This window comes from uncultured Jatrophihabitans sp., from assembly GCF_964252635.1.
Taxonomy (GTDB): domain Bacteria; phylum Actinomycetota; class Actinomycetes; order Mycobacteriales; family Jatrophihabitantaceae; genus Jatrophihabitans.
Map to the genome: position 1 here is coordinate 12,236 of NZ_CAXUNP010000009.1, position 56,707 is coordinate 68,942.

54 protein-coding genes and 2 pseudogenes (1 of these 56 only partly in view) are annotated in these 56,707 nt (G+C 72.2%); 22 read left to right on the top strand and 34 right to left on the bottom strand.

What is annotated here, in order from left to right; translation table 11 throughout:
* The 9 genes and pseudogenes from ACFFCA_RS05880 to ACFFCA_RS05920 form a co-directional block, all read right to left on the bottom strand.
* A pseudogene (locus ACFFCA_RS05880) lies at positions 1-294 on the bottom strand (hypothetical protein); the annotation flags it as partial.
* A gap of 144 nt (positions 295-438) precedes the next feature.
* Positions 439-1,419: a DNA-binding protein WhiA gene (gene whiA, locus ACFFCA_RS05885; protein ID WP_375482747.1), complete on the bottom strand. Its 981-nt coding sequence runs from the start codon at positions 1,417-1,419 to the stop codon at positions 439-441.
* Positions 1,410-2,438 carry a uridine diphosphate-N-acetylglucosamine-binding protein YvcK gene (yvcK, locus tag ACFFCA_RS05890; protein ID WP_375482749.1) on the bottom strand — a complete coding sequence of 343 codons (1,029 nt, stop codon included), beginning with the start codon at positions 2,436-2,438 and terminating at the stop codon, positions 1,410-1,412. Before yvcK ends, whiA begins: the two co-directional genes overlap by 10 nt.
* The gene (gene rapZ / locus ACFFCA_RS05895; protein WP_375482751.1) at positions 2,431-3,318 is read right to left on the bottom strand and encodes an RNase adapter RapZ; all 888 of its coding nucleotides are present in this window, start codon (positions 3,316-3,318) and stop codon (positions 2,431-2,433) included. The genes yvcK and rapZ overlap by 8 nt, the downstream gene beginning before the upstream one ends.
* 26 nt (positions 3,319-3,344) lie before the next feature.
* Positions 3,345-5,357: an excinuclease ABC subunit UvrC gene (uvrC, locus tag ACFFCA_RS05900; protein ID WP_375482752.1), complete on the bottom strand. Its 2,013-nt coding sequence runs from the start codon at positions 5,355-5,357 to the stop codon at positions 3,345-3,347.
* Positions 5,358-5,367: 10 nt separating this feature from the next.
* The gene (locus ACFFCA_RS05905; protein ID WP_375482754.1) at positions 5,368-5,757 is read right to left on the bottom strand and encodes a VOC family protein; all 390 of its coding nucleotides are present in this window, start codon (positions 5,755-5,757) and stop codon (positions 5,368-5,370) included.
* A 10-nt stretch (positions 5,758-5,767) separates the two neighbouring features.
* Complete coding sequence (locus tag ACFFCA_RS05910; protein ID WP_375482756.1) at positions 5,768-6,817, bottom strand: adenosine deaminase; 1,050 nt, start codon at positions 6,815-6,817, stop codon at positions 5,768-5,770.
* A 48-nt stretch (positions 6,818-6,865) separates the two neighbouring features.
* Positions 6,866-7,519, bottom strand: a complete 654-nt coding sequence (locus ACFFCA_RS05915) for a TetR/AcrR family transcriptional regulator (protein WP_375482758.1) — start codon at positions 7,517-7,519, stop codon at positions 6,866-6,868.
* Positions 7,516-8,181 carry a hypothetical protein gene (locus tag ACFFCA_RS05920; RefSeq protein WP_375482760.1) on the bottom strand — a complete coding sequence of 222 codons (666 nt, stop codon included), beginning with the start codon at positions 8,179-8,181 and terminating at the stop codon, positions 7,516-7,518. Before ACFFCA_RS05920 ends, ACFFCA_RS05915 begins: the two co-directional genes overlap by 4 nt.
* Positions 8,182-8,302: 121 nt before the next feature.
* Between ACFFCA_RS05920 and ACFFCA_RS05925 the strand changes: the two genes are divergently transcribed.
* On the top strand, positions 8,303-8,836 hold the full coding sequence (locus ACFFCA_RS05925; RefSeq protein WP_375482762.1) for a GNAT family N-acetyltransferase: 534 nt from the start codon (positions 8,303-8,305) through the stop codon (positions 8,834-8,836).
* Complete coding sequence (locus ACFFCA_RS05930; protein WP_375482764.1) at positions 8,833-9,321, top strand: GNAT family N-acetyltransferase; 489 nt, start codon at positions 8,833-8,835, stop codon at positions 9,319-9,321. The genes ACFFCA_RS05925 and ACFFCA_RS05930 overlap by 4 nt, the downstream gene beginning before the upstream one ends.
* 29 nt (positions 9,322-9,350) lie before the next feature.
* Here the strand turns inward: ACFFCA_RS05930 and uvrA are convergent, their stop codons facing one another.
* Positions 9,351-12,398 carry an excinuclease ABC subunit UvrA gene (gene uvrA, locus ACFFCA_RS05935; protein WP_375482766.1) on the bottom strand — a complete coding sequence of 1,016 codons (3,048 nt, stop codon included), beginning with the start codon at positions 12,396-12,398 and terminating at the stop codon, positions 9,351-9,353.
* A 125-nt stretch (positions 12,399-12,523) separates the two neighbouring features.
* Here uvrA and ACFFCA_RS05940 point away from each other — a divergent pair, with 125 nt between their 5' ends.
* Complete coding sequence (locus ACFFCA_RS05940; RefSeq protein ID WP_375482768.1) at positions 12,524-12,991, top strand: PPOX class F420-dependent oxidoreductase; 468 nt, start codon at positions 12,524-12,526, stop codon at positions 12,989-12,991.
* A gap of 17 nt (positions 12,992-13,008) precedes the next feature.
* On the opposite strand, the gene ACFFCA_RS05945 is transcribed toward ACFFCA_RS05940, so the two are convergent.
* The gene (locus ACFFCA_RS05945) at positions 13,009-13,686 is read right to left on the bottom strand and encodes a uracil-DNA glycosylase (RefSeq protein WP_375482770.1); all 678 of its coding nucleotides are present in this window, start codon (positions 13,684-13,686) and stop codon (positions 13,009-13,011) included.
* Positions 13,687-13,754: 68 nt separating this feature from the next.
* Between ACFFCA_RS05945 and ACFFCA_RS05950 the strand changes: the two genes are divergently transcribed.
* On the top strand, positions 13,755-15,035 hold the full coding sequence (locus ACFFCA_RS05950) for an MFS transporter (RefSeq protein ID WP_375482772.1): 1,281 nt from the start codon (positions 13,755-13,757) through the stop codon (positions 15,033-15,035).
* Here the strand turns inward: ACFFCA_RS05950 and ACFFCA_RS05955 are convergent.
* Both ACFFCA_RS05955 and ACFFCA_RS05960 read right to left on the bottom strand, forming a co-directional pair.
* A complete protein-coding gene (locus ACFFCA_RS05955; RefSeq protein ID WP_375482774.1) occupies positions 14,941-16,935 on the bottom strand; it encodes a prolyl oligopeptidase family serine peptidase in 1,995 nt (664 codons plus the stop codon). The genes ACFFCA_RS05950 and ACFFCA_RS05955 overlap by 95 nt on opposite strands.
* Positions 16,932-18,692: a proline--tRNA ligase gene (locus ACFFCA_RS05960; RefSeq protein WP_375482776.1), complete on the bottom strand. Its 1,761-nt coding sequence runs from the start codon at positions 18,690-18,692 to the stop codon at positions 16,932-16,934. Before ACFFCA_RS05960 ends, ACFFCA_RS05955 begins: the two co-directional genes overlap by 4 nt.
* 218 nt (positions 18,693-18,910) lie before the next feature.
* On the opposite strand from ACFFCA_RS05960, the gene ACFFCA_RS05965 reads away from it, so the two are divergent.
* The 5 genes from ACFFCA_RS05965 (at position 18,911) to ACFFCA_RS05985 (ending at position 24,208) form a co-directional block, all read left to right on the top strand.
* Positions 18,911-19,729 (top strand): serine protein kinase RIO, encoded by an 819-nt coding sequence (locus tag ACFFCA_RS05965; RefSeq protein WP_375482926.1) that lies wholly within the window; start codon positions 18,911-18,913, stop codon positions 19,727-19,729.
* Positions 19,730-19,790: 61 nt separating this feature from the next.
* Positions 19,791-21,161, top strand: a complete 1,371-nt coding sequence (locus ACFFCA_RS05970) for a mycothione reductase (protein WP_375482778.1) — start codon at positions 19,791-19,793, stop codon at positions 21,159-21,161.
* 50 nt (positions 21,162-21,211) lie between these two features.
* Complete coding sequence (locus tag ACFFCA_RS05975) at positions 21,212-22,468, top strand: DUF4032 domain-containing protein (protein WP_375482780.1); 1,257 nt, start codon at positions 21,212-21,214, stop codon at positions 22,466-22,468.
* 29 nt (positions 22,469-22,497) lie between these two features.
* On the top strand, positions 22,498-23,160 hold the full coding sequence (locus tag ACFFCA_RS05980) for an MBL fold metallo-hydrolase (RefSeq protein ID WP_375482782.1): 663 nt from the start codon (positions 22,498-22,500) through the stop codon (positions 23,158-23,160).
* Positions 23,161-23,185: 25 nt separating this feature from the next.
* On the top strand, positions 23,186-24,208 hold the full coding sequence (locus tag ACFFCA_RS05985) for an NADPH:quinone reductase (RefSeq protein WP_375482784.1): 1,023 nt from the start codon (positions 23,186-23,188) through the stop codon (positions 24,206-24,208).
* A 32-nt stretch (positions 24,209-24,240) separates the two neighbouring features.
* Here ACFFCA_RS05985 and ACFFCA_RS05990 read toward each other — a convergent pair whose 3' ends face one another.
* Positions 24,241-24,633 (bottom strand): DUF2237 family protein, encoded by a 393-nt coding sequence (locus ACFFCA_RS05990; protein WP_375482786.1) that lies wholly within the window; start codon positions 24,631-24,633, stop codon positions 24,241-24,243.
* Between the two features lie 58 nt (positions 24,634-24,691).
* Here ACFFCA_RS05990 and ACFFCA_RS05995 point away from each other — a divergent pair, with 58 nt between their 5' ends.
* Both ACFFCA_RS05995 and ACFFCA_RS06000 read left to right on the top strand, forming a co-directional pair.
* Positions 24,692-25,183, top strand: a complete 492-nt coding sequence (locus ACFFCA_RS05995; protein ID WP_375482788.1) for a PH domain-containing protein — start codon at positions 24,692-24,694, stop codon at positions 25,181-25,183.
* Positions 25,180-26,751 (top strand): PH domain-containing protein, encoded by a 1,572-nt coding sequence (locus ACFFCA_RS06000; RefSeq protein ID WP_375482790.1) that lies wholly within the window; start codon positions 25,180-25,182, stop codon positions 26,749-26,751. The genes ACFFCA_RS05995 and ACFFCA_RS06000 overlap by 4 nt, the downstream gene beginning before the upstream one ends.
* Here the strand turns inward: ACFFCA_RS06000 and ACFFCA_RS06005 are convergent.
* Positions 26,675-27,331, bottom strand: coding sequence for a TetR/AcrR family transcriptional regulator (locus tag ACFFCA_RS06005; protein ID WP_375482792.1), 657 nt, complete (start codon positions 27,329-27,331; stop codon positions 26,675-26,677). The genes ACFFCA_RS06000 and ACFFCA_RS06005 overlap by 77 nt on opposite strands.
* A gap of 71 nt (positions 27,332-27,402) precedes the next feature.
* Between ACFFCA_RS06005 and ACFFCA_RS06010 the strand changes: the two genes are divergently transcribed.
* The 5 genes from ACFFCA_RS06010 (at position 27,403) to ACFFCA_RS06030 (ending at position 31,765) form a co-directional block, all read left to right on the top strand.
* Positions 27,403-28,725, top strand: a complete 1,323-nt coding sequence (locus ACFFCA_RS06010; protein ID WP_375482794.1) for a cytochrome P450 — start codon at positions 27,403-27,405, stop codon at positions 28,723-28,725.
* A gap of 104 nt (positions 28,726-28,829) precedes the next feature.
* Positions 28,830-29,684, top strand: coding sequence for an SDR family oxidoreductase (locus tag ACFFCA_RS06015; protein ID WP_375482796.1), 855 nt, complete (start codon positions 28,830-28,832; stop codon positions 29,682-29,684).
* A 29-nt stretch (positions 29,685-29,713) separates the two neighbouring features.
* Positions 29,714-30,466, top strand: coding sequence for a glycerophosphodiester phosphodiesterase family protein (locus ACFFCA_RS06020; protein ID WP_375482798.1), 753 nt, complete (start codon positions 29,714-29,716; stop codon positions 30,464-30,466).
* A gap of 29 nt (positions 30,467-30,495) precedes the next feature.
* Positions 30,496-31,218: a thymidine kinase gene (locus tag ACFFCA_RS06025; RefSeq protein ID WP_375482800.1), complete on the top strand. Its 723-nt coding sequence runs from the start codon at positions 30,496-30,498 to the stop codon at positions 31,216-31,218.
* 199 nt (positions 31,219-31,417) lie between these two features.
* Positions 31,418-31,765: an RNA polymerase-binding protein RbpA gene (locus ACFFCA_RS06030; protein ID WP_375482802.1), complete on the top strand. Its 348-nt coding sequence runs from the start codon at positions 31,418-31,420 to the stop codon at positions 31,763-31,765.
* Positions 31,766-31,788: 23 nt separating this feature from the next.
* Here ACFFCA_RS06030 and ACFFCA_RS06035 read toward each other — a convergent pair whose 3' ends face one another.
* The 4 genes and pseudogenes from ACFFCA_RS06035 to ACFFCA_RS06050 form a co-directional block, all read right to left on the bottom strand.
* Positions 31,789-32,829, bottom strand: a complete 1,041-nt coding sequence (locus ACFFCA_RS06035) for a 5'-3' exonuclease H3TH domain-containing protein (protein ID WP_375482804.1) — start codon at positions 32,827-32,829, stop codon at positions 31,789-31,791.
* 36 nt (positions 32,830-32,865) lie between these two features.
* Entirely contained in the window at positions 32,866-33,606 is a 741-nt protein-coding gene (locus ACFFCA_RS06040; RefSeq protein WP_375482806.1) for a polyprenol monophosphomannose synthase, read from the bottom strand.
* The gene (lnt, locus tag ACFFCA_RS06045; RefSeq protein WP_375482808.1) at positions 33,603-35,207 is read right to left on the bottom strand and encodes an apolipoprotein N-acyltransferase; all 1,605 of its coding nucleotides are present in this window, start codon (positions 35,205-35,207) and stop codon (positions 33,603-33,605) included. The genes ACFFCA_RS06040 and lnt overlap by 4 nt, the downstream gene beginning before the upstream one ends.
* A 56-nt stretch (positions 35,208-35,263) precedes the next feature.
* Positions 35,264-36,819: pseudogene (locus tag ACFFCA_RS06050) on the bottom strand (amidohydrolase).
* 96 nt (positions 36,820-36,915) lie between these two features.
* Here ACFFCA_RS06050 and ACFFCA_RS06055 point away from each other — a divergent pair.
* Both ACFFCA_RS06055 and ACFFCA_RS06060 read left to right on the top strand, forming a co-directional pair.
* The gene (locus ACFFCA_RS06055) at positions 36,916-37,947 is read left to right on the top strand and encodes a LacI family DNA-binding transcriptional regulator (protein ID WP_375482810.1); all 1,032 of its coding nucleotides are present in this window, start codon (positions 36,916-36,918) and stop codon (positions 37,945-37,947) included.
* Positions 37,944-38,846 (top strand): 5'-3' exonuclease H3TH domain-containing protein, encoded by a 903-nt coding sequence (locus ACFFCA_RS06060; protein ID WP_375482812.1) that lies wholly within the window; start codon positions 37,944-37,946, stop codon positions 38,844-38,846. Before ACFFCA_RS06055 ends, ACFFCA_RS06060 begins: the two co-directional genes overlap by 4 nt.
* Before the next feature lie 14 nt (positions 38,847-38,860).
* Here the strand turns inward: ACFFCA_RS06060 and ACFFCA_RS06065 are convergent, their stop codons facing one another.
* The 7 genes from ACFFCA_RS06065 to pafA all read right to left on the bottom strand — a co-directional run bounded on the left by ACFFCA_RS06065 (position 38,861) and on the right by pafA (position 47,559).
* Entirely contained in the window at positions 38,861-40,054 is a 1,194-nt protein-coding gene (locus tag ACFFCA_RS06065; protein WP_375482814.1) for a DUF4333 domain-containing protein, read from the bottom strand.
* A gap of 134 nt (positions 40,055-40,188) precedes the next feature.
* Positions 40,189-42,918: a DEAD/DEAH box helicase gene (locus ACFFCA_RS06070; RefSeq protein ID WP_375482816.1), complete on the bottom strand. Its 2,730-nt coding sequence runs from the start codon at positions 42,916-42,918 to the stop codon at positions 40,189-40,191.
* 46 nt (positions 42,919-42,964) lie between these two features.
* Positions 42,965-43,888: a twin-arginine translocase subunit TatC gene (tatC, locus tag ACFFCA_RS06075; RefSeq protein WP_375482818.1), complete on the bottom strand. Its 924-nt coding sequence runs from the start codon at positions 43,886-43,888 to the stop codon at positions 42,965-42,967.
* An 18-nt stretch (positions 43,889-43,906) separates the two neighbouring features.
* On the bottom strand, positions 43,907-44,113 hold the full coding sequence (locus tag ACFFCA_RS06080) for a hypothetical protein (RefSeq protein ID WP_375482820.1): 207 nt from the start codon (positions 44,111-44,113) through the stop codon (positions 43,907-43,909).
* Between the two features lie 36 nt (positions 44,114-44,149).
* The gene (locus ACFFCA_RS06085; RefSeq protein ID WP_375482822.1) at positions 44,150-45,097 is read right to left on the bottom strand and encodes a helix-turn-helix transcriptional regulator; all 948 of its coding nucleotides are present in this window, start codon (positions 45,095-45,097) and stop codon (positions 44,150-44,152) included.
* Positions 45,097-46,053, bottom strand: a complete 957-nt coding sequence (locus ACFFCA_RS06090; RefSeq protein ID WP_375482824.1) for a helix-turn-helix transcriptional regulator — start codon at positions 46,051-46,053, stop codon at positions 45,097-45,099. Before ACFFCA_RS06090 ends, ACFFCA_RS06085 begins: the two co-directional genes overlap by 1 nt.
* 147 nt (positions 46,054-46,200) lie before the next feature.
* On the bottom strand, positions 46,201-47,559 hold the full coding sequence (gene pafA, locus ACFFCA_RS06095) for a Pup--protein ligase (protein ID WP_375482826.1): 1,359 nt from the start codon (positions 47,557-47,559) through the stop codon (positions 46,201-46,203).
* Between the two features lie 260 nt (positions 47,560-47,819).
* Between pafA and ACFFCA_RS06100 the strand changes: the two genes are divergently transcribed.
* Genes ACFFCA_RS06100 through ACFFCA_RS06110 form a run of 3 tightly spaced genes read left to right on the top strand, consistent with a single transcriptional unit; the run spans position 47,820 to position 49,891 of the window.
* The gene (locus tag ACFFCA_RS06100; protein WP_375482828.1) at positions 47,820-49,037 is read left to right on the top strand and encodes an alkane 1-monooxygenase; all 1,218 of its coding nucleotides are present in this window, start codon (positions 47,820-47,822) and stop codon (positions 49,035-49,037) included.
* A gap of 36 nt (positions 49,038-49,073) precedes the next feature.
* Positions 49,074-49,262 carry a rubredoxin gene (locus ACFFCA_RS06105; protein ID WP_375482830.1) on the top strand — a complete coding sequence of 63 codons (189 nt, stop codon included), beginning with the start codon at positions 49,074-49,076 and terminating at the stop codon, positions 49,260-49,262.
* A 14-nt stretch (positions 49,263-49,276) separates the two neighbouring features.
* Positions 49,277-49,891 carry a TetR family transcriptional regulator gene (locus tag ACFFCA_RS06110; protein ID WP_375482832.1) on the top strand — a complete coding sequence of 205 codons (615 nt, stop codon included), beginning with the start codon at positions 49,277-49,279 and terminating at the stop codon, positions 49,889-49,891.
* A 6-nt stretch (positions 49,892-49,897) separates the two neighbouring features.
* Here the strand turns inward: ACFFCA_RS06110 and ACFFCA_RS06115 are convergent, their stop codons facing one another.
* Positions 49,898-50,596 (bottom strand): anti-sigma factor family protein, encoded by a 699-nt coding sequence (locus tag ACFFCA_RS06115; RefSeq protein ID WP_375482834.1) that lies wholly within the window; start codon positions 50,594-50,596, stop codon positions 49,898-49,900.
* Complete coding sequence (locus ACFFCA_RS06120; protein ID WP_375482928.1) at positions 50,593-51,102, bottom strand: sigma-70 family RNA polymerase sigma factor; 510 nt, start codon at positions 51,100-51,102, stop codon at positions 50,593-50,595. Before ACFFCA_RS06120 ends, ACFFCA_RS06115 begins: the two co-directional genes overlap by 4 nt.
* Before the next feature lie 145 nt (positions 51,103-51,247).
* Between ACFFCA_RS06120 and ACFFCA_RS06125 the strand changes: the two genes are divergently transcribed.
* Positions 51,248-51,751 (top strand): ubiquinol-cytochrome c reductase iron-sulfur subunit, encoded by a 504-nt coding sequence (locus ACFFCA_RS06125; protein ID WP_375482836.1) that lies wholly within the window; start codon positions 51,248-51,250, stop codon positions 51,749-51,751.
* Between the two features lie 44 nt (positions 51,752-51,795).
* Here ACFFCA_RS06125 and prcA read toward each other — a convergent pair whose 3' ends face one another.
* The 6 genes from prcA to ACFFCA_RS06155 all read right to left on the bottom strand — a co-directional run.
* On the bottom strand, positions 51,796-52,563 hold the full coding sequence (gene prcA, locus ACFFCA_RS06130; protein WP_375482838.1) for a proteasome subunit alpha: 768 nt from the start codon (positions 52,561-52,563) through the stop codon (positions 51,796-51,798).
* Between the two features lie 65 nt (positions 52,564-52,628).
* On the bottom strand, positions 52,629-53,405 hold the full coding sequence (gene prcB / locus ACFFCA_RS06135) for a proteasome subunit beta (RefSeq protein WP_375482930.1): 777 nt from the start codon (positions 53,403-53,405) through the stop codon (positions 52,629-52,631).
* A gap of 148 nt (positions 53,406-53,553) precedes the next feature.
* Entirely contained in the window at positions 53,554-54,318 is a 765-nt protein-coding gene (locus ACFFCA_RS06140; protein WP_375482840.1) for an endonuclease VII domain-containing protein, read from the bottom strand.
* Positions 54,245-54,451: a ubiquitin-like protein Pup gene (locus ACFFCA_RS06145; protein WP_375482842.1), complete on the bottom strand. Its 207-nt coding sequence runs from the start codon at positions 54,449-54,451 to the stop codon at positions 54,245-54,247. Before ACFFCA_RS06145 ends, ACFFCA_RS06140 begins: the two co-directional genes overlap by 74 nt.
* An 86-nt stretch (positions 54,452-54,537) precedes the next feature.
* Entirely contained in the window at positions 54,538-55,968 is a 1,431-nt protein-coding gene (locus tag ACFFCA_RS06150) for a VWA domain-containing protein (RefSeq protein WP_375482843.1), read from the bottom strand.
* Positions 55,969-55,974: 6 nt separating this feature from the next.
* Positions 55,975-56,707, bottom strand: the 3' portion of a protein-coding gene (locus ACFFCA_RS06155) for an AAA family ATPase (protein ID WP_375482845.1). It continues 176 nt past the right edge of the window; only the last 733 of its 909 coding nucleotides appear in the window; its start codon lies off the right edge, out of view; it ends in the stop codon at positions 55,975-55,977.

The following is a 56,707-nucleotide window of genomic DNA, read 5'->3' on the forward strand; positions in this document are numbered from 1 at the left end:
GCCGCGGTCGTCACCCGGTTCGGTGTGCCGGCCGCGGTCGTCACCCGGTTCGGTGTGCCGGCCGCGGTCGTCACCCGGTTCGGTGCGCCGTGGGGTGGCCGTGGGGCTCGCGGTGGCGCGCGGCGAGGACGTCGCGTGCCCGTGGTCGTCGAAGCTGACGACCCGGGCCGAGCTCGGGACGCGGACCGGGACGTGTTCGCTGAACGACGGGTTGCCGGACAGCCCGGCGGCGGCCGGCACGGCGACGGCGCAGGCTCCGACGGCGAGGCCGGTGACCAGTAGCAGACGGTTCATGAGGAACTCCTTCGATGCGTGGATGGGCACCGTCAGTTCTCCCGTGAACGTGGTCGCAGCCGCCATCGGACGATGGGACTAGTACCTCGCTACGTTCGTGCGTCCCGATCGGTTCACCGGGCACCACCGAGCAGACCGTCTCGGTTACGGGGCGAGCATCTCCGGGGTCACGGCCGACTCGGTGTCGGGGATGCCGAGATCCTGGGCCCGCTTGTCGGCCATGGCCAGCAGCCGGCGGATGCGCCCGGCGACCGCGTCCTTGGTCATGACCGGGTCCGAGAGCGCGCCGAGCTCCTCGAGCGAGGCCTGCCCGTGCTCGAGCCGGAGCCGCCCGGCCTGCAACAGGTGTTCCGGGGCGTCGTCGGCGAGGATCTCCAGGGCGCGGCTGACGCGGGCGCTCGCGGCCACCGCGGCCCGCGCGGAGCGGCGCAGGTTGGCGTCGTCGAAGTTGGCGAGCCGGTTCGCGGTCGCGCGCACCTCGCGGCGCATCCGGCGTTCCTCCCAGTTGATCACCGACTCGTGGGCGCCGAGGCGGGTGAGCAGGGCGCCGATGGCGTCGCCGTCGCGCACGAGGACGCGGTCACCGCCGCGGACCTCGCGGGCCTTGGCCGACACCCCCAGCCGGCGACCGACCCCGACGAGGGCCAGTGCTGCCTCGGCCGACGGGCAGGAGATCTCCAGCGCGCACGCGCGACCCGGCTCGGTCAGCGAGCCGTGGGCCAGGAAGGCGCCCCGCCAGGCGGCTTCCGCGTCTGCCATCCCGCCGGCGACGACGTGGTGCGGCAGGCCCTTCACCGGGCGGCCACGCAGGTCGACGAGCCCGGCCTGCCGGGCCAGCCGCTCGCCGTCCTTGGTGACGCGGACGAGGTAGCGGCTGCTCTTGCGGATGCCGCCGCCGGCGACGATCTGGACCTCCGACCCGTGGCCGAAGATGTCGGCGATCTCCTTGCGCAGGCGCCGGGCCACCGAGCCGGTGTCCAGCTCGGCCTCGATGACGATGTGGCCGCCGACGAGGTGCAGCGCGCCGGCGAAGCGCAGCATGGTGGCCAGCTCGGCCTTGCGGGCGGACATGCGGTCCACGGGAACGCGGCTCAGCTCGTCCTTGACCGCTGCCGTCATCGCCATGCGTCTGCCTCTCCACCCGGAGCGTCGGTGACCCGCTCAACCACGTCACTGATGACCTTGCTGAGCCGGACCGGGTCGTGCCGCTCGACGCTGTCGACGGCAGCGAGTCTAGACACTACGAGCCGGGCACCGAGCGCGCGTGTGCTGCGCCGGAGCTCCTCGGCGTCGAGCACGGAGTCCTGGTCGGCGAGCACGGCGTCGATGGGCAGGCCACCGAAGGGCTCGGCGTGCGTCTGCAGCAGGTCCAGCAGCTCGTGCGGGGCGTAGTCGTCGGTCTCCCCGACCTGCGGGACGAGATTGAGCACGACCACCAGGCGCGCGGCGGTGGTCGACAGCGCCCGGCCCAGCTCGCGCAGGAGCAGGTGCGGGATGACGCTGGTGAACCACGACCCGGGCCCGAGCACGACGACGTCGGCCTCCCGGACCGCGTCGACGGCGTCGGCGCAGGCCGGTGCCCCCGCCGGAAGCAGGCTCACCGAGACGATGCGTCCTGGTGTGGTGGCGATCGAGACCTGGCCCCTGACCTGGCGGGTGCGGGACGGGTCGTCGGGGTCGAAGCGGTCCGCCTCGCCGACGAGGCTCAACGGGACGGGGCTCATCGGCAGCACCCGGCCGACTGCGCCCACCAGCTTCCCGATCGCGGCGAGGGCCCGGACAGGGTCCTCCTCGCGTTCCAACAACCCGGTGAGGACCAGGTTGCCGACGGGGTGGCCGGCCAGCACCCCGGTGCCGCCGAGCCGGTGCTGCAACAGTTCCGCCCACGCGACGTGCTCGGGGTCCTCGCCCGCCAGCGCGGCCAGCGCCATCCGCAGGTCACCGGGCGGCAGCACCTTGAGCTCGCGCCGGATCCGCCCGGACGAGCCGCCGTCGTCGGCCACCGTGACGATGGCGGTGAGGTCGTCAGTGATCAGCCGCAGTGCGCACAGCACGGCGTGCAGCCCGTGCCCGCCGCCCAGCGCCACGGCCTTCAGCGGACGACGCTCGCCCGCGGCCCCGGCCCCTGCCCCGTCATCACTCACGGCCGAGGTCCCGGTGCACGACGGTCGCCTCGACACCCATCTTCCGTAGCCGGTCGGCCAGCTCGCGCGAGATCGCCACCGAGCGGTGCTTGCCCCCGGTGCAGCCGACCGCGAGGGTCAGGTAGCGCTTGTTCTCACGGCTGTAGCCGGCACCGATGATGCGCAGGATCTCGGTGTACCGGTCGAGGAACTCCAGCGCGCCCTCCTGGCTCAGCACGTAGTCCCGGATCTCCGGGTCCTTGCCGGTCAGTGGCCGCAGCTCCGGGATCCAGTGCGGGTTGGGCAGGAAGCGCACGTCGACGACCAGGTCGGCGTCGACCGGCAGCCCGTACTTGTAGCCGAAGCTCAGGACGGTGGCCCGCAACGCCGGCCGCCCCTCGGACCCGATGCCCACGAAGGCCGACTCGATGTCGCGGCGCAGGTCGTGCACCGAGCGGTCGCCGGTGTCGAGAACCAGATCGGCCTCCTCGCGCAACGGCGCGAGCAACCGACGCTCGGCCGAGATGCCGTCGACGAGCCGGCCGCCGGCGTGCAGGGGGTGCTCGCGGCGGTTGTTCTCGAACCGGCGGACGAGCACGTCGTCGCGGGCTTCCAGGAACAGCACCCGCGGCCGCATGCGCCGGTCGGCGAGGTCGCGGATGACGCTGCGCAGGTCCTTGGAGAACGCCCGGCTGCGCACGTCCATCACCACGGCGAGCTTGGTGACCGCGCCCTGGCTGCGGCTGCCGAGGTCGACCAGGGTGCCGATCAGCTCGGGCGGCAGGTTGTCGACGACGAAGAACCCGAGGTCCTCGAAGCACTTCGCGGCCGTGCTTCGGCCCGCGCCGGACAGCCCGGTGATGATCACGGTCTCGAGCGCGCCGACCTCGCCCGACCCCACGGTCCCGGTCCCGCTCCCGCTCCCGGTCACAGCACTTCCCCCGTCGTCGCGTTCACGGCAGGTTGGTCGTCGCGCGGGGTGGCGAGCGCCGCGACGATGGCCTGTGCGGTCCGCTCGCCGATGCCGGGAACCTCGACGATGTCCTCGACGGAGGCCGCGCGCAACCGCTTCAGCGAGCCGAAGCGCGACATCAGCGCCTTGCGCCTGGTCTCCCCCAGGCCGGGCACGTCGTCGAGCGCCGACGTGGTCATGGCCTTCGACCGCTTCTGCCGGTGGTAGGTGATGGCGAACCGGTGCGCCTCGTCGCGCACCCGCTGCAGCAGGTAGAGCCCCTCGGAGGTGCGCGGCAGGATCGCCGGGTAGGGCTGGTTCGGCAACCACACCTCCTCGAGACGCTTGGCCAGCCCGACGAGGGCGACGTCGTCGATGCCCAGGTCGTCGAGCACGGCCTGGGCGGCCGCCACCTGGGGTGCACCGCCGTCGACCACGAGCAGGTTCGGGGCGTAGGCGAACTTGCGCGGCCGACCCGTGGTCGGGTCGATGCCCGGCGCCACGCCGCGGTCGACGGTGTCGGGTTGCTCCCCCGGCTGGTCGGCGTTGTCGGTGATGTCCTCGGCCGGCCCGTCCGCGACCTGCTCGTCGAGGTAGCGCGCGAACCGCCGTCGCACGACCTCGGCGATCCACTGCACGTCGCCGGTGCCCTCGCTGGTGTCGCGCAGGGCGAAGCGGCGGTACTCGCTCTTGCGCGCCAGGCCGTCCTCGAACACCACCATGGACGCGACGACGTTGGTGCCCTGGACGTGGCTGATGTCGAAGCACTCGATGCGCAGCGGGGACGTCGGCAGCTCCAGCGTCTCCTGCAGCTCGCCGAGGGCCCGCGAGCGGGCGGTGAGGTCGGAGGCGCGCTTGAGCTTGTGCTGCATCAACGACTGCGCCGCGTTGCGCCGCACGGTCTCGGCCAGCGCACGCTTGTCACCGCGCTGCGGGACGCGCAGCGAGACCCGGGACCCGCGCCGCTCACCGAGCCATTCGGTCAGCGCGCCGTTGTCGTCGGGGATGACGGGCACGAGGACCTCGCGCGGGATGTCGGAGCCGTCGTCCTCGAAGATGCCGTAGAACTGCGTGACGAACTGCTCGACGAGATCGCCGGTGGTCATGTCGTCGAACTTGTCGACGACCCAGCCGCGCTGACCGCGGATGCGGCCCCCGCGGACGTGGAACACCTGTACCGCGGCTTCCAGGTCGTCCTCGGCGAACGCGACGACGTCGGCGTCGGTGCCGTCGCCGAACACCACGGCCTGCTTCTCGAGCGCGCGTTGCAGCGCGCCCAGGTCGTCACGCAGGCGCGCGGCCTGCTCGAACTCCAGGTTCTCGCTGGCGCGCTGCATCTCCTTCTCGATGCGCCGCATCATGGTGTCGGTGCGGCCGGCCATGAAGTCGCAGAAGTCGTCGACGATGTCGCGGTGCTGCTCGGCGGACACCCGACCGACGCAGGGTGCGCTGCACTTGCCGATGTAGCCGAGCAGGCAGGGGCGGCCCACCTGGCCGGCCCGCTTGAACACCCCGGCCGAGCAGGTGCGCGCCGGGAACACCCGCAGGAGCAGGTCCAGCGTCTCGCGGATGGCCCACGCGTGCGAGTACGGGCCGAAGTACCGCACACCCTTGCGTTTCGGCCCGCGCATGACCTGCAGGCGCGGGTAGTCCTCGTACAGCGTGACGGCCAGCGACGGGTAGCTCTTGTCGTCGCGGTACTTGACGTTGAAGCGTGGGTCGAACTGCTTGATCCAGGTGTACTCCAGCTGCAGCGCCTCGACCTCGGTGCGCACCACGGTCCACTCGACGCTGGCCGCGCTCGTCACCATCTGCCGGGTGCGCTGATGCAGGCCGGCCACGTCGGCGAAGTAGGAGTTCAGACGCTGGCGCAGGCTCTTCGCCTTGCCGACGTAGATGACCTGCCCACGCTCGTCGCGGAACTTGTAGACGCCGGGCTCGAGCGGGATGGTGCCGGGCGCCGGGCGGTACGTGGACGGGTCGGGCACGCTGTCGAGGTTAGTAGCCGTCCCTGACGGGCGGGTGGCCGATCGGGGGGGCCCACCCCGGCCGGGGGATCAGGCAGAACGGATGGCCGGCGGGGTCGGCGAAGACCGTGTCGGCGAGGCGACGGGCGCCCAGCGCCAGCACGGCGGTTGCTGCCTCGTCCACGTCGTCGACCATGACGTCGTGGTGCGCCTGCTGCCCCACGGCAGGGTCGGGCCAGGTGGGCGCCACATGGTCGGGAACGAGCTGGAACGCCAGGCCCGAGGTCGTGTCGTCGTCGGCCACGACGACGAAGTCGGGACTGTCGTGAGTGACGGGCTTGCGCAGCACCGCCGACCAGAACCGCCCCTCGGTGCGGGGGTCCCGGCAGTCGAGGATCAGATGGTGGAGGCGGCCGACCACGGCCTGATCATCATGGATGCGCGCCGGCCGCGCCAGACCGCCCCGTCACCGTGACGTAGTCGTCGATCTCGGCCAGCAGGGCCTGCTTGCCCGCCCCGTCCAGGAACGAGGCGCGCACCCCGGCCCGGGCCAGCTCGGCCACGCCGTCGGTGTCGAGCCCGAGCAGGTCCGCCGCGATCTCGTACTCGTGGTCGACGGTCGTCGAGAACATCGGCGGGTCGTCGGAGTTGATCGTCACCGGGACCCCGGCGGCCACCAGAGTCGGCAACGGGTGCTCGGCCAGCGACGGCACCGAGCGGGTGCAGACGTTGGACGTCGGGCAGATCTCGAGCGGGACGCCGACCTCGGCCAGGTGGGCCATCAACCGGGGGTCCTGCGCGGCGGCGATGCCGTGCCCGATGCGCTCGGCGTGCAGGAAGTGCAGGGCGTCCCAGATCGTCTGCGGGCCGGTCGACTCCCCCGCGTGCGGGACGCTGTGCAGCCCCGCCGCGATGGCCGCCTCGAAGTGCGGCGCGAACTGCTCCCGGGGCACGCCGAGCTCCGGGCCGCCGAGCCCGAAGCTGACCAGCCCGTCGGGACGGACCCTGGTGGCAACGTCGAGGGTGATGTCGGCGGCCGGGACGCCCGCCTCCCCGGGAGTGTCGAAACACCAGGTCAGGGCCACCCCGAAGTCCGCCCGGGCCCGGACGCGGGCGTCCTCGACCGCTTCGCAGAACGCTTCCGCGGCGATGCCGCGCGCGATCGACGAGTACGGCGTCAGCGTCAGCTCCGCGTACCGCACCGACTGGGTGGCCAGCTCGCGGGCGATCTCGTAGGTCAGGGTCCAGACGTCCTCGGGGTCGCGGATCAGGTCGACGACGGACAGGTAGGTCCTGATGAAGTGGGCGAAGTCGGTGAAGGTGAAGTACTCGGCCAGCAACGCCGGGTCGGCGGGGACGTCGGTGGCGCCGGCGTGCCGGGCCGCGAGCTCCGCCACGATGCGGGGCGACGCCGACCCGACGTGGTGCACATGCAGCTCGGCCTTGGGCAGTCCGGCCACGAACGTCTGCAGGTCGGTCATACCTGTGAGTCTGACACAGGCGTGTCAGACCTTGCGGACCGAGCGGGATCAGGCGTGCGTGGCGCGCCCGGCTCTGCTGGTACGCCGAACCCGGGCCCGAAGGGCACGGGACGCCACCGGGCCCAGATCGTCCATCACCTCGACCAGGACGCCGAGCCGCTGCAGCGCATCGAGGGCCTGCTGGGCGCCGAGACGATCGATCCCGTCGTAGAGCTCGAGGCCGATGAACCCGGCACTGATGGCCCGCGCCAGGCCGGCCGGGTCGGCGATGTCCGCGAACGCCGACCCGACGAGCACCCGCCGCACCACCGACTCGATCTCCGCGTTCCAGGTGGACATCGCGTACCGGGCGGCCGAGGCCAGGACGTCGTCGCGCTGGGCGCCGGCCATCAACTGGGCCATCATCGCCACGTTGCCCAACCCGCGTTCACGCTCGTGCAGTTCGCGGCCCACCTCGAGCAGCTCAGCGAGCGAGCCGACCGCGGCGAACTGCTCGCGGTAGAACAGCACGCTGTCGTCGCACGCGCGCCGGCACGCCGTTTCGACCAACTCCCCGACCGAGTTGAAGTGGTAGAAAACGAGCGCCTGGTTGACACCGGCGCGCGCGGCGATGGAGCGGGCCGACAGCGCGGCGATGCCGTCGTCGCGCAACGCGTCCTGAGCGGCCGTCAGCAACTTCGCCCGGGTGTCCGACCCCGTCACCGCCGGGTCACGGCCTGCACGATGGCCGAGACCCCGGCCGCGATGACGCCGCCGAGCAGGCCCACGGGTACGCCGAGAAGCGCCGCCTCGACCCCGGCGGCCACGACCGTCGACGGCGAGTCCCCGGCGGCGCCGACGACGAGCCCGACCATCGCTCCGGTGCCGGCCCCTGCTGCCGCGCCGCGACCCAGCCACTCGAGCACACCGGCCACCGCCGCGTCGGCCGCTGGACGCCGCACGAACGGCCGTCCAGGCGCCCACGGGTTGAACGCCGGGCGTCGGCCGAACGCCACCCGCGGCCCGACGACGGCACCGATCGCACCGCACGCGACGACGAACGCCAGGCCTACGAGCCCGGCCACGGGCACGCGCCCCACGAACAGCGCGGAACAGACCGCGGTCGAGGTGGCGCAGGAGATGCGCACAGCGGCCAGGTCGGCCTCGTCGGTGGCGATCAGGGACAGCACCACCCCGCCGGCGAGCCCCAGCGGAGCCCCGAACACGACCCCGATGACCGCTCCGAAGATCGTTCCGATGATGGGGAAGGCTGCCGTCCCGGCCAGACCCCCCAGGCAACAGCCGATGAGGGTGCCCCACCCCAGGCCACGCACGACCACGGGGAAGCGCCTGTCGAACCGGCTCGGTGCGTAGCTCGCCGTCATGTCAGCCCCTTCGTTTGAGCACCCGCTCAACCGCCAGTTAACCAGCTCTTGAGCGCTCGCTCAAGTCGCGTCCGGCCGAATCCGGTGGCCGGTGTCCTGACGTCGCTCTAGCGTCATGGACGTGACCAGCCCCGCCGAGCACCTCGTGTTGCGTCCGTTCACGCTGGAGGACGAGCAGGCGGCCCGCGCCGCCCACCGAGCCATGGCGAGCGAGGACTTCTCCTTCCTGCTCGAACAGACCGAGGGCGACTCCTGGTCGCAGTACCTCGACACCCTGGGCCGTGTCCGCCGAGGCGTGGGTCTCGCACCGGGCCGGGTGCCCGCGACGTTCCTGGTCGCTGAGGTGGGCGGGTGCATCGTCGGGAGGACGTCGATCCGGCACGAGCTCAACGACTGGCTGCTGGCCCGCGGCGGGCACATCGGCTACGGGGTGCTGCCCGGGGCGCGGCGCCGGGGGTACGCCACCGAGATCCTGCGGCAGAGCCTGGTGATCGCCCGTTCCTACGGCGTGCGCGAGGCGTTGCTCACGGTCGACGACGACAACGTCGGCTCGATCGCGGTGGTCGAGGCGGCCGGCGGGCGGCGTGATCCGGCCTGGCCCGGCGACGAGTTGGACGGCCGGCCCATCGGCCGCTATTGGATCCCGTTGCCGTGATCGTCCGCGATGCCTCCGATGACGACTGGCCGGCGATCTTCCCGATCTTCACCGAGGTCGTTCGTGCCGGCGAGACGTACACCTACCCCGAGGGGCTCGACAGTGCGGCGGCCCGGTCGCTGTGGATGCAGCCGCCACCGGCGCGGACGGTGGTCGCGGTCGAGGGCGGCCGCGTGCTCGGGTCGGCGACGACGGGCCCGAACCGCCCCGGCCGCGGGTCGCACATGGCGACGGCGAGCTTCATGGTCGACGCTGCGGCCCGCGGCCGGGGCGTCGGACGCACGCTCGGGGCGTGGGTCGTCCGGGCGGCGCGCGACGGCGGGTACCGCGGCATCCAGTTCAACGCGGTGGTCGAGACGAACACCGCGGCCGTCCACCTGTGGCAGTCGCTCGGCTTCGTGACCGTCGGCACCGTGCCCGGCGCGTTCCGCCGGCCCGACGGCAGCTACGTCGGCCTGCACGTCATGTACCTCGACCTGACGTGACCGTCAGGCGCTACGAGCCGACGTGACCGTCAGGCGCTACGAGCCGAGGCCTGGCGGGTCGCGTTCTTGCGTGCCGCCGAGGTCTTCCGTGCCGCCGTCGAGGTCGTGCGGGTCGCGGCGGTCGTACGGGTGGCCGCCGTCTTGCGGGTCGCGGCCTTGCCGGCCGCGGCCGTGGCTTTGCGGGGCGCGCGCGTGGCCGCCGCCCCGCCGCGGCCCGACCGGGACCGCACCGTCGCCCCGGGCAGCAGCGGACGCAGGAACTGGCCGGTGTAGGACTCCTCGACCTGGGCGACCTGCTCCGGCGTGCCCTCGGCGACGACCGTGCCGCCGCCCGAGCCGCCCTCGGGGCCCATGTCGATGATCCAGTCGGCGGTCTTGATGACGTCCAGGTTGTGCTCGATGACCACGACCGAGTTGCCCTTGTCGACGAGGGAGTGCAGCACGCCGAGCAGCTTCGACACGTCCTCGAAGTGCAGGCCGGTGGTGGGCTCGTCCAGGACGTAGATCGTGCGACCGGTCGAGCGCTTCTGCAGCTCCGCGGCGAGCTTGACGCGCTGCGCCTCGCCGCCGGACAGCGTCGGGGCCGGTTGACCGAGACGGACGTAACCCAGGCCGACCTCGACCAGGGTGCGCAGGTGCCGGGCGATGCGCTCGATCGGCTTGAAGAACTCCGCGGCCTCCTCGATCGGCATCTCGAGGACCTCGCTGATGTTCTTGCCCTTGTAGTGCACCTCGAGGGTCTCGCGGTTGTACCGCGCGCCCTTGCACACCTCGCACGGCACGTACACGTCCGGCAGGAAGTTCATCTCGATCTTGATGGTGCCGTCGCCCTGGCAGTTCTCGCAGCGCCCGCCCTTGACGTTGAAGGAGAACCGGCCCTGCTGGTAGCCACGGACCTTGGCCTCGGTGGTCTCGCTGAACAGCTTGCGGACGTGGTCGAACACCCCGGTGTAGGTGGCCGGGTTCGAGCGCGGCGTGCGCCCGATGGGCGACTGGTCGACGCCGACCACCTTGTCGAGCTGCTCGATGCCGCGCACCCGCTTGTGCCGCCCGGGGGGCAGCTTCGCCCTGTTGATCTTGTTGGCCAGGGACGCGTAGAGGATGTCGTTGACCAGTGAGGACTTGCCGGAGCCACTGACCCCGGTGACGGCCACGAAGGTGCCCAGCGGGAACGCGACGTCGACGTTGCGCAGGTTGTGCTCACGCGCGCCCTCGACGACGAGTTCGCGGCCCCGCTGACGGGGTCGACGCATCGTCGGCACCTCGATGGCGCGACGCCCCGACAGGTACTGGCCGGTGATCGACTCCTCGGAGTCGCGGAGGTCGTCGACGGTGCCGCTGACCACGATCCGGCCGCCGTGCTCGCCGGCCATCGGCCCGATGTCGACGACCCAGTCGGCGGTGGTGATGGTGTCCTCGTCGTGCTCGACGACGATCAGGGTGTTGCCCAGGTTGCGCAGGCGCACCAGCGTCTCGATGAGCCGGTGGTTGTCACGCTGGTGCAGCCCGATCGAGGGCTCGTCCAGCACGTAGAGGACCCCGACCAGGCCGGACCCGATCTGGGTGGCGAGCCGGATGCGCTGCGCCTCGCCGCCGGCCAGGGTGGCGGCGGCGCGGTCGAGCGAGAGGTAGTGCAGGCCGACGTCGACGAGGAAGCCGAGCCGGGCGTTGATCTCCTTGAGCACGCGCTCGCCGATGATCCGTTCGCGGGAGTCGAGGTCGAGCGCCGCGAGCCATTCGGCGGCGTCGCCGATGGACAGCGCCGCGACCTCGGCGATCGAGCGGCCGTGTACGGACACGGACAGGATCTCGGGCTTGAGGCGCGTCCCCCGGCAGGTCGCACACGGGACCTCGCGCATGTAACCCTCGTACTTCTCGCGCGAGTAGTCGCTGTCGGTCTCGGAGTAGCGCCGCTCGATCCACGGCACCACGCCCTCGAACGCGGCGTAGTAAGAGCGGTTGCGGCCGTACCGGTTGCGGTAGCTGACGTGCACCTGATCGTCGGTGCCGTGCAGCACCGCCTTCTGGGCGCGGGCGGGCAGCTGCTCCCACGGGGTGTCCAGGTCGAAACCGACGGCCTCGGCGACGCCCTGGAGCAGGCGCAGGAAGTACTCGCTGGACTGCCCGGCGGACCACGGCGCGACGGCGCCGCCGGCCAGCGTGTTCTCGGGGTCGGGGACGACCAGCTCCGGGTCGACCTCCTGACGGGTGCCCAGCCCGGTGCAGACCGGGCAGGCGCCGAACGGGGAGTTGAACGAGAACGACCGCGGCTCGAGCTCGTCGATGGCCAGCGGGTGGTCGTTCGGGCAGGCCAGGCGCTCGGAGTACCGCCGCTCGCGGTGCTCGTCGTCCTCCGGCAGGTCGACGAAGTCGAGGATGATGACGCCGCCGGCCAGGCCGAGCGCGGTCTCGACCGAGTCGGTGATCCGCTGCTTGCTGCTGGGCCGCGCCGACAGACGGTCGACGACCGCCTCGATGGTGTGCTTCTCCTGCTTCTTCAGCTTCGGCGGGTCGGTGAGCGCATGCACCACGCCGTCGATGCGGGCGCGGGCGAAACCCTTGGACTGCAGCTCGCCGAGCAGATCGACGTACTCGCCCTTACGCTCGCGGATGACCGGCGCCAGCACCTGGAAGCGGGTGCCCTCGGGCATCTCGAGGATGCGGTCGACGATCTGCTGCGGGGTCTGCTTGGCGATGGGCAGGCCGCAGACCGGGCAGTGCGGCTTGCCGATGCGCGCCCACAGCAGCCGCAGGTAGTCATAGACCTCGGTGATGGTGCCGACGGTCGAGCGCGGGTTCTTCGAAGTCGACTTCTGGTCGATCGAGACCGCGGGCGACAGGCCCTCGATGAAGTCGACGTCCGGCTTGTCCATCTGGCCCAGGAACTGCCGGGCGTACGCCGACAGCGACTCGACGTAGCGGCGCTGGCCCTCGGCGAAGATGGTGTCGAAGGCCAGGCTCGACTTGCCGGACCCGGACAGCCCCGTGAACACGATCATGGCGTCGCGGGGCAGGTCGAGGCTGACGTCCTTGAGGTTGTGCTCGCGGGCGCCTCGGACGATGAGTCGATCGTTCACTCGGCTTCTTTCGGGCAGCGTGGGTGGACGGCAGGGACGGGCGGGGTGACGGGACGTTCTCACCCTAATGACCGGGTACGACACCGGCTCGGGCAACGCCCACCCTCGGTGGGTACAACCGGGCCATGCCTCGATCTATTGCCACCAACACCCGCGTCGAGCTCCCGGAACTGCTGGACTTCCTGCGGCCGCGGCACCGGATGATCCTGGTCACTCGGCGCCGCGACGGCTCACCGCAGCTGTCCCCCGTCACGGCCGGGGTCGACGACGGCGGCCGGATCGTGATCTCGACCTACCCCGAGCGGGCCAAGGTCACCAACCTGCGCCGGAGTGCCGAGTGCTCGGTGATGGTGCAGTCCGATGAGTGGAACGGGCCGTGGGTGCAGGTCGACGGCACCGCGGAGGTCCTCGACCTGCCGGACGCCCTGGACCCGCTGGTCGACTACTTCCGGGCCATCAGCGGCGAGCACCCCGACTGGGACGAGTACCGGCAGGCCATGACCGACCAGGGCAAGTCGCTGATCCGGATCACGCCGACCCGCTGGGGCCCGATCGCGACCGGCGGCTTCCCGGCCCGCCTCGCGAACGACTGACCCCGTCGGTAGCGGCGTCAGGCGAGGGTCCAGTCGACCGGTTCGGCGCCCCGCTCGACCAGGGACGCGTTCGCCCGCGAAAAGGGTTTCGAGCCGAAGAAGCCCCGGTCGGCGGACATCGGGCTCGGGTGCACCGACTCGACACGCGGGGTATCGCCCAGCAGCGGTCGCAGGGTCTGCGCGTCCTTGCCCCACAGGATGGCGACGAGCGGACGGTCCCGCGCCACCAGCGCCCGGATCGCCTGGTCGGTGACGGCCTCCCAGCCCTTGCCGCGGTGCGACGCGGACGCCCCGGGCGCGACGGTGAGGCACCGGTTCAGCAGCAGCACCCCGTGCTGCGTCCAGGACGTCAGGTCGCCGTGCACGGGCGGCTCGACGCCGAGGTCGGAGCGCAGCTCGCGATAGATGTTGGTCAGGCTGCGCGGGATCGGCCGGACGTCGCGCTCGACGGCGAACGACAGCCCGATGGGGTGCCCCGGTGTCGGGTACGGGTCCTGGCCGACGATCAGCACCCGGACGTCGTCGAAGGGCTGCGTGAAGGCCCGCAGCACGTTCTCGCCGGCCGGCAGGTAGCGGCGACCGGCCGCGACCTCGTCGCGCAGGAACTGCCCCATGGCCGCGATGCGGTCGGCGACCGGCTCGAGCGCGACCGCCCAACCCGGGTCGAGGATCTCGCTCAGGGCGCGCGGCGTCATGTGCCGAACCTAGCCAGTGCCCCGACCGTCGGCGGCGGCCCCCGGTCGGCCCGCTCTACCGTCGACGAGTGACCGTCGCCCCGCCCCGGATCGCTGCCGGCACCCCGGAGCTGCGTCGTGTCCAGGTGGCGATGGTGTGCGCCGGCCTCGCCGCCTTCGCCCTGCTCTACGCCACGCAGGCCCTCTTGCCGGACATCGGCAGGACCTACGGGGTCGGCGCGACGGCCGCCAGCCTGACCGTGGCCGTGACCACGGGGACGCTGGCGCTCACCGTCCTGCCGATGTCGGCCTGCGCCGAGCGGGTGGGCCGCACGCGGGTGATGACCGTCGCGCTCGCCGTGGCCTGCCTGTCGGTCCTCGCCGGGTCCGCCGCACCCCAGCTCTGGATGCTGCTGGCCGCCCGCGCGGTCGACGGCCTGGCGCTCGCCGGGGTGGTCGCGGTCGCGATGGGCCACCTGGGCGCGGAGGTCGACGCCGACGCCTCCGGCGCCGCGATCGGCGTGTACGTCTCGGGAACGACCGTCGGCGGTCTGCTCGGACGGTTGGTCCCCGCGGGCGTGGACGAGCTGGGTGGCTGGCGGATCAGCCTGGTCGTCCTGGCCGCGGTCGGCGCCGTGTGCACCCTGGTCTTCGCCCGGCTGGTGCCGCCGACCCGGCAGCGCCCTCCGAAGGTGCGTCCCGTGCACGGCATCGTCGTGCATCTGTTGGACCCCGGCATCGTCCGGCTCTGCCTCGTCGCGTTCCTGCTGATGGGTGGGTTCGTCGCCACCTACAACTACCTGACCTTCCGGCTGGCCGACGCGCCGTTCGACCTGTCGACGTCGGTCATCGGGTTGGTCTTCCTCGCCTACCTGTCCGGCACCGTCAGCTCGACGCTCGCGGCCCGGATCGCGGCCCGCCACGGCCGCCGGACCGTTCTGCTGGCGTCGACCGCGGTGGCCCTGGCGGGTCTGCTCGTGACCCTGGCCGACGACCTGGTCGCCGTGCTCGTCGGCCTCGTCGTGTTCACGACCGGCTTCTTCGGCGCGCACTCGGTGGCCAGCGGCTGGATCGCCGGACGGGCCGTCGTGAACAAGTCGCACGCCTCGGCGCTGTACCTGCTCGCCTACTACCTCGGGTCGAGCATCGGCGGCACGGTCATCGGGCTGGCCTGGACGAGCGGCGGGTGGCCGGCCACGGTGGCCGCGGTCGGCGGCTGCTACGTCGCGGGTGCGATCGTGGCGGCCGGTCTCCGTGACACGTCTTCCGTCGACCCTAGGGACGCCACAGTTCGAGGCGCGGGATCCCCGGCGGGTCGAAGCCGAGGATCTGACCGTAGAAGGACAGTTCGGCCTCCCGCGAGTCGATGATCGTCTCGCGCTTGCGGAACCCGTGCGACTCGCCCTCGTAGGCGCGGTAGGCGTGCGGGATGCCCTTGGCCACCAGCGCGTCGCGGAACAGCTCGGCCTGCGACGGCGGGACGATCGGGTCGTCGAGGCCCTGGAGCAGCAGCACCGGGCAGGACAGCCCGGCGACGTTGTTCAGGGGCGCCCGGGTGTCGTACAGCTCGCGCGCCTCGGGGAGCGGGCCGACGAGCCCGTCGAGGTAGCGCGACTCGAAGTCGTGGGTGTCCGAGACGAAGCGCACCAGCTCGGCCACCCCGAAGAACGACGTCCCGCAAGCGAACACGTCCGAGGTGGTCAGCGCCGACAGCACCGTCCAGCCCCCGGCCGAGCCGCCCTCGATGGCCAGCCGGTCGCGGTCGGCGATGCCGGCGTCGGCCAGCCCCAGCACGGCGGCCACGGTGTCCTCGACGTCGACGACGCCCCACTGGCCGCGGAGGCGGTTGCGGTACTCACGCCCGTAGCCGGTCGAGCCGCCGTAGTTGACGTCGACGACCCCGATGCCGCGGCTGGTGAAGTAGGCGGTGAGGACACTCATGGCGGGCACGACCCGACCCGTCGGGCCGCCGTGGACGAACGCTACGAACGGCGGGTGCTCCCCCGCCGGCGCGGCGAAGTCGGGGTTGTGCGGCGGGTAGACGATCGTGTGGACGTCGCGCCCCTGGGGGCCGGTGAACGTCATGAGCTGCGCGTCCGGGAAGTAGCGGACGTCGGGCAGGTCGTCGGCGCCGAGCCGGACGTCGGTGAGCTGCGCACCGGTGTGCGGTGACGCGGTGAGGTCGAGCCGCCGCAAGCCGCTGCTCACTCTGGCGCCGCCGGTCGACAGCAGCACCTGGTCACCGCGCCGCCCACCGAGGGACACCGAAGAGTGTCCGGGCAGGTCGATGTCGGTGAGCTCCCCCGAGGCCGGGTCGAGCACGGCCAGCGTGTCCACGCCGAAGCTGCGCACCGTGAGCAGCCGCCCGTCGTCGAGCGGGGCGTACCAGCGCATTCCCAGCATCCAGAGCGACCCGCCGAGGTCGGCCTCGACCGGGTGCAGCGGCTCGACGGCACCGCTGTCGACGCCGACCCGGTACAGGTTCCAGAAACCGCTGCGGTCGCTGATGACGTAGACGGCGCCGTCGTCGGCCCATTCGGGTTGCAGCACCGACTCGGTGGTCGAGCCGAGCAGGGTGCGGGCGTCGCGGGCGACCCCGTCGACGAGATCGGCCACGCGCAGCTCGGTGCCGTCCCACGGCATCTGCGGGTGCTCCCAGGCGATCCAGGCCAGCCGGCTCCCGTCCGGCGAGACCCGCGCCCCGGCCAGGAAGTGCGACCCGCCGACAACGCTGCGCACCGCGGCGGGGTCGGACACCGCAGAACCGTCCAGCGGGACGGCGGCGAGATCGCGGACGATGCCGCCGTGCGCGTCGTGGGTCTCGCGGACGCACCAGACCTCGTCGCCGACGACCTGCAGCTCGGCGTACCGCGCACCGCCGGGCACCGCCGGCTCGGGTGTCAACGGCGTCGGCTGCGCGCCCGGCGCGAGCCGGTACAGGCGCTGGTCGGAGAACTCGGCGAACACCAGCGCGCCCGCGGCCGTCGTCCACGCGCCGCCGCCGTACTCGTGCACCCGGGTGCGCGCGTTCCACGGGGCGGGCAGCAGGTCCTCGGGTGACCCGTCGGCGCCCGCGCGGCGCACCGCGTAGCGACCGCCCTCGGCGGGCCGCAGCTCGAGCCACCACACGTCGTCGCCGACGAACGTACCGCCGGCGACCGGGTGGGAACCGGCGGCGTAGTCGGCCGCGGTGATGGGTGAGACCCACGACCCGTAGGGCGCCGTGGTCACAGCCGGGTCGACGTCCTCGCTCGTCGGGCGAGGGCTCATCGGGCGAGGGCCACGATCGCGTCTGCGGCCGCGTCGACGGCGACCTGGTCGCGCTCGTCGCTGCGCCGGTCGCGCACCTCGATGACGCCGTCGACCAGGCCCTTGCCGACGATCGCGATGACCGGCACGCCGATGAGCTCGGCGTCCTTGAACTTCACGCCCGGCGACACGCCGCGGCGGTCGTCGTACATGACGCGCAGCCCGGCCGACTCGAGCTCGGCGGCCAGGGTCTCGGCGGCGTCGAACACGGTGTCGTCCTTGCCGGTGGCGACGAGGTGGACGTCGGCCGGGCCGATGCCCTTGGGCCAACACAGGCCCTTGTCGTCGTAGGTCTGCTCGGCGAGGGCGGCGACGGCCCGGGTGACCCCGACCCCGTAGGAACCCATCGTCACCGTCACGGGCTTGCCGTTCTGGTCCAGGGCGGTGAGCCCGAAGGTCTCGGCGTACTTGCGGCCCAGCTGGAACACGTGGCCGAGCTCGATGCCGCGGGCCAGCCGCAGCTCGTGGCCGCACCGGACGCAGTGGTCGCCGTCGCGGATCTCGACCGCGCCGATCTCGCCGTCGGGTTCGAAGTCACGCCCGCGCACGACGAAGGCCGCGTGCTTGCCGTCGGTGTTCGCGCCGGTGACCCAGGCGCTGCCCGGCACGACCAGCGGGTCGACCAGGTAGCGCACCTTGAGGTCGGCCAGTACCTGCGGGCCGATGTAGCCCTTGACGAGCCCGGGCTGCGTGGCGAGGTCGTCCGGGCCGGCCTGCTCGACGATGGTCGGCTCCAGCTGGCCGCCCAGGCGCTTGAGGTCGACGTCCCGGTCGCCGGGCACGCCGACGACGAGCAGCTCCCAGTCGTGCGTGCCCGGTGCCTGGGTGCGCAGGACGACGTTCTTGAGCGTGTCCGACGCCGCGAACGGCTCGTCGCGCAGGCCCAGCTCGTTCAGCCGGGTGACCAAGGTGTCGATGGTGGGGGTGTCCGGGGTGTCCAGCACCTGCTCCGCGGGGTGCTCCGCCGCGTCCGTGCCGCGTGCCGGCTGCGGCGGGAGGGCGATCTCGACGGCCTCGGTGTTGGCGGCGTAGTCGCAGTTCGTGCACTGGACGAAGGTGTCCTCGCCGGACGCGGCGGGGGCGAGGAACTCCTCGGACGCCGAACCACCCATGGCCCCGGACACCGCGAACACGATCCGGTAGTCGAAGCCGAGACGGGTGAAGATCCGCTCGTAGGCGTCGCGGTGCGCCTTGTAGGACGTCTCGAGCCCGGCGTCGGTGAGGTCGAAGGAGTAGGAGTCCTTCATGACGAATTCGCGGCCGCGCAGGATGCCGGCGCGGGGGCGGGCCTCGTCGCGGTACTTCGTCTGGATCTGGAACAGCGACAGCGGATAGTCCTTGTACGACGAGTACTCGCCCTTGACGAGCAGCGTGAACAGCTCCTCGTGCGTCGGTGCCAGCAGGTAGTCGGCGTCCTTGCGGTCCTGCAGGCGGAACAGCAGATCGCCGTAGTCCGACCAGCGCCCGCTGACCTCGAAGATCTCGCGCGGGATCAGCGCCGGGAAGTGCACCTCCTGCGACCCGATCGCCTGCATCTCCTCGCGCACGACGCGCTCGACGTTCGCCAGCACGGCCAGGCCCAGCGGCAGCCACGAGTACATGCCCGGCGCCACCCGCCGCACGTAGCCGGCACGCACGAGCAGCTTGTGACTCGGCACCTCGGCGTCGGCCGGGTCGTCACGCAGGGTCCGCAGGAACAGGGTCGACAGTCGCAGCACGGCCTTCAGGCTAGTGGTGCGCGAAAACCCGGTTGCGCCGCTGCCGACCGGTCGTCACGCTGACCGGGACGTCCCGCACAGGTGCGGTCGCGGAGAGAACCGGAGGTGCCCCCATGTCGATCACTGTCGTCCGGGTGTGCGCCGTTCTCACCCGCCCATCCCCGCGCTGACCCGGCACCCCCGGGCGGCGCTTCCCGCCCTGGAGACCCGACGTGCGCATCCGCCGCATCGACCACCTGCTCGACGAGCCCGAACGCCTCGACTGGACCGAACCGCAGTACTCCACCTACGACGTCGCCCGCCACGGCCCGGAACCGGAACCCGAGTGGCTGGTGTGCGACCGCAATGCCCTGGACACCGACCTCGGGGTGCTCAAGACCGGCAAGGAGGCCGACGTCCACCTCGTCAGCCGGGCCCTGCCGGACGGGCCCGAGTGCCTGCTCGCGGCCAAGCGCTACCGCACCGCCGAGCACCGCATGTTCCACCGCGACGCCGGCTACCAGGAGGGCCGCTCGACCCGCCGGACCCGTGACGTGCGGGCCATGGAGGGCCGCACCGGCTACGGGCGGCAGCTGCTGGCCGGCCGCTGGACCTTCGCCGAGTTCGAGGCGCTGGACCGCCTCTGGCGCCTGGGCGCGCCGGTCCCCTACCCCGTCCAGTGCCTCGACACCGAGCTGATGATGGAGTTCATCGGCGACCCGGACGGCACGGCAGCACCCCGGCTGGCGCAGTGCCGGCCGTCGCCGGACCGCTTGCGCCGGCTCTGGGACCAGCTCGTCGACGCCCTCGTCGTCCTGGCCCGTGCCGGCTTCGCGCACGGCGACCTGTCGCCGTACAACATCCTGGTGGACGGTGACCGGCTGGTGCTGATCGACGTCCCGCAGATCGTCGATCTCGTCGCCAACCCGCAGGGTCCGACCTACCTGGAACGCGACTGCCGGACGGTGTGCCGGTGGTTCGCCGCCCGTGGCCTTGACGGCGCAGACTGCGACCTGCTGTTCGGCGACCTCATGGCCGAGGCCGTCGCGCGGTGGTGAACGGGGTGGTGAGTGCGGTGGTGAGCGGGTGCGGGCGCGTACCGGTCGGTAGGTTCGACGTATGCCGCACCACGACCTCGTCATCATCGGCTCGGGCTCGGGCAACTCGCTGGTCGGGCCCGAGTTCGACGACTGGGACATCGCGCTCGTCGAGGAGAACACCACCTACTTCGGCGGCACCTGCCTGAACGTGGGCTGCATCCCGACCAAGATGTTCGTCTACCCCGCGGACCTGGCCGAGAACGCCGCCCACCCCGAACGGCTCGGACTCAAGCCGGGCGACCTCGCGCCCGACTGGCCGGCGATCCGCGACCGCATCTTCGGCCGCATCGACCCCATCTCGGCCGGCGGTCGCGAGTACCGCCGCTCGGGTTCGGCGAACGTCACGCTGTACGAGACGCACGCCGAGTTCACCGGTCCGCGCACGCTGCGGCTGGGCACGGGCGAGGAGCTGACGGCCGAGCACGTCGTGCTGGCTGCCGGGTCGCGTGCCGTCGTGCCGTCGCTGATCACCGAGTCGGGCGTGCCGTTCCACACCTCGGACACCGTCATGCGGCTGCCGGACCTGCCGAGGTCCATGATCATCGTCGGTGGCGGCTACATCGCGGCCGAGTTCGCGCACATCTTCTCGGCCTTCGGTACGCACGTCACGGTGCTGGCCCGGTCCGGCCTGCTGCGGCGCAAGGATCACGAGATCGCCGACCGCTTCGCCGACCTCGTCCGCGAGAGGTGGCACCTACGCGAGGACACCCACCTGGTCGCCGTCACCCGGTCGGAGTCCGGCGGCGTCCACGTCGAGCTCGCGGACGGCAGCCGCGTCGAGGCCGACACGTTGCTCGTCGCGACCGGCCGCATCCCCAACTCCGACCGGCTCGGGCTGCAGCACGCGGGCGTCGAGGTGCACCCCGACGGCCGGGTCGCCGTCGACGCCTTCCAGCGCACCACTGCCGACGGCGTCTGGGCGTTGGGCGACGTCAGCACCGAGCACCAGCTCAAGCACGTCGCCAACCACGAGGCGCGCGTCGTCGCCCACAACCTGGCGCATCCCGGCGAGCTGGTCGAGTCCGACCACCGTTTCGTGCCGGCCGCCGTCTTCACCCACCCGCAGCTCGCGACGGTCGGGTTGAGCGAGGAGGCCGCGCAGCGGTCCGGGCGCCCGTACGTGAGTGTGACCCAGGAGTACGGCAGCACGGCGTACGGGTGGGCGATGGAGGACACCACCAGCGTCTGCAAGCTGCTCGCCGACCCGACCACCGGGCACCTGATCGGCGCCCACCTGATGGGCGAGCAGGCCTCGACGCTGATCCAACCCCTGATCCAGGCCATGTCGTTCGGCCTCGGCGTCAAGGAGATGGCCCGCGGCCAGTACTGGATCCATCCGGCCCTGACCGAGGTGGTCGAGAACGCCCTGCTCGCGCTCGACCTGCCCTGAATTCGGCCGACGGCCCGTGACGGCCGTCGGATGCTCCTAGACTGACCGACGTGGGCAGCTTCCGACTGACCGCGCTCGGGTCGAACACCGCTGTGCTCGAGCTGCCCTTGACGACGCCCCTGGCCGAGTGGCCCGACGAGATCCTGGTCAACGTCCCGCGCGGCATGTCCCGTCACGTCGTGCGCTTCGTCGAGGTCGAGGGCGAGGTGCTGGCCGTCAAGGAGGCGACGGACCGCTACGTGCTGCGCGAGCACGGCCTGCTGCGCGGTCTCGCCGAGCGTTCGGTGCCGGTCGTCGAGGCCTTCGGGACCGTCGTCGAGCGGGTCGACGACGCGGGCGAGGAGCTCGGCGGCCTGCTGTTCACCCGGCACCTGCAGTTCTCGCAGCCGTACCGCTCGCTGTTCACCGGACGCGGGCTGCCCGAGCTGCGCAACCGCCTGCTCGACGCGCTGGCCGCGCTGTTCGTGCAGCTGCATCTCGCGGGCTTCTACTGGGGCGACTGCTCGCTGTCCAACACCCTGTTCCGGCGGGACGCCGGCGCGCTGGCCGCCTACCTGGTCGACGCCGAGACCGGTGAGCTGCACACCACGCTGTCGAACGGCCAGCGCCGGCACGACCTCGACATCGCGATGGAGAACATCGCCGGGGAGATGTTCGACCTGCAGGCCGCCGGGCTGCTCGACCCGCGCGCCGACGTCATCGAGCAGGCGCAGACGCTCTCGGTGCGCTACGGCGGGTTGTGGGACGAGCTGACGCACGACGTCGTCGTCCCCACCGGTGAGAACTACCGCATCAACGCCCAGCTGCGCCGGCTGAACAAGCTCGGCTTCGACATCGGCGAGATGTCGGTGAAGACCGGGCCCGACGGGTTGCGGCTGCACGTCGACCCGCAAGTCGTCGAGCCCGGCCACCACCAGCGGCGGCTGTTCGCCCTCACCGGGCTGCGTGTGCAGGAGAACCAGGCCCGCGCCCTGCTCGGCGACCTCGCGCGGTTCAAGGCCAAGTGGGAGTCCGGGTCGGGCGTCACCGTCGACGACGCGGACGCCGCCCGCCGGTGGATGACCGAGAAGTTCTACGGCACGCTCGGCCTCGTCCCGTCCGACCTGCGGGTCAAGCTGCCCGACGCGGAGTTGTTCCACGAGATCAACGAGCACCGGTGGCTGCTGTCCGAGGCCCAGGGCGAGGACGTCGGACGTTCGGCGGCCGTGCGGTCCTACGTGGACTCGGTGCTCAAGGACCTGCCGGACACCCGCGTCGACTTCTCGCAGGGGCCGCCCACCCAGGAGTTCACCCCCATCTTCGAGTGAGCCCCGCCCTGCGCCGATAGATTGCGGGGATGAGCGAGTACACGGGTGCGGTCACGGTCGGCGGCGACATGGACGTGCGGCGCCTGCCCGGGCTGACGATCACCAAGGTCGCGGTCGGGCCGATGTCGAACAACGCCTACCTGCTGCGCTGCACGCAGACCGACGAGGGCCTGCTCGTCGACGCCGCGAACGAGGCCGACCGGCTGCGCGACCTGGTCGCCTTCGAGGGCCCGCCCGTGTCGGCGATCCTCACCACGCACCGCCACGCCGACCACTGGCAGGCCCTGGCCGAGACGGCCGAGGCGGCCGGCGCGGCGATCTACGCCGGCGACGAGGACGCCGACGAACTGCCCGTGGCCGTCGACGAGCGCCTCGTGCACGGCGACGAGGTCACCCTCGGCGACCTCAGCCTCGAGATCATCGCGCTGCGCGGCCACACGCCGGGCTCCGTCGCCGTGCTCTACCGCGACCCGGAGGGCACGCCGCACCTGTTCACCGGCGACTCGTTGTTCCCGGGCGGGGTCGGGAGGACGACGTCGACCACGGACTTCACCTCGCTGATCGACGACGTCGAGGCGCGGGTGTTCGACACCCTGCCCGACGACACCTGGTTCTATCCCGGCCACGGCGACGACTCGACCCTCGGTGCCGAGCGCCCGCATCTGGCGGAGTGGCGCGCTCGCGGCTGGTGACCCGAGCAATGGGTAGACCCACCGCATGCGTGCAGTCAGCTACACCGAGACCGGTGACCCGTCCGTCCTGACCCTCGAGGAACGCCCCGTGCCCGACCCGGGTCCGGGTGAGGTTCGGGTGCGGGTCCACCGCTCCGGGGTGAACCCGACCGACTGGAAGTCACGCAGTGGTACCGGACCGGGCACGCCCGTCGCCCCGCCGCAGACGCCGAACCAGGACGGGTCGGGGGTGGTCGACGCCGTCGGGGCGGGCGTCGAGGCCGGGCTCGTCGGGCTGCGGGTCTGGCTGTGGGAGTCGGCGTACCAACGCCCCTGGGGGACCGCGGCCGAGTACACCCTCGTCCACCGCACCCGCCTCGTGACGCTGCCCGACTCGGCCTCCTTCGACCTGGGCGCCGGTCTCGGCGTCCCCTTCATCACGGCACATCGCTGCCTCACCGTGGCCGAGGACGGTCCGCGCCGGCTCGGGCCGGGCACCCTCGACCGCCAGGTCGTCCTCGTGCAGGGCGGCGCGGGCGCGGTCGGCAACGCGGCCATCCAGCTGGCCCGCTGGTCGGACGCCACCGTGATCACCACGGTCAGCAGCCCGTTCAAGGCCCAGCTCGCCGCGGCCGCCGGCGCCGACCACGTCATCGACTACACCAGCCAGGACGTCGCCGCCGAGGTGCGCCGCATCGCCCCGCACGGCGTGCGCTCGATCGTGGAGGTGTCGCCGACGCGCAACGCCGCGATCGACGCCCAGGTGCTGGCCGTCGGCGGCAGCGTCGCGATGTACGCCAACGACGGTGGTGACGAGGCCACGCTGCCGATCCGCCCCAACATGCAGACCAACGCGCGCTGGCAGTTCGTGCTCGTCTACACGGCGCCGGCCGCGGCCAAGGCCGAGGCCACCGAGGACGTCACGGCCGCCGTTCTCGACGGTGCCGTGCGCGTCGGCGACGACGCCGGCCTGCCGCTGCACCACTTCCCGCTGGAGCGGACCGCCGAGGCGCACGCCGCCGTGGAACGCGGCGCCGTCGGCAAGGTGCTCATCGACGTCACCGACTGACCCGGGGCCCCGTCTTCAGGACAGACCCGGTCTCACTCCAGCGAACCGGGGTCGGCGGGCACGTCGACGGCGTAGCCGCGCAGCACGTCGAGCGGCACGATCTGCAGGACGCGGGCGTTCGTCGCCGCCAGTACGACCGGCGGCGCGACCCCGTCCTCGTGCGCCTGCAACCACCGCAGGGCCACGACGCACCACCGATCGCCGGGACGCAAGCCGGGAAAGCGGAACTCCGGGCGCGGGGTGGACAGGTCGTTCCCGACGCGCTGCTGATGGGCGAGGAACTCGGCCGTGACCACGGCACAGACGGTGTGGTTGCCGACGTCCTCGGGGCCGCTGGTGCAACAGCCGTCGCGGTAGAACCCGGTCAGTGGGTCGGTGCCACACTCCTCGAGCTCGGCACCGAGGACGTTGCGGTCGAGGGGCACACCGCAGTCTGGCACGGCGCACCGGCGGGGCCGGCGGGAGCGGTGACACGATGAGGCGGTGTCCGTCCTCGAGCTGCGTGACCCGGCGCACCTGGTGAGCCGGCGGGCGCGCGGGTACTGGACGGTGCGGGCGACCCTCGGCTGGTTCGCGGTCGTCGCCGTCGAGGTGCTCGTCCTGCTGGCCTCGGACGCGTCCGCGCAGGCCGTCGTGCCCGTTGCCGTGGCCACCGGGGTGGCGGCTCTGACGCACGTGCTCGTCATGCCGCAGTGGCGCTTCCGGGTCCACCGCTGGGAGATCACCGACACCGCGGCCTACACCCAGTCGGGCTGGTTCACCCAGGAACGACGCATCGCCCCCCTCGCCCGGGTGCAGACCGTCGACACCCGGCGCGGCCCGCTCGAGCAGCTGTTCGGCCTGGCCGACGTCACCGTGACCACCGCGTCGGCGAAGGGTCCGATCAAGATCCACGCGCTGGACGGGCCGGTGGCCGAACACATCGTGCAGTGGCTCACCGAACGCGCCCAGGCCACGGCCGGCGACGGCACGTGACGGCACCGCCCACCGCGGCCGGGGCATCCACCGCGACCTGGCACCGGCTGAGCCCGCGCATGCTGCTGATCCACCCCGTCACCGAGCTGACGCGGGCCCTCCCCGCGCTGGCGGGGGTGTTCTTCGCCGGGCACGCCGGCGGTCACGGCCTGATCACCAGCCTGCTCGTCGCCGTCGGAGTCGTCGCGCTGTCGGTCACCCGGTGGTTCACCACCCGGCTGCTCGTCACCGACGAGCAGGTGCAGCTGCGCCACGGGCTGCTCCGACGACGCACGGTCGCCACCCGCCGCGACCGCATCCGCACCGTCGACGTCACCGCCCACGTGCTGCACCGTGCGCTCGGACTGTCCCGGGTGGTGGTGGGCACCGGCACCTCCGACCGCAAGAACGAGGCACGGATCGTGCTCGACGGGCTGACCGTGGGCGCGGCCGAGGCGCTCAGGCGGGAGTTGCTGCACCGCAGCGCCACGGCTCCCGCCCATCCGGTCGGCGAGGCCGCCGCGACGGAGCTCGCGCGCCTGCACCACCGCTGGATCGTGCTCGCCCCGTTCACGCTGTCCGGCGTGGTCACCGGCCTCGTGGTCTGGGGGTTCGTGTGGCGGGTGCAGGGCGAGTCCGGCGTCGACCTCCTGCACTCGGGGCCACTGCGCTCCGTCGGCCACGGCCTCGACACGCTGCCCACCGCGCTGGCCGTCCTGATGGTGATCGCCGCGGTCGTGGTCTTCGTCGCGGTGACGTCGGTGGTCGGCTACCTGCTGGCCTTCTGGAACTTCCGCCTGATGCGCCACGAGGACGGGACCCTGCAGGTCACGCGGGGCCTGCTCACCACCCGGGCGACCAGCATCGAACGACGGCGGCTGGTCGGTGTGGAGATCTCCCGTCCCCTGTCGCTGCGTGCCGTGGGCGGCGCACGCACGCTGAGCGTGGCGACCGGGCTACGGGTCGGACGCGGCGCCGAGAAGGGCGGCGAGGTGTTGCTGCCGCCGGCTCCCGTGTCCGCGTCCCGGTCGGTGGCCGGGCAGGTGCTGGCCACCGGGGCAGAGGCCACCGGGACGGGGGTCACCGGCAGTGCGGTCACGGCCACGCTGCACCCGCACGGGCGGGCAGCGACCCGTCGTCGTTACGCCCGCGCGCTCGGTGGCGGCGTCGTTCTGGTCGTCGCCGCAGCGGTGGGGTGGCGTACCGGCGGGTCGTTCTGGGCCGTGCCCGTCGCGCTGGCCCTGCTGATGGCGTCCGTGCCGCTCGCGGCCGACCGCGCCTCGTCGCTGGGGCACGCTCACGTGGACGGCGCTCTCGTCACGCGCTACGGCTCGTTGCTCCGTCGACGGGTGGTGCTTGCCGACCACGCCGTGATCGGCTGGACGGTGCGCGCCACCTGGTTCCAGCGACGGGTCGGCGTGAGCACGCTGACCGCCACCACCGCGGCCGGGCGGCAGAGCTACCGCGTCGTCGACGTCGAGACACCCACCGGCGTCGCGCTCGCGGACGGGGTCACCCCCGGACTGCTCGGTCCGTTCCTGGCTGCGCCGTCGTCAGCGCGCCCAACGCACCCAGCCACAGCGCGGTGAGCTCGTCGACCAGTGTCGACCGGGACATGCGCAACCGCCCGGACAGCACCGCCTCGATGACGTCCGCCGACCCGCCCATCACGAACAGGGCGGTCGCCCGCGCGCGACGGCGCTCGGCCAGGCCCAACGCGTTCAGCACCGAGATGCTGTCGATGATCAGGTCGGCGAAGGCGCTGACCAGGTCGTGCCGGTGTTCGCGCAGCGGTTCGTGCCCGGCGCCGGCGACGAGCATGGCCGTCGCCTTCCGGGGGTCCTTGGCAACGACGCCGTAGCCGGCGTCGATGGCCGCCCGCACCTGCGCCTCGGTGCCGTCGGGGGCGCGCCGGGCCGCGGTCACGGCGCACGTGGCGACCTCGTCGGTGACCGTGGACACCGCCGTCGACAGCAGGTCGTCGAGGTCGGCGAAGCACTCGTAGAAGTAACGCGGCGTGAGACGGGCCCGTGCGCAGACCGAACGCACGCTGACGCCGGCCAGCCCCTCGTCGTGCAGGCAGTCCAGGGCGGCTTCCACGAGTAGGCGGCGCCGCTGCTCGTGGCGCTCGTCACCGGATACCCCACGGTACGGACGGCTGGACGGCACGCGCACCTCCACGTTGACAACACTCGTTGTCACACTATGGTCGAGGGCAACCGGACTGGCAAGGAGCTGGTATGACCTCGACAGACACCACCCTGCGCGAGATGCCCGGCGACTCCGGGCTGCCGCTCGTCCACCACAGCTGGGGCTTCGTCAGCGGGTCCATGGCGACCGACCGTTCGCGCTTCGACAAGTACGGGCCGGTCTCGTGGATGAAGGCGCTGGGCCGGACGTGGGTGTCCGCCGCCGGGCCCGACGCGGTGGGCGAGGTGCTGACGAACCGCAACCGGGTCTTCGACAGCGGTCCGGGGTGGAGCTTCCTCATCGGGCCGTTCTTCCGGCGCGGCCTGATGCTTCTCGACGGCGCGGAGCACCACACGCACCGCCGCATCATGCAGGAGGCCTTCACGGCGGCCCGCCTGGCCGGCTACCTGGAACCCATGAACCGCACGATCACCGAGAGCCTCTCGCGCTGGCCCGAGGCGGGCATGCTCGCCTTCTACCCGACCGTCAAGCAACTGACGCTCGACATCGCGACCGACACCTTCATGGGCGCCGAGGCGGGAGCCGAGGCCGACCGGCTCAACACCGCGTTCGTCGACGCCGTCCGCGCCGGCACCGCGTTCGTCCGCTTCCCCGTGCCGGGCCTGCGGTGGTCGCGCGGACTGGCCGGACGCACCCTGCTCGAGAACTACCTCACCCCGCGCATCGCCGAGAAGCGCACCGGCGACGGCACCGATCTGTTCGGCGCGCTGTGCCACGCCCAGGTCGAGGACGAGAGCTTCACCGACACCGACATCGTCAACCACATGATCTTCCTGTTGATGGCCGCGCACGACACGTCGACGATCACCCTCACGTCGATGGCCTACTACCTCGCGCGCAACCCGGAGTGGCAGGACCGCTGCCGCGACGAGTCGCTCGCGCTCGGCAGCGAGGCGGTCGCCTACGGGGACCTCGACCGGCTCGTCGCGCTCGACCTGGTGATGAAGGAGTCGCTGCGGCTCGTCGTCCCGGTGCCCGGCGTCATGCGGTGGGCCTCGACGGACACCGAGCTGCTCGGCTACCGCGTGCCCGCCGGCACCCACGTCGCAGCGAACCTGTGGGGGGTGCACCACTTCGAGGAGTGGTGGCCCGACCCCGAGCGCTTCGACCCCGGCCGGTTCGCCGACGACCGGCGCGAGGACAAGGTGCACCGGCACGCCTTCATGCCCTTCGGCAACGGGGTGCACAAGTGCATCGGCATGTACTTCGGCGGTATGGAGATCAAGGCGACGATGCACCAGCTGCTGCAGCGTTACCGCTTCTCGGTCCCCGACGGGTACGAGATGCCGATGGACTGGTCGTCGCTGCCCCGACCCAGGGACGGGCTGCCCGTCACGCTGCACCGGCTGTGACGGACCAGCTGTGACGGACCGGCTGTGAAGGACCGGCTGCAACCGACGCGACCACGCCACGCGGTACGGCGCGGTCCGTGCCACCATGACCGCGTCCCGAACCGATGCGAAAGGCAGCGCCTGTGACCTCCTCCCCGTCCCTCTCCGGCCGCACCATCCTCATGTCCGGCGGCAGCCGGGGCATCGGCCTGGCCATCGCCGTGCGCGCCGCTCGGGACGGCGCGAACGTCGCGCTGCTGGCAAAGACGGACACACCCGACCCGCGGCTGCCCGGCACCGTGCACACCGCCGCCGAGGAGATCACCGCGGCCGGTGGCACCGCGTTGCCGCTCGTGGGCGACGTGCGTGACGACGACTCGGTGGCCGACGCGGTGGCCCGCACCGTCGAGCGCTTCGGCGGCATCGACATCGTCGTCAACAACGCCTCGGCCATCAACCTGTCCACGATCGGTGACCTGCCCCCCAAGCGCTACGACCTCATGCTCGACATCAACGCCCGGGGCACGTTCCTGCTGACCAGCGCGGCGCTGCCGCACCTGGCCGAGTCCGACAACCCGCACGTGCTGACGTTGTCGCCGCCGCTGAACCTCGACCGCAAGTGGTTCGCCGACCACGCGCCGTACACGGTGAGCAAGTACGCGATGACGATGCTGACCCTGGGCGTGGCCGAGGGCCGTCGCGAGCAGGGCATCGCCGGCAACTGCCTGTGGCCCCGGACGCTCATCGCCACCGCCGCGGTGCAGAACCTGCTGGGCGGCGACGAGAGCGTGGCCAAGGCCCGGCGACCCGAGATCGTGGCCGACGCCGCCTACGCGATCCTGACCCGCTCGGCCCGCGAGTGCACCGGCAACACCTTCATCGACGACGAGGTGCTGGCCGCGGAGGGCGTCACGGACCTGAGCCCCTACCGCTACGGCGACGGCACCGAGGACGACCTGGCGCTCGACATCTTCCTCTGAGCGCCGACCTCCGACCGGACATCGCGCACGTGGCACCCAACGGATTCCTCGACACCGACGGGCCGGTCGCGTTCGCCCACCGCGGCTTCGCCGTCGCGGGTGGCGAGAACTCGATGGCCGCGTTCCAGGCCGCGGTGGACCTCGGCTACCGGTTCCTCGAGACCGACGTGCGGGTCACCGCCGACGGGGTCGCGCTGGCCTTCCACGACGCGACCCTCGACCGGGTGACCGACGCCCACGGCCGGATCGACCGGCTGCCGTGGTCCGCGGTGCGGCGAGCGCGGATCGGCGGGACCGAGCCGATTCCCCTGCTCAGCGACGTGCTGGCCACCTGGCCCGACGTCTGCCTCAACCTCGACGTCAAGTCCGGTCCGGGCGTGGCCGCCACGGCCGCAGCGGTCCGCGCCACGGGTGCGCTCCCGCGGGTGTGCGTCGGCGCGTTCTCGGCCCGGCGGGTACACGCCGTCCGTCGACTGCTCGGACCGCGTCTCGTGACGGGCCTGGCTCCGCACGAGGCCCTGGGGCTGAGGGCCGCCCGCGGCCGCGTCGCCGCCGGGCTGCGTGGCCGCTGCGCCCAGGTACCGCCGCGACTGGGTCCCGTGACACTCGTCGACCGCAGCTACCTGGCCGCTGCACACCGGCTCGGGGTCCGGGTGCACGTCTGGACGGTCAACGACCGTGCGGAGATGACCAGGTTGCTCGACCTCGGCGTCGACGGCGTCATGACCGACCGGGCCGACGTCCTGCGCAACGTGCTCCGCGAGCGCGGGCAGTGGACCTGACGGCCGGGCGGACCCGGTAGCCTCGCCGCGTGGTCGAGCCCCGCGACGACGGAGCGCTGTCCTCCGTCCCCGCCGCCGGGAACCGGCGGGCGACGCCGATGCCGGCCCAGCTGAAGTTCTTCTACGGCCCGATGGACTGCGGCAAGTCCACGCTCGCCCTGCAGATCGACCACAACCAGGCCCGGCAGGGCCGCCGCGGGCTGCGCCTCGTGCGGTACGACCGTTCGGGGGGCGCCAGCATCACGACCCGGGTGGGTCTCGCCCGCGACGCGATCGAGGTCGACGACGACACCGACGTGCGGAACCTCGTCAGGGACCGCTGGGCAACGGGGCAGCACGTCGACTACCTCATCGTCGACGAGGCCGGCTTCCTGACCGCCGCGCACGTCGACCAGCTCGCCGAGCTCGTCGACGACTGGCACGTCGACGTCTACTGCTTCGGGCTGGTCACAGACTTCCGCACGATCCTGCTGCCCGGCGCGCAACGGCTCGTCGAGCTGGCCGACGAGATCGCGCCCGTGCACGTCGAGGTGCTGTGCTGGTGCGGCCGGCCCGGGCGCCTGAACGCGCGCGTCGTCGACGGGCGCGTCGTGCGCGAGGGCGACACCGTCGTGGTGGCCGACACCGCGGCGCCCGAGGACTCCGGCGCTGTCGAGGCTGCGGTGCACTACCAGGTGCTGTGCCGTATGCACCACCGCCGCGGTGACCTCGGCACGACCACGGTGCGCGGTCAGCTCAGCCTCGAGGTCTGATCGCGGGGTCGCGCGGGCCCGCTCGGACCCCCACTCCACCGGTGCGACTGGCACGCCACTGAGTCGCAAGGGCTTGACATCGTTACCTCGGGCACCATAGGGGGGAATCCTGATGTCGAGTGGCTCGTTGAACCATTCGTACGCGAGCCCACGAACATCCTGGTAGGGCTCACCACTACCGCCCGAGGAGGTGCCCACCATGGCAGATCGCACTTTGCGGGGCAGTCGGCTCGGTGCCATCAGCTACGAGACCGAGTACGGGGCAGAGCCTGCCCCGCGCAACGTCGCCGCGTACCGCTGTGAACGCGGCCACGAGTTCACCGTGCCGTTCTCCGAGGAAGCAGAGATCCCCAGCACGTGGGACTGCCGACTCGACGGCACCGTCGCCAAGTTGATCGACGGCCCGGAGCCCGAGGCCAAGAAGGTCAAGGCTCCGCGCACGCACTGGGACATGCTCATGGAGCGTCGCACCATCGCCGATCTCGAAGAGGTCCTGGCCGAGCGGCTCGACGTCCTGCGCGCCCGACGGGGCCAGAAGAGCGCCTGACCCACTGATCCGGCCTCGGCCGGTCAGTCGAACAACGACAACTGCTCCACCGCGGGCCGCTTCGGCGGCAGCGGTGGCAGTCGTCGGGGCGCACCTGTCCGCCACCAGCGCCGCTCGCCGGGAGCATCCGCATAGGCCGGTGCCGGTGTGACGGTCTCGCCGGCGTCGGCCGGTTCGACGTCGGCCAGCACACGCACCGCGTTCGCCGCCGACCAGGTCAGGTTGTGCTCGCGGAAGACCGCGGCGACCGGGTCCGCGGCCAAGGGCAGCACACCCACTCCCCCAGCCAGCTCGAGGCCGAGCTCGACGTCGCGATGCATCGTCATGACCTGGCAGTTGAGCTCCCACGCCTCGCGGGCGCCGTCACAGGCCATCCTGCGGGCGGCGCCCTGACCCAGCCGGGCCGTCACCGCATCCAGGTCGTCGAACGCGGCACGCGCCGAGCCGAACTCACCCAGCAGGCGTGCCGCCAGCTTGGGCCCGACCCCGCGGACGCCGGGCAGGTTGTCCGACGGGTCACCACGCAGCGCCGCGTAGTCGCGGTACTGGTGCGGGTGCACGCCGAGCAGCAGCACTAGACGTTCGGCGGTCATGGTGGGTGAGGCGTCGACCCCGCCGTTGATGATGCGCAGCACGTGCGTGTGCTCGTCGATGAGCGCGAAGGCGTCACGGTCCGAGGTCACCACGACCGTCCGGGCGCCGTGGCGGGGTGCGTACTCGGCACACGAGGCCAGGACGTCGTCGGCCTCCAGACCGGCGGGCACGACCACCGCGACGCCGATCCGGCGCAACACGTCGACGGCCTCCGCCAGCTGCTCCACGAGGGTGTCGAGCTTGTCGACACGGTTGGCCTTGTAACCCGGCCACCGTTCGCGGCGCGTCGAACGGTCGGGGTCGTCGAAGCCGACCACGACCACGGCCGGGCGGACCCGCTCGACGGCCGCCACCAGCTGCGTCAGCAGCCCCCGGACCGCCCACGACGCCTGCCCGGTCTGGGCCTGGGCGTGGAAGCTGCGGTGGACGAGGGAGTTGCCGTCGACGGCGAGGACGACCGGCTGCTGCACGTCGACCACTCTGCCACCTGCCGCCGACGACATGTCTCAGCGACGCCCGCGGACCAGCCCACGCAGCTGGTCGGCGCGGTGCCGGACCCCCCATTGCGTCACCCGGGTGAAGGCCTCACGCACGATCTCGCTGCTCATCTTGGACTCGCCGCGCTCGCGCTCGACGAAGGTGATCGGCACCTCGACGACCCGGAACCCGGCGTCGAGGGCGCGGCGGGCGAGGTCGACCTGGAAGCAGTACCCCTGCGAGGCCACCCCGGCGTAGTCGATGCGTTCGAGCACCTCGCGCCGGAACGCACGGTAGCCGCCGGTGGCGTCGCGCAGCCGCAGCCCGAGGGCGAGCCGGGTGTAGAGGTTTCCGCCGCGCGAGATGAGCTCGCGCGAACGGGGCCAGTTCACGACGGACCCGCCCGGGACGTAGCGCGAACCCAGGACGAGATCGGCCCGGTCGAGGGCGGCCAGCAACCGCGGGAGCTGCTCGGGCGCGTGCGAACCGTCGGCATCCATCTCGACGAGCACGTCGTAGCCCTGGTCCAGCCCCCAGCCGAAACCGGCGATGTACGCCGCCCCGAGGCCGGCCTTCGCGGTCCGGTGCAGGACGTGGATGTGGTCGTCGCCGTCCGCCAGCTCGTCGGCGATCTTGCCCGTTCCGTCCGGGCTGCCGTCGTCGACCACGAGCAGGTGCGCGTCGGGCACGGACGCCCTGACCCGGCCGATGATCCGCTCGATGTTCTCGCGCTCGTCGTAGGTCGGGACGACCACCAACACCCGGCTCATCGGTGCGCAACCTCCTCCTGCTCGACCCCGCTCGCTGTGCCCTCGTCCCGCTGGCGCGCCGACGCTGCGGTCCGGTCGCCCCGGCGGCGCCAGACCGCGAACAGCAGACCGGCGAGCGCGGCTGCGCTCAACACCCATTCGGGTACCGCGCCGATCCGGGTCGCCAGCGTAGTGGCCGTCCGGACGGGCACGGCGTGGACCAGGATCGCCGAGCGGTACAGCGGCCCTGAGCTCAGGATCACCCGGCCGTCCGGGCCGATCAGGGCCGACTTGCCGGTCGTGGCCGCCTGCACGACCGTGCGGCCCAGCTCGACGGCCCGCAACTGGCTCATGGCCAGCTGCTGGTAGGTCTCCGGGGTGTGCCCGAAGGTGGCGTTGTTGGTCTGCACGACGACGAGCCGGGCTCCGGCCGCGACCGACGAGCGGACGAGGTCGTCGTAGGCGACCTCGAAGCAGATGACGTCGCCGATCGGTACCGGGCCGCCCCGCAGCAGCCCGTTGCCCTTGCCCGCCACCATGTCCTGGGTGACCGTCTTGGCGTCGGAGCTGACGGCCTGCGCGATACCGCGCAGCGGGATGTACTCGGCGAACGGCACCGGGTGCCGCTTGACGTAGCGTGCGCCGGGGCCGGTGGTCGGCGACCACAGGATGCCGACGTTGCGGCGGTGCGTCGGGCCCGGCCCCTGCAGGATGGCCCCGACGAGCACGGGCGCGCCGACGGCCTTCACGGCCCGGTCGATCTTGGCGTAGGCGCCGGCGTCCTCGAACGGGTCGACGTCGGAGGCGTTCTCGGGCCACAGCACCAGGCTCGGCCGGGCCACCGTCCCGGCCTTCACCTCGGCCGCGAGCTTCAGCGTCTGGCGGACGTGGTTGTCGAGGACCTGCTCGGCGCGGGTCTCGATGTCGAGGGTGCCGGTGTCGGGCAGCCCGCCCTGGATGACGGCGACGGTCTCCTGCCGGCCGCCGTCACCGGGGTCGAGCGGGACGGCCAGCACCAGCCCGACGACGGGCACCGCCACCAGCGCGACCAGGCCCGCGACGAGCGGCCGTCGCAGCGTGGGCCACGCCGCCAGGCCGGCCTCGGCCAGCCCGGCCCCGGCCACCGCGACCACGAACGTCACCAACGGTGCGCCGCCCAGTGGCGCGAACCACTTGAGTGGCGAGCTCGCCTGGCTGAACGCGAGTCGGCCCCACGGGAACCCGCCGAACGGGATGCGGTCGCGCAGGAACTCCTGCCCGACCCACGCCGCGCCGACCCAGAAGATGCGTCCCGGCAGCCGCACCAGCACGGTGAGCGCGGCCCCGAGGACGGCGAAGAACAGCGCGAAGAACAGGCCCAGGATGAGCCAGGGAACGGGGCCGACGTAGATGCCCGTCCAGTGCACCAGCGGCAGCAGGAACGCGGCGCCGTAGAGGTAGCCCAGCCACGCCCCGGTGCGCGCGCGGCGACCGTCGACGGCCACCGACAGGGCGGCGACGCTGAGGAACGCGAACGGCCACCATCCGAAACGCGGGAACGCCAGGACCCCCGCCGCGCCGCCTCCGACGGCGGCGAGCGCGGCCCAGCGCGCCGGGAAGCGCGGCGCGCGGACGGGGTGCATCGGACCAGTATCGCCGAGCCCCGCTGAGGCGACACCGACCTCGCCGACCGCCGCCGTCACCCCGTCTCGTGCAGCACGTGGCCGCGCAGCACCGTGGCCCGGCAGGTCGGCAGGCCGGCCGGGTCGTCCAGCGGCGGGAGGTCGTGCCCGTCGTCGGCGGTCCGCCAGACGCGAACGTCGCCGGCCGGCCGGGCGCCAGCACGCCCTCGACGTCGTGCCCCGCCGCCTGCCACCCGGCGCGCGTGTGCGCCTCGAACGCGGCCTCGACCGGGATCGAGGCAGCCGGGTCGTGATGGTGGGTGGCGGCGCGCACCGCGGCCCAGGGGCCGAGCTCGGTGACCGGCGAGTCCGAGCCCAGGACCAGGGGCACGCCGGCGGAGACGAGGTCGGCCAGCCGGTTCAGAGCCAGCGAGCGGTCGCCGCCGAGACGCTGCGCGTACATGCCGTCGCGCCCGCCCCACAACGCGTCGAAGCAGGGCTGCATCGAGGCCGTCAGCCCGGACGCGGCGAGCCGGGCCGGGTCACGGACGTACTCGGCGTGCTCGATGCGCTGACCCGCGCCTGCCGTCCGTCCCAGCCGGGCCGAGGCCAGCTCGTAGGCGTCCAGCACCTGGTCCACGGCGGCGTCGCCGATCGCGTGGAACCCGGACTGCAGGCCGGCGACGGCGCAGGCCTCCACGTGCGCGGCCATGTCCTGCGTGGCGAAGCGCAGCAGGCCCGTCTCGCCCGGGTGGCTGGCGTACGGCTCACGCAGCGCGGCGGTCGCCGAACCGAGCGAGCCGTCGCAGAACAGGTCGCCGGCGGCTCCGACGGCGCCCAGCTGGCGGGCTTTCTCGACGGCCCCCAGCTCGCCCCAGTACGGCGTCACGTCCGGCAACGACGGGTCCGCGGCCAGCACGATCAGCTCGACCAGGTCGTCCTCGGTGCTGATGACCGGCCCGGCCATCTCGTGCACGGCGGCGATCCCGAGTGACGCCGCCCGGCGCAGCATGGCCAGCTGCGCGTCCCGGCGTTGCGCCCGAGTCAGCGACGCCAGGGCCACCTCGCGCACCCGGTCGTGCGCCGGCTCGCGGATCCAGCCGTTCTCGCCGACCCCCGCCCCGGCGAGGCCGGGCACCGCGGCCCGCAGCGCCGACGACACCACCGCCGAGTGCACGTCGACCCGCGCCAGGTAGACCACGCCGCCGTAGGACGCGCGGTCCAGCTCCGCCGACGTCGGCGGCCGCCCCTCAGGCCAGTCGGTCTCACTCCACCCGCCGCCGAGCACGGGACGGCCCCGCGCCGACCGGGCGGCGTCCTCCACCGCCCGCAGCGCCTCGCCCAGGGAGCGGCAGCCGCTGAGGTCCAGCGCGGTCAACGCCAACCCGGTGGACGTCGCGTGGACATGCGCGTCGACGAACGCCGGCGCGACCCATCCCCCGTCGAGGTCGACGACACGTGTCCCGACCCGGCCGGCATCGGCCTCGGCCCGGTGCTCGTCACCGACCCACTCGATCATCCCGTCGTCGCCCACCATCAGGGCCGTCGGCCGTCGTGCGGCCGGGGTGTGGATTCGTCCGTGGCGGTAGAGGGTGGGCACCCGTCCGAGTGTGCCAGCGCGGTCGGTGCGCACCCGGCGGGCGATCACCGGCGCCGGACGGGCCGGGGACCGGTAGCGTTTACGCGACCCGGCGGCCGCAGCCGGCGTCACCACCGACAGGAGCACCGCGTGGTCGCGAGCATCGAGGACGTCGCCCGCCGGGCCGGCGTGTCGATCGCGACGGTCTCCCGGGCGCTGCGCGGGCTCCCGGACGTCGCGGCCGGCACCCGCGACCGCGTCCTCACCGCGGCCAACGAGCTCAACTACGTGGCCTCGCCGTTCGCGGCCCGGCTGGCCAGCGGACGGACGGCGACGATCGGGCTCGTGGTCCCGTTCGTCAACCGCTGGTTCTTCGCCGAGGTCATCGCCACCGTCGAGGCCGAGCTGCGCCAGGCGGGTTTCGACCTCCTGCTCTACAACCTGGGCGACGAGGACGGCCGGCGTCGCTTCTTCGACGAGATGCCGATGCGCAAGCGCGTCGACGGCGTGCTGGTCGCCAGCCTCGTGCTCGAGGACGCCGAGTTCGACGCGCTCACCGCCCTGCACCGCCCGGTCGGGCTGCTCGGCATCGAGCGGGAGGGTTTCCTGTCGGCCGGCATCGACGACGTCGCCGCCGCCCGCGCGGCCGTCGACCATCTCGTGAGCCTGGGACACCGCCGCATCGGGCTCATCGGCGGCGACACCGACGACCCGATGCGGTTCACGCCGCCGCTGCACCGCCGCGACGGGTACCGGCACAGCCTCGCCGCGGTCGGCGTCGAGCCCGACCCCGACCTCGAGCGGCTCGGCTACTTCACGGTCGAGGGCGGCCGGTCCGCGACCCGGAGCTTCCTCGAACTGCCCGACCGGCCGACCGCGATCTTCGCCGAGAGCGACGAGATGGCCTACGGCGCCATCCGCGAGATCTACCGCTCCGGGCTGGTGCCGGGCGAGGAGGTCGCGGTGATGGGCTTCGACGACCAGCCGTTCGCCGAGCTCATGGACCTGTCCACCGTGCGTCAACCGGTCGGCGTGCAGGCCCAGGACGTCACCACCAGACTGCTCGCCCGGATCGCCGGGGCCGACGACGACGACGGGGACCCGCGGGACCCGGCGGTGGTGCTGCCCACCGAGCTCGTCCTGCGGGCCAGCACCCAGGGCCCGGACGGAGCCTCGTCATGACCTTGATGCTCATCGACGCCGCCAACCTGTACTTCCGCGCGTTCCACGCCATCCCCGACACCGTCACCGCGCCGGACGGCCGCCCCGTGAACGCGATCCGCGGCTTCCTGGACATGTCGGCCTCCCTCATCGACAAGCGGCGTCCGTCCCGCTGGGTGGCCTGCCTCGACCTGGACTGGCGACCCGCGTTCCGCGTCGAGCTCGTCCCGACCTACAAGGCGCACCGGGTGGCACCCGACGGCGGCGAGGAGGTTCCCGACCTGCTGAGCCCGCAGGTGCCGCTCCTGCTCCAGGTGCTGACGGCGTTCGGTCTCGCGTGCGCCGGCGCCGAGGGTTTCGAGGCCGACGACGTCATGGCGGCCCTGGCGCGTCGCGACCGCGACCGGGTGGAGGTCGTCAGCGGCGACCGCGACATGCTGGCCCTGGCCGACGACCGCGTCACCGTGCTGTACACCGGCAAGGGGATCGCCAAGATGGAGGACATGACGCCGGCCGCGGTGCGGACGAAGTACGGCATCCCGGCCGAGAACTACGCCGACTTCGCGGTGCTGCGCGGCGACCCCAGCGACGGCCTGCCGGGCGTCGCCGGCGTCGGCGAGAAGACCGCCGCCGCGCTGGTGTCCCGCTTCGGCACGATCGAGCAGATCGTGGCCGCGGCGACCGCCGGCGACGACGGGTTCCCGGCCGGCGCCGCGGCCAAGGTGCGGGCCGCGACCGACTACCTCGCGAAGGCGCCGTCAGCCGTCCGCCTGCGCAGCGACGCCCCGGTGCCGGAGGTTGACGACGACCTGCCCGCCCGTCCGCGAGATGCGGACCGGCTTGCCGAGCTGGCGACCGAGCTCGGCCTCGAGAGCTCGGTCGAGCGCCTGACGAAGGCAGTGGCCGCCGCGCGCGGCTGACGCAGACCCGACCGTCAGCTCGTCGGCTGCACCGTGTACTTGGCGTCGCTGGTCTTGGTGATGGTCACCCGGTAGGTCGCCTTGGCCGAGGTCGTGCACGTGAAGGTGGCGTCCTTCTTCACTGTGATGTCCTTGCCGTTGTTGCACGAGACGCCGCTGCGGCTGAACGTGCTGGCGATGTACTTCTCGACCGCGGTGTGGCTGAGCTTCTTGTCGGCGAAGGGTTTGAACACCGCGAAGATCAGCACCAGCGCGACGGCGACCACCACGACGACGGCGACGAGGGCGATCAGCAGGCCCTTGCGACTCTTGCGCTCGGGCTGCGGCGTCGACGGGTAGGCACCGCCCTGGCCGTAGCCCTGCTGGCCGTAGCCCTGCTGGCCGTAGCCCTGCTGGCCGTAGGACTGCTGGCCCTGCCCGTAGTTCTGCTGGCCGTAGGACTGCTGGCCCTGCCCGTAGGACAGTTGGCCGTAGCCCTGCTGGCCCTGCCCGTAGGACTGTCGGCCGTAGCCCTGCTGGCCGTAGGACTGCTGGCCGTAGCCCTGCTGACCCTGTCCGTAGGACGGCTGGCCCTGGCCGTAGGACTGCGCACCATGGTTCTGCTGGGCCTGCTGGCCGTAGGACTGCTGGCCGAACGAGCCGCCGGCGGACAGCGCCGTCGTCTCGTGTCCAGAGTCCGGCCCGGCCGCGTCGCTCGGCTTGCTCCACGGGCTCGGCGCCGGGCCGGACCCCTGGGGTGACGGGCTCGGCCGCTGCTGGCTGCCCTGGTCCCCCCAGGAAGGCTGCTGCTGACCCTGCTGCTGATCGCCCTGCTGCCCCCAGGAGGGCTGCTGCGCATTCTGCTGCTGGCCGGCCTGCTGGCCGCCCTGCTGCCCGTAGGACTGCTGGCCGCTCTGCTGCCCGTAGGACTGCTGACCGCCCTGCTGCCCGTACGACGGCTGCTGGGCAGCCTGCTGCTGGCCGAACGGCGGCGGCGTGCCCTGGCCGGCGGCCTGGCCACCCGGAGTCGGATCACCGGCCAGTCGCGGCACCACCCGCGTCGCGTGGTCGTCGTCCTCCGCACCGGCATCGGACCGTGCGTCGGGCTCCTCGCGGGGGTTCTGTGCCTCGGGCGCAGGTGGCGGCGGCGGCCACGACTGCTGCTGCGGCGGCGTGTTCTGCGGCCACTGCTGGCCGGGGTTGCCGCCCTGGTTGCTCTGGTCGGACATGCGCCACCTCACCGATCGGGTCGTTCGAGCCGCGATCACGGTAGCGCCTGGACCTACGCGGTGTCCGGGCCGACACCGTCCCGGCCGACATTCTGGGGCCACGTCGCCCTGGCCCGTGCTGTTCGGTCTGCAGGTCAGGGCTGCATGCTCTGCGCGACCACGCCGTGCCTGATGGCCGCGGCGGCGCTGCGGGCGACGGCGCCCACCGTGGACGCGCCGCCGTTCGGGCCGGGCGCGGCGGCGAGCTGCTCGAGCAGGTCCAGCACCTGCTTGCACCAGCGGATGAAGTCTCCGGCCGACAGCTCGTTGCCGCGTTCGGCAGCCACCCCGAGTACGCGGTCGAGACGCTCCTGCCGGGCCCAGCGGTACATGGCCCAGACGAAGCCGAGCTGCGGCTCGCGGCTGGGCGGCAGCTGCCGCTGCTCCTCGACGTCCGCGAGGTCGGCCCAGATGCGTTCGGTGGCGGCCAGGGCGTCGCGCACCGCCGAGCTGGGCATGGCGTCGACCAGCAACTCCTCGCGGCGCGCCTCGTACACCAGCGACGAGGCCACCGCGGCGAGCTCGGCCGGGTCGAGCCCGTCCCAGACCCCGGCGCGCAGACACTCGGCGGTGAGCAGGTCGGTCTCGGACCAGATGCGGGCCAGCTGCCGCCCGGCCGGCGTCGTCTCGTCGCCGTCGAGGTAGCCGCGCTCGTCGAGCAGGTCGCAGATCCGGTCGAACGTGCGGCCCAGCGAGCCGGTGCGGCCGTCGATGCGCCGGCGCAGCCCCTCGTTCTCGCGGGCCAGGCGGCTGTACCGCTCGCCCCAGCGGGCGTGCTGCTCGCGGTCGGTGCACTGGTGGCACGGGTGCGCCCGGAGCGCGCGTCGCAGCCGCTGGACCTCGGCGTCGCCGTCGCCGGTCACGTCCGCGCCCGCGCGCCGGGGCCGTCGCGGGACGTCGTCCGGCAGGTCCAGCGCACGCAGGCTCGACGCGAGGTCCCGACGCTCCTGCGGTGAGCGGTGGTTGACGTGCTTGGGCACGCGCACCGAGCCCAGCACGTCCACTGCCATGGGGAAGTCGACGAGCGACAACCGACCCGACCACCGGCCCTCGGTGACCACCAGCGGACGCGGATCGTCGCGCGGGGCGACCCCCGGGTCCAGAACCACCGCGAGCCCGGCGCGCCGACCGCGCGGCACCCGGATGACGTCCCCGCGCCGCAGCGCCTCCAGCGAGGCGGCGATCGCTCCACGCCGCTCCCGTGCACCCTCGCGGGCGAGCAGGGTCTCGCGCTCGCCGAGTCGCCGACGCAGGTCGGCGTACTCGGCGAAGTCACCGAGGTGGCACTGCATCTGCGCCGCATGCTGGCGCAGGGTCTCCTCGTTGCGCCGGATCTGGGCGAGCAGCCCGGCCACCCCGCGGTCGGCCTGGAACTGCGCGAACGACGCCTCGAGCAGGGTGCGGGCCTGGCCACGCCCCATCTGCCCGACGAGGTTGACGGCCATGTTGTACGACGGCCGGAACGACGAGCGCAGCGGATAGGTGCGGTTGGACGCGAGCCCGGCGACCCGCTGCGGATCGACGTCCGGCGACCAGACGACGACGGCGTGCCCCTCGACGTCGATGCCGCGGCGACCGGCCCGGCCGGTCAGCTGGGTGTACTCCCCCGGCGTGACGTCGGCGTGCGACTCACCGTTGAACTTCGTGAGCCGTTCGAGCACGACTGTACGGGCCGGCATGTTGATGCCCAGCGCCAACGTCTCGGTGGCGAACACGGCGCGGACCAGGCCGCGGACGAACAGTTCCTCGACGGTCTGCTTGAACGCCGGGATGAGCCCTGCGTGGTGGGCGGCCACGCCCCGACGCAACCCGTCGCGCCACTCCCAGTAACCCAGCACCTCGAGGTCCTCGCGAGGCACCTCGGCGGTGAGTTCGTCGACAACCTCGTCGATCTCCGTGCGCTCGTCCTCGTCGGTGAGCCACAGCCCCGCCCACACGCACTGCTTGGCCGCGGCGTCGCACCCGGCCCGGCTGAAGATGAAGGTGATTGCCGGGAGCAGGCCCTCGCGGTCGAGGCGGGTGATGACGTCCGGTCGGTGCGGCGGTCGCCAGCCGCGTCCCCCGCGCCCGCCCCGCCGGTTGGGCACCGGGTCGACGTAGCGGGTGCGGTCGGCGACCTGGCGCAGCAGCTGCCCGTCGACGGAACTGCCGTCGGGCCCGAACAGGTCGAACATCCGCGTGCCGACCAGGACGTGCTGCCACAGCGGCACCGGCCGCTCCTCGTGCACGATCACCCTCGTCTCGCCCCGCACCGACACCAGCCACTCGCCGAACTCCTCGGCGTTGCTGACCGTGGCCGACAGCGAGATCAGCCGCACCGCGGCCGGCAGGTGGATGATCACTTCCTCCCACACGGCGCCGCGGAACCGGTCGCCGAGGTAGTGCACCTCGTCCATGACGACGTACCCGAGCCCGGCCAGCGCGGGGCTGCCGACGTAGAGCATGTTGCGCAGCACCTCGGTGGTCATCACGACCACGGGAGCGTCCGGGTTGATCGCGGTGTCGCCGGTCAGCAGCCCCACCTGTGCGGTGCCGTACCGGTCGACGAGGTCGTTGTACTTCTGGTTCGACAGCGCCTTGATCGGCGTCGTGTAGAAGCACTTCTGGTGCGCGGCGAGGGCCAGGTGAACGCCGAACTCCCCGACGACGGTCTTGCCGGCACCCGTGGGGGCGCAGACGAGCACCGAGTACCCGTCCTCCAGCGCCTCGCAGCCCTGCTCCTGGAACGGGTCGAGCGCGAACGGCAGTTCGGCGCGGAAGTCGACGAGGATCGGGCGCCCCCGGCGGCGCCGGGACGCGGCGTACCGCTCACTCGGCGACGACATGCCCTCCACAGTAGGCGGGCGGACCCGACGGCCGGACCGACAGCCGTCAGGTCGTGTCGGACCACGCGTCGCCGGCGACGGGCAACGACCGCGGGATGGGGTCGACGACGGACGGCTCGTCGTCCTCGAGGTGCTGCTCGGCGCGCTCGATCGCCTTCCGGCGGGCCTTGCGGCGGTCGTGGACGACCGCGAACAGCACCGCGCCCTCGAAGAGCACGACCATGGGCACGGCCATCGCGCACATCGTGAACGGGTCCGTGCTCGGGGTGGCGACCGCTGCGAACAGGAAGATCAGGAAGATCGCGATGCGCTGCGACTTCTTCAGGATGCGGGCGGACAGCACGCCGGCCATGTTGGCCATCACCACGAGCAGCGGCAGTTCGAAGGCGGCGCCGAACACCACGAGCATCAGGGTGACGAAGGAGATGTAGTCGTTGATCGTCAGCTGGGCCTGGGTGCCGTACCCGGACTGCTCGAGCAGCACCTGCAGGCCCTTGGACAGCACGGCGTAGGCCAGTGACATGCCTGCCGCGAACAGCACCGTCGAGACCGCGATGAACGAGATCGTGTAGCGGCGCTCGTTCTTGCGCAGGCCGGGGGTGATGAAGGCCCAGATCTGGTACAGCCAGAACGGTGCGGTGAAGATCGCTCCGGTGATCACCGAGACCTTCAGGCGGGTGGTGAACCCGTCCAGCGCGCCGTGATAGATCAGAGCGCACTCGGGCGCGTCCTTACCCGCCGACACGACCCGGTACTTCTCGGGAACCGAGCAGTAGGGGTGCCGCAGGAACTCGAGCGTGTGCGGGTACAGGAACCACCCGACGACCGCGCCGACGGCGATGAACACCAGCGCCCACACGATGCGACGTCGCAGCTCCCGCAGATGGTCCATGACGGCCATCCGGCCGTCCGGGGTCTTGGCCGGGCGCTGCTTCTTCGCCTTGCGCGTCCGCACCTGCTTGTCGACCATCGGCGTCAGCCAGCCCTGTCAGCGCAGGCCGGCGGCGCTCAGGCGGGCCTGCGCGGCGGAGATCCCGCCCTGCAGGTCCACCAGCTGCCCGTTGAGCTCCTGCAGCTGCGCGAGGTCGCGCCGGAGCCGGCGGGCCTTCCAGCTCAGTTCGTAGGCGCAGAAGCCCAGCACGACGACGGCAACGACGGCCGCGCCGATCCAGGCACCGATCGGGATCCACTCCACGTGCAGCACTCTACGTCGCCGCAGCCGTGAACAGCCCTACGTGTAGGCAGCAAGGGTGCGTACGGCCTCGGCGCGAACGTCCTCGGCCAGCCACTCGGGCGAGAGCACCTCGACCTGGCCCGCCGAACCGAGCACCAACGCCCGCACCCATCCGGGGTCGGCCACCCGCAACTCGATGCGCAGGCGGTCGCCGTCCTCGTGCAGGTTCTCGATGGCGTAGTAGTCGGCCACCCAGGCGTAGGCCGGGCCCAACCGCAGACCGACGAGCAGGTGCTCGACCGCGGGCTGGAACACCCCCTCGGAGAGGTCCCGCGGCTCGACGCCGGCCGGCACCGAGGCCGGCTCGTCCAGTTCGACGACGTCCTCCATGCGGTCGAGCCGGAAGACGCGCATGCCCTCCACACGGCGGCACCACGCCTCGACGTAGGTGTTGTCGTCGGCGACGAACATCCGCACCGGGTCGATGGTGCGCTCGGTGGTCTCGTCGCGGGAGGCGCTGTAGTACCGGATGCGCAGGGCGCGGCCGCGGTCGAAGGCGTTGCGGACGACCGGCAGCAGGCGCTCGGCGTCGTCGAGCTGCACCGCGACGGTCTCGTCGCGCACCGCCTCCCCCGCCACCGACTCGACCTTGGCCAGCGCGCGTTGCACGGCGTCGGTGTCCGCCAGACCCGGCGTCTCGGCGAGGGTGCGCAGAGCCACCACGAGGGCCAGCGCCTCCTCGGCGGTCAACCGCAGGGGCCGCGACATACCCGCGTCGAAGACGACCTCGACGTTCTCGCCCTCGAAGGACAGGTCGATGAGGTCCCCCGGGCCGTGGCCGGGCAGCCCGCACATCCACAGCAGGGTCAGGTCGCGGCGCAACTGCGCGTCGGTGATCCCGAAATCGGCGGCGGCCTGCTCGACGCTGATGCCCGGGCGGGCCTGCAGGTACGGGACGAGGGCCAGCAGTCGGGGCAGGCGCTCCTCGTTGGAGTTGGTGGCCATCACCCCACCGGGCCCGCGACGGCACGCAGCCGCTCGACGACCGCGGCGGCGAGGTCGGCGGGCTCGATCACCCGCGCTGCGGCGCCGCTGCCGGCCACCAACCGGGCCAGCCAGCCGGTGTCGGTGAAGTCCACCGTCAGCACCCCGTCGCGCTCGGAGCGGGCGATGCGGCGCAACTGGCCGGCGCCGCCCTCGCTGACCTGGATGCGCGCGACCCGGTCGCGCTCGGGTTGGGCGCCGGCCACCATGTCGAGCAGGTCGACGTGGTCGGGACGCTCGAACGCGCCGGGCCCGCCCACCGTCTGGACGCTGCCGATGATGCGGCCGAGCCGGAAGCTCCGCGGCTGGTCGCGGTCACGGTCGAAGCCGGCCACGTACCAGCGCCGGCGCCAGGACAGCACGCCCCACGGCTCGAGGGTGCGGGTCTCGGGCGCCGAAGACCCGGCCTTGGTGTAGTCGAACCGGACGACGGTGGCCGAGCGGGACGCGGCCAGCAGCGGCGGCAGCGCCGGGTCGCTGGCGTCGAGCTGGGGCACTGCTCCCGGCGCGTCGGCGGCGCGGACGTCGGTACCCGCCGCGCGCAGCTTGATCAGCGCCTGCCGGGCCGGCTCGCCGAGCGTGGCCGACTGCCAGAGCCGGGCGGCCAGGCCCACGGCCGCCGCTTCAGCCGCGTCGAACTCGATGGCCGGCAACTCGTAGTCGCGGCGCCGGATGCGGTACCCGTCCTCGGCATCGAAGTGGCTGTTGCGGCCGGTCTCGAGCGGGATGCCGAGGTCGCGCAGCTCGGCCTTGTCGCGCTCGAACATCCGCTTGAACGCCTCGTCCGTCGCCTTCGCACCGTCGGCGGCCTCGTAGCCGGGCACGGCGTCGCGGATGCGCTCGGCGGTGAGGAACTGGCGGGTCGAGAGCAGGCAGATGACCAGGTTCACGAGTCGTTCCGCGCGCCGGGCTGCCATGTCCTCAAAGCTAATCCGCGCGCGCGGCCTGCGCTGCTCGGCACGCCTGGAACCCATGGGCCCGATCATTGCCGATCGGGCGGCTGCGCGGGTAACGGGTATCGAGGCTCGGCGCGTCACGACAGGTGTCCCGGCCGCAGCCGTGGCTCACATCGAGGCGATGAGCTTCTCGACCCGCTCGTCGACGCTGCGGAACGGGTCCTTGCACAGCACGGTGCGTTGCGCTTGGTCGTTGAGCTTGAGGTGGACCCAGTCGACGGTGAAGTCGCGGCGGCGTTCCTGGGCCCGCTTGATGAAGTCACCACGCAGCTTGGCCCGCGTGTTCTGCGGCGGCACGCTCTTGGCCTCGAAGATCTCCAGGTCGTTGACGACCCGTTCGACCGCGCCCTTGCGCTGCAGCAGGTAGTACAGCCCGCGGGTGCGCGAGATGTCGTGATAGGCGAGATCCAGCTGGGCGACCCGGGGTGAGCTCAGCGGCAGGTCGTGCTTGGCGCGGTAGCGCTCGATGAGCTGGTACTTCGTCGCCCAGTCGATCTCGCGGTCGATGAGGGTGAGGTCCTGCTTCTCGACGGCGTCCAGGGTGCGGCCCCAGAGCTCGAGCACCCGCTTCGACGACGCGTCCTCACCGGTGCGGGCCACGAAGTCGACGGCCTTGGTGTAGTACTCGCGCTGGATCTGCAGGGCCGACGCGCTGCGCCCGGCGGCCAGCCGCACGGCGCGGGTGCCGGTGAGGTCGTGGCTGATCTCGCGGATGGCGCGGATCGGGTTCTCCAGCGTCAGGTCGTTGAACTGCACGCCGTTCTCGATCATGCGCAGGACGAGGTCGGCCGACCCGACCTTGAGGAAGGTGGTCGACTCGTTCATGTTCGAGTCACCGACGATGACGTGCAGGCGGCGGTAGCGCTCGGCGTCGGCGTGCGGCTCGTCGCGCGTGTTGATGATCGGTCGGCTGCGCGTGGTGGCCGAGCTGACGCCCTCCCAGATGTGCTCGGCACGCTGGCTCACGCAGTACACGGCGCCGCGGGGGGTCTGCAGCACCTTGCCCGCACCGCAGATCAGCTGGCGGGTGACCAGGAACGGGATGAGCACGTCGGCGAGACGGCTGAACTCGCCGTGCCGGCCGACCAGGAAGTTCTCGTGGCAGCCGTAGGAGTTGCCGGCCGAGTCGGTGTTGTTCTTGAACAGGTAGATGTCGCCGGCGATGCCCTCGTCGTGCAGGCGCTTCTCGGCGTCCACCACGAGGCCCTCGAGCACGCGCTCGCCGGCCTTGTCGTGCGCCACCAGGCTTTCCAGCGAGTCGCACTCCGGGGTGGCGTACTCGGGGTGGCTCCCGACGTCCAGGTAGAGCCGCGCACCGTTCTTGAGGAAGACGTTCGACGAGCGGCCCCAGGACACGACCCGACGGAAGAGGTAGCGCGCAACCTCGTCCGGCGACAGCCGGCGCTGACCGTGGAACGTGCACGTGACGCCGTACTCGTTCTCCAGGCCGAGGATCCGCTTGTGCATACCTTGCAGAGTAACCACGCGATGCCGGACGGGCGGGCACGACGGGGCCGTCGGGACGAGTGGCGACGGCGCCCGCCGACCACGGTGATGCGGTCGTCCGAACCGCCGCGCTCCGGGTCCGTCGACGGTGTGCGGACGCACGGGTTCCGACCCGTGTGCGCGCGCACCGCCGTTTACCCGTGACGGCCCGTCTTTACAATCAGACGTCTTCTGTCTAACCTCTGGATTCACCGGCTTGCCGTGTCAACCGAGGAGGCAGCATGCGCGAGGGGTCCCTGTCCGCCAATCTGAGCGGCACGACGTCGGCGGCCCGGCCGCAGTGGCGCGACCGCAAGCGCTACCTCTGGCTGCTCGGCACCGTCGTCCCGCTGTTCCTGTTCCTCGGCTGGGGGTTGGTGAATCTCACCGGGTCACCCGTGTTCTGGTGGATCGGGCCGATGATCATCTACGTGCTGATCCCCTCCCTGGACCTCGTCATCGGCGACGACGCGTCCAACGCCCCCGAGGAGGCCGTCGCCTGGCTCGACCAGGACCGCTACTACCGATGGGTCACCTACCTGTTCCTCCCGTGCCAGTTCGCCGCCTGGTTCACCGGCTTCTGGCTGATGACGCGGCACGGGGGGCTGGGCGTCGTCGACCGCATCGGCATCGCGGTGACCCTGGCCATGCTCAACGGCGTCGCGATCAACACCGCGCACGAGCTGGGGCACAAGAAGGAACACCTGGAGCGGTGGTTCGCGCGGATCGCGCTCGCCCCGTGCGGCTACGGCCACTTCTTCATCGAGCACAACCGCGGCCACCACGTGCGGGTCGCGACGCCGGTCGACCCCGCGTCCAGCCGGCTCGGTGAGTCGTTCTGGCGGTTCTGGCCGCGCACCGTCGCCGGCAGCGTGCGCAACGGGTGGCACCTCGAGCGCACCCGGCTGCGTCGCCTCGAGAAGTCGGTCTGGTCGTTGCGCAACGACGTCCTCAGCGCCTGGGCGATGACCGTCGTGCTGTGGGCGGTCACCATCGCGCTGTTCGGCGTGGGCATCTGGCCCTACCTGCTGCTGCAGGCCTTCCTCGCGTTCAGCCTGCTCGAGGCCGTCAACTACCTCGAGCACTACGGCCTGCTCCGCGCGTCGTTGCCCAACGGCCGGTACGAGCGGGTGACCCCGCGGCACAGCTGGAACAACAACCACCTGACCACGAACCTGTTCCTGTACCACCTGCAGCGGCACAGCGACCACCACGCGAACCCCACCCGCCGCTACCAGTCGCTGCGTCATTTCGAGGAGTCGCCGCAGCTGCCCGCCGGCTACGCCGCGATGATCCTGCTGGCCTACGTCCCGCCGTTGTGGCGTCGCGTCATGGACAAGCGGGTGCTCGCCCACTACGGCGGTGACGTGACGCAGGCCAACATCGCACCGCACGCGCGCGAGCGGGTCCTGGCCCGCTACGGCGCGGGCACCTCGGCCACTGCGGCCGAGGCCGCCTGACCGGTTGTCACAGCGAGCGACTGTCACACTGGGTCCATGGCCAGGTTCCGCTGCGAGGTGTGCGACTACACCTACGACGAGGCGGTCGGCGAGCCGCGTGAGGGCTTCCCGGCCGGCACGCCCTGGACCGACGTGCCCGACGACTGGACGTGCCCCGACTGCGGTGTGCGCGACAAGGTCGACTTCGTCGCCGTCGACGGACCCGACGAACGCGCCGACGGGTGACCCCGGGTGCACCGGTGCCCGGGCGCGGGCCGGTGGCCGGCGAGCCCGTGCGCTACGCGACCGCCGCCCGCGGCCTGCTCCGCGACACGATCGTCGACTCGGTCGATGCGCTCGCGCGGTCCCGCGGCTGGGCGGCCACCACGATGTCGGACGTCGCCCGCACGGCCGGGGTGAGCCGGCAGACGCTGTACAACGAATTCGGGTCGCGCCACGCCCTCGTCGAGGCCTACGTCGCGCGCGAGATCGAGCGGCTGGTCGCGGCGGCGTCCGAGGCGGTGCGTCACCACGCCGACGACGCGAAGACCGCGCTGCGCGAGGCCTTCGCCCTGTTCCTGCGCCTCGCGTCCGACGAGCCGGTCGTGAAGATCATCGTTGCGGACACCTCGACCGAGGGCGAACTGCTACAACTGCTCACCGGGGTGGGCCAGGCGGTGGCCGGCGGCCGGATCGCGACGCTGATCCAGGAGGTGTGGCCGCAGGTCGGTCCGGCCGACGCGCAGGTGGTCGCCGAGACCCTGGTACGTCTGGCGATCAGCCACGCGCTGCTGCCCGTCGCGGACCCCGACGTCGTCGCCGGCGACGTCAGCCGGCTGCTGGCCCCGTTCGTCGACTCCGTCCTCGGCCCCTGAACCCGTTCAGAGGGTCAGCTGCAGGATCGCGGTCCCGTCGGGCAGGGTGATCTGCACCCTGGCGATGCGTTCACGGCGCACCGCGGTGCCGCCGGTGAAGTAGGTGGTCCCGTCGGGCACCAGCGACCACGTGCCGACGTCGTGGCTGCGGTGGTCACGGTCGATGACCCGCAGGCCGTAGTCGCCGCGCAGCGACGCGGCGTAGCGGGCGTAGGTGCACCGGACGTCGATCTCGGTGCCCCAGGGCTTGGCCACGAGGCGGGCGGTCGCGTGCACCGGGGTGGTGCGGACGGCGGCCAGCGCCTGCGGCGCGGGCCGCGACGGCGTGGACGACGGCCAGAGCACGACGACCAGCGTGACCAGGCACGCGGCCGCGACGGCGGCGATGCCGGTGACCGCCCAGCGCCGCCGCCGACGCTCACGTCCGGCGCGGCGCAGCAGTCCGGGCAGCAGCGTGTCGGGAACGGGTCCGGCACGGTCCCGGTCGTCGGCACGCCGGTCATCGGCGGCTTCGTCGTGGCCCACCCCGGCCGTCACGCCTGCGGCCCTGGCCGCGGCGAGCACCCGGACGGTAGGTCGGAGCTCGTCCACGCGGGCGCGGCACGCGGCGCAGGTGCGAAGGTGCGCCTCGAACGCGGCGAGGTCGTCGGAGTCCAGCGCGCCGAGGACGTACGCGGCGTCGAGGTGGGAAAACGCGTCGCTCATGCCGTCACCCCCAGCTCGTCGAGGGCCAACCGCAGGGCACGCAACGCGTAGTGGGTGCGCGACTTCACCGTGCCGGGCGGGATGCCGAGGGCCTGCGACGCCTCCTGCACCGACGACCCGCGGAAGTAGCACTCGTGCAGCACGGCCCGGTGTTCCAGGGACAGCGCCCCCATGGCCTGCACGACGAGCTGGTGGTCGACCGCGTGGTCGGTGGGGTCGGGCACGGGCTGCTCGGGCACCTCGTCGGTGACGCGTTCGCGGCGGGAACGGGCGGTGCGCCAGTCGTCGATGACCAGCCGCTTGGCCACCGTGAACAACCAGCCGCGTGCCGAACCGTTGGCCTGGGCCAGGATGTGCGGGTTGCGCCAGGCCCGCAGCATCGTCTCCTGCACGACGTCCTGCGCCCGCGCGCGGTCGCCGTTGGTCAGCCCGACCGCGTACGCCCACAGCGCCGACCCGTGCTCGGTGTGCAGCTCGCGCAGCAGCTCGGCGTCGTCGGTGCGCACGGCTCCCTCGCGGTGTCTGTCGGCCAGGCGGTCGAGCGTCCTCACAACCGGACTACGGCGCACGGGCCGATCCGGTTCAACGGTGGTCCGGTTGAACCTAGTAGAACGCTCAACCGTGGAGAACCACATGGACATCACTTCAGCTGTGAGCAGGCGAGGAATCCTGGTGGCCGGGGCCGGTGTGGCCGGTGTCGCCGTCCTCGCGGCCTGCTCGGGGAACTCGTCGGGATCGAACGACACCGGTAGTGCGGACGGCAGCGGCACGGACGTGATCTCGCCGCCGGCCGGCGCACCGACACCGACCGCGGACACCTCGTCGGAGACGTCGTCGCAGGCGGGAAAGGGCCCGGCCGGGGACGCCCTGGTCTCGCTCGACGATCTCGGCGTCGGCACGTCGAGGGCCGTGAAGCTGGCCGACGGCAAGCCCGCCATCGTCACCCGGACGGGAACGGCGACGGCGGTCTGCTTCAGCGCCATCTGCACCCATCAGGGCTGCACCGTGAAGCCGAAGGGCAAGGAGTTCGACTGCCCGTGTCACGGTTCCCGGTACGACGCGACAACGGGGAAGGTGCTGGGCGGTCCGGCGCCCTCGCCGCTGCCCAAGATCACGGTGACCGTCACGGACGGCAAGGTCAGCGAAGCCGGCTGAACCGGCGCGGGTCGGCCCGATAAATCGGGGCGGGTCGAGCGACCTCAGTCGGTCGTCTCGTCGTGCGGCGGGGTGTCGGCCGGTGCCGGGTCGGCCGTCGGTTCGTCGGCGGCCGGCCGGGGCAGCAGGTCGGTCAGCGCCAGCCCCACGATGCGCCGGAACTTGCGCTGGCCCCGGTTGCGGTCGAGCACCGCGACCTCGAGCTGGTTGGCGGGGATGGCGCGGTGCTCGCCGTCCGGGCCACCCACGGACCCGAGCGTCGTGACCGCCACCTGCAGCGCCTCGCGCAGCGGCTGCCCGGCCACGAAGTTGTTCTTGACCTCCGTGGTCAGCTGTTCAGCCTGCCCGCCCATGACCATGAACTGCGGCTCCTCGACGATGGTGCCGTCATAGGTGAGCCGATACAGCTGGTCGCCGTCGGCGGTGTCCGCCACCTCGGCGACGCAGAGCTCGACCTCGTAGGGCTTCTGCTGCTCGGTGAAGATCGAACCCAGCGTCTGGGCGTACGCGTTGGCCAGCGCACGGGCCGTGACGTCACGGCGGTCGTAGCTGTAGCCCCGCAGGTCGGTGAGCCGGATGCCGGCCACCCGCAAGCTCTCGAACTCGTTGTAGCGACCGACCGCGGCGAAGCCGATGCGGTCGTAGATCTCGCTCACCTTGTGCAGCGCGTTGCTCGCGTTCTCGGTGACGAACAGGACGCCGTCGGCGTAGGTCGACACGACGACGCTGCGCCCGCGGGAGATGCCCTTGCGGGCGTACTCCGAGCGGTCGCGCATGATCTGCTCGGCCGAGGCGTAGAACGGCATCGACATGGCTGCTCCTTCGGTCTCGGTCGCGCGTCGGCGCGGGTCGGGCTGGTTCGTTGGTGGCCGGCGGGTCAGGCGCCGGGGTGGGCCTCGCGGTCGACGAGCAGCTCGCGCACCACGTCGCCCAGGGCGTCGTCGTCGATGCGTTCGGTGCCCGACGCGGTGGCGGTCATGACGACCGGGTAGATGCCGCGGGTGACGTCCGGGCCGCCGGTGGCCGAGTCGTCGTCGGCGGCGTCGTAGAGCGCTTCGACGGCGACCCGCACGACCTCGTCGCGGGTCAGGTCCGGGCGCCAGCGCTTCTTCAACGAGCCGCGGGCGAACAGCGAGCCGGAGCCCACGGAGTGGAAGTAGCGCTCGGTGGAGCACGAGCCGGTGATGTCGTAGCTGAAGATCTTGCCGGCCGACGCCGCGTCGGCGGCGGTGACGTCGAAGCCGGCGAACAGCGGCACCACCGACAGGCCCTGCATGGCCATGGCCAGGTTGCCGCGGATCATCGTCGCGAGCCGGTTCGCCTTGCCGTCGAGCGTGAGGTCGGTGCCCTCGATCTTCTCGTAGTGCTCCAGCTCGACCTGGTAGAGGCGGACCATCTCGAGGCCCAGGCCGGCCACGCCCGCGAAGGCGATCAGCGTGTGGTCGTCGGCCGGATAGACCTTCTCGATGTCACGCTGGGAGATGAGGTTGCCCATGGTGGCGCGGCGGTCGCCGGCCATGACGACGCCGTCGGCGTACTGCGCGGCCACGATGGTGGTGGCGTGCGGCAGGGTGACGTTGGACGGCGGGGCGGAGGGCAGCAGTTCGGGGGCCGCGCCGGCCAGGAAGTCGGTGAACGACGACGAGCCGGGCATGGTGGCGTAGCGCAAGATGCCGTGGGCACCGGTCGGTCCGCTCGGTGACCCGGATCGGTCGATGCTCAACGTCGCTCCTCGCTGCGGCTTGCTGGGGTGTCTTCGACCCTACCCAGGCCGCGCGCGCACGCGAGTCGGTGGGACCGGCTCAGGCGGGCGCCGGCTCGTCGGCCGGGCGCGCGCTCTCGAACTCGCCGAAGCTCAGGCTCATGCCGAACGGCGCGGTGTCGAGCACCGCCTGCGGGCCGCCGTCCAGGTACATCGCCGCGCGGAGCATGAGGTCGCGGCGGTCGCGGAACTGGCCCAGCGCGCCGTTGCAGTTGAAGCAGAGCAGGCCGCGGACGCGGTCGGTAGCGTGGTCGTGATCGACGTGCTGGGCCGGCGCCTCCCGACAGATGGCGCACAACCCACCCTGCTCGGCCAACATCCGGTCCGCATCCTCAGCAGTGATCCCGTACCGACGCCGTAGGTGATAGTTACGCGCCCCGCCGTGCTTTTCCTTGTCCCGCCGAGTGATCGTGTTGTGGCACGGTTTGCAATACGTGCCAAGACCAGTTTTTGAACTTCGGTTCCGCGGAAATTCATGGACGGATTTGGTCTCGCGGCACTCCGGACACCACTTGTTACCCTCGGCCACATCGGCAGGCCCCTGGCCATTCCGGGTTCGTGGTGGGCCGAGGCGTGCGCGACGACTAGCCACATGACGAGCACGGGCGCAGGGTGCGCAGTAGAAGGCCAATCCGTCGCGGTTACGTCGATTCAACGTGAACGCTGACACCGGCAAATCCTGACGACAATCGGGACAAAACTTCGTCTCCCCAGGGTCGTTCAAGATCAACTCATTGGCCCCCTTTCTGGACAAATGCCCTGACGAAGTCCTCTGCATTGACCTCGAGCACGTCGTCGATCTCATCGAGGATCGCGTCCACGTCCTCGGTCAGTTTCTCGTGCCGCTCGCTGACGTCGGACGAGGTCTCGACGGTCTCCTCGACCTCGTCCTCGTGGGTGCGCTGGGGCCGGTTCTGGCCGCTGTCGTGGGTAGGCACGGCGGCCTCCTCTCCTCGGTTGGATCAACCCTAGCTCGGACGGGTGACAATTCCGCGTCGAAGCGACGACGGACGGCGACCGGCCGTCAACGCGGTCCGAGGTCCTTGACGAACTCCGTCAGCTGCGCCAGGTTGCGGCACTCGGTCATCGGCAGCACGGCGTCGAAGTCGCCGGCCCGCGAGTCACCGGTGTCCCACATCGCCCGGCGCTCCGGGTTGAGCCAGTACGCGTGCTTCGCGGTGGACGCGAGCCGGGTCAGCTCGTCCAGGCCCAGCGCCCCGTAATTCGAGCGGGCGTCGCCCAGCACCAGCAGCGACGACTTGGGCCCGACCGCGTCGGGGAAGCGCTGCGTGAACAGCTGGAAGGCCCGGCCGTAATCGGTGCGCCCGAGCAGCCAGGTGACGTCGGCCTCCCGGGTCAGCCGCGTCACCGCGTCCAGCACGTCGCCGCCCGGGGTGAAGAACCGGGTCAGCTCGTCGAGCTCGTCGACGAAGCCGAACGCCCGCACCCTGCTGAACTGCTCGCGCAGCGCGTAGACGAACAGCAGCGTGAACTGCGCGAACGCGGCCACCGACTCGCTGAGGTCGCAGATGACGACCAGGTCGGTCTTGTTCGGCCGTCGCGGCTTGTGGTGCGTCTCCATCGGTACACCGCCGAACGACAGCGAGCTCCGCACCGTCCGGCGGAAGTCGAGCTGGCCGCGACGCCCACGGTGCTGGTCCTGGGTCAGCCGGGCGGCCAACCGCCGAGCCAGCGGCTGGATCTCACGCCGCAGCGCCGCCAGGTCCTCGCGGTTGGCGTTCAGGAACGACACCCGCTCCAGGCTGGGGCGCACCGACGTCCGGGCGATCCGTTGCGGGTCCCCGTCCGCGTCCTCGGCCAGGCGTCGGCGCACGTCCGCCTCGACGCGCTGCTCGAAACGCCGGACCCGCCCGTCGATCATCGTGCGGGCGCGTCGTTCGGCGAGCCCGCCCCGGTCCCCCGGGCCGAGCACGGCGTCCAGGATGCGGGCCATGAGGGTCTGCGGCGAGACACGCTGCAGGGTGGTCAGCCGCGAGTACGTGGTCTCGCCGCGTCGACGGCCCGGCACCTGCCCGAACGTCGCGACGGCGTCACGGGCCAGCGCGTCCAGCCGGCCGTCGTCGCCGGACTCGAGGTAGTCGGCCAGGTCCTCCCGGAACCGGTCCCGCTCCGCGTCCTCGAGCGGCCCGCGCGCCGCCGCGTCCGGATCGCGCTCGGGCGCGCGGGTGTCGCTCGGCGGCGCCGCCGACGCGCCCGTGACACCCGGCCAGAACAGGTCGAACAGGGTGTCGAACGTCGGCCGTTGCAGTTGCCGCTTGACCAACGTGGCGGCCAGCGCCCCGCGCAGCTGCTCACGGTCGAGCAGGTCGATGCGTCCGATCGCCCGGACCGCGTCCAACCCCTCGGCCACCGACACGGTCAGGCCCGCGGTCCGCAGCGCGTCGACGAAGGCGACCTGCCGGTCGAGCAGCGTGCGCGGCACGTCCTCGGTCACGACGGCCTACTCATGCAGGCCGAGCTCCTTGGCCGCGCGGCCGTGGTCGGAGTGGTGCTTGAGCACGACCCCGAGGGTCCGGGCGATGGCCGCGTCGTCGAGGTCGTCGATGCCCAGGGCCAGCAGCGTCCGGGCCCAGTCGATCGTCTCGGCCACCGACGGGGCCTTCTTCAGCTCCAGCGTCCGCAGGGTGGCCGCCGTCCGGGCGATCTGCTCGGCGAGGTCGGCCCGCAGCTCGGGCACCTGCTCGACGATGATCTCCTTCTCCCGCTCGGGAGTGGGGTAGTCGAGGTACAGGTACAGGCACCGCCGCTTGAGCGCCTCGGACAGCTCGCGCGTGGCGTTCGAGGTCACCACGACGAACGGCCGCCGCGTGGCCGTGACCGTGCCCAGCTCGGGAATCGTCACCTGGAACTCCGACAGCACCTCGAGCAGCAGCGCCTCGACCTCGATGTCGGTCTTGTCGGCCTCGTCGATGAGCAGCACCGTCGGCTCGTCCCGCCGGATCGCGGTGAGGAGCGGGCGGGTGAGCAGGAACTCGTCGGTGAAGATGTCGTCGTGCGTGCGGTCCCACGCCTGCTCCGACGAGGTGGCCTGGATCCGCAGCAGCTGCTTGCGGTAGTTCCACTCGTACAGGGCCCGCGCCTCGTCGAGCCCCTCGTAGCACTGCAGGCGGATCAGCCCGGCCCCCGTGGCCGCCGAGATGGCCTTGGCCAGCTCGGTCTTGCCGACGCCGGCC

Excerpts from the sequence above, each read along its gene's own strand:
- ACFFCA_RS06100 (WP_375482828.1), top strand. The coding sequence starts at position 47,820 with ATGCGCGAGGGGTCCCTGTCCGCCAATCTGAGCGGCACGACGTCGGCG.
- ACFFCA_RS06070 (WP_375482816.1), bottom strand. The coding sequence starts at position 42,918 with ATGTCGTCGCCGAGTGAGCGGTACGCCGCGTCCCGGCGCCGCCGGGGG.
- ACFFCA_RS05910 (WP_375482756.1), bottom strand. The coding sequence starts at position 6,817 with ATGACCGACCTGCAGACGTTCGTGGCCGGACTGCCCAAGGCCGAGCTG.
- prcB (WP_375482930.1), bottom strand. The coding sequence starts at position 53,405 with ATGCCCGGCTCGTCGTCGTTCACCGACTTCCTGGCCGGCGCGGCCCCC.
- ACFFCA_RS05920 (WP_375482760.1), bottom strand. The coding sequence starts at position 8,181 with ATGACGGCGAGCTACGCACCGAGCCGGTTCGACAGGCGCTTCCCCGTG.
- ACFFCA_RS05945 (WP_375482770.1), bottom strand. The coding sequence starts at position 13,686 with ATGACGCCGCGCGCCCTGAGCGAGATCCTCGACCCGGGTTGGGCGGTC.
- ACFFCA_RS06040 (WP_375482806.1), bottom strand. The coding sequence starts at position 33,606 with ATGAGCCGGGTGTTGGTGGTCGTCCCGACCTACGACGAGCGCGAGAAC.
- ACFFCA_RS05940 (WP_375482768.1), top strand. The coding sequence starts at position 12,524 with ATGCCTCGATCTATTGCCACCAACACCCGCGTCGAGCTCCCGGAACTG.
- ACFFCA_RS06140 (WP_375482840.1), bottom strand. The coding sequence starts at position 54,318 with ATGAGATCGACGACGTGCTCGAGGTCAATGCAGAGGACTTCGTCAGGG.
- ACFFCA_RS06115 (WP_375482834.1), bottom strand. The coding sequence starts at position 50,596 with ATGAGCGACGCGTTTTCCCACCTCGACGCCGCGTACGTCCTCGGCGCG.
- prcA (WP_375482838.1), bottom strand. The coding sequence starts at position 52,563 with ATGTCGATGCCGTTCTACGCCTCGGCCGAGCAGATCATGCGCGACCGC.
- ACFFCA_RS06010 (WP_375482794.1), top strand. The coding sequence starts at position 27,403 with ATGACCTCGACAGACACCACCCTGCGCGAGATGCCCGGCGACTCCGGG.
- pafA (WP_375482826.1), bottom strand. The coding sequence starts at position 47,559 with ATGCACAAGCGGATCCTCGGCCTGGAGAACGAGTACGGCGTCACGTGC.
- lnt (WP_375482808.1), bottom strand. The coding sequence starts at position 35,207 with ATGCACCCCGTCCGCGCGCCGCGCTTCCCGGCGCGCTGGGCCGCGCTC.
- ACFFCA_RS06105 (WP_375482830.1), top strand. The coding sequence starts at position 49,074 with ATGGCCAGGTTCCGCTGCGAGGTGTGCGACTACACCTACGACGAGGCG.
- ACFFCA_RS05980 (WP_375482782.1), top strand. The coding sequence starts at position 22,498 with ATGAGCGAGTACACGGGTGCGGTCACGGTCGGCGGCGACATGGACGTG.
- tatC (WP_375482818.1), bottom strand. The coding sequence starts at position 43,888 with ATGGTCGACAAGCAGGTGCGGACGCGCAAGGCGAAGAAGCAGCGCCCG.
- ACFFCA_RS06015 (WP_375482796.1), top strand. The coding sequence starts at position 28,830 with ATGCGAAAGGCAGCGCCTGTGACCTCCTCCCCGTCCCTCTCCGGCCGC.
- ACFFCA_RS06060 (WP_375482812.1), top strand. The coding sequence starts at position 37,944 with ATGACCTTGATGCTCATCGACGCCGCCAACCTGTACTTCCGCGCGTTC.
- ACFFCA_RS05985 (WP_375482784.1), top strand. The coding sequence starts at position 23,186 with ATGCGTGCAGTCAGCTACACCGAGACCGGTGACCCGTCCGTCCTGACC.
- ACFFCA_RS06085 (WP_375482822.1), bottom strand. The coding sequence starts at position 45,097 with ATGGCCACCAACTCCAACGAGGAGCGCCTGCCCCGACTGCTGGCCCTC.
- ACFFCA_RS05970 (WP_375482778.1), top strand. The coding sequence starts at position 19,791 with ATGCCGCACCACGACCTCGTCATCATCGGCTCGGGCTCGGGCAACTCG.
- ACFFCA_RS05955 (WP_375482774.1), bottom strand. The coding sequence starts at position 16,935 with ATGAGCCCTCGCCCGACGAGCGAGGACGTCGACCCGGCTGTGACCACG.
- ACFFCA_RS06030 (WP_375482802.1), top strand. The coding sequence starts at position 31,418 with ATGGCAGATCGCACTTTGCGGGGCAGTCGGCTCGGTGCCATCAGCTAC.
- whiA (WP_375482747.1), bottom strand. The coding sequence starts at position 1,419 with ATGGCGATGACGGCAGCGGTCAAGGACGAGCTGAGCCGCGTTCCCGTG.
- ACFFCA_RS06090 (WP_375482824.1), bottom strand. The coding sequence starts at position 46,053 with ATGGCAGCCCGGCGCGCGGAACGACTCGTGAACCTGGTCATCTGCCTG.
- ACFFCA_RS06065 (WP_375482814.1), bottom strand. The coding sequence starts at position 40,054 with ATGTCCGACCAGAGCAACCAGGGCGGCAACCCCGGCCAGCAGTGGCCG.